Source organism: Streptomyces callyspongiae, from assembly GCF_047200695.1.
Taxonomy (GTDB): Bacteria; Actinomycetota; Actinomycetes; order Streptomycetales; family Streptomycetaceae; genus Streptomyces.
This window is the reverse complement of the sequence record NZ_JBJZOM010000018.1, coordinates 56823-108584: the sequence shown is the minus strand read 5'-3', so window position 1 is coordinate 108584 and position 51762 is coordinate 56823. Positions and strand designations below refer to the sequence as shown.

Sequence of the window (51762 nt, the reverse complement as noted above, 5' to 3'; positions counted from 1 at the left end):
GAACCTCACCGTAAATCGGTTGGCCGTGCCGGAACAGACGACCAGAATCGGCCGGATGGGACACGTCGAGGCAGCACATGTGGAGTACTTCCTTCCGGACGGGCGGCTGCTGCTCGCCGACGCGTCCTTCCGGGTCGGGGAGGGGGCCTCGGTCGCCCTGGTCGGCGCGAACGGGGCCGGGAAGACGACGCTGCTCCGGCTGATCGCCGGCGAGCTGACCCCGCACGGCGGCTCGGTCGCCGTGTCCGGCGGCGTCGGCGTGATGCCGCAGTTCGTGGGCGGCATGGGAGCGTCAGGAGCGCCCGGGGAAGAGGGGCAGGACGAGCGCACCGTCCGCGATCTGCTGGTCTCCGTGGCTCCGCCCCGCATCCGGGCCGCCGCGCGTGTGGTGGACGAGGCCGAGCACGCGATCATGACCGTCGACGACGAGGCCGCGCAGCTCGCGTACGCCCAGGCCCTCGCCGACTGGGCGGAGGTGCAGGGCCACGAGGCCGAGACCCTCTGGGACGTGTGCACCACCGCGGCGCTGGGCGTGCCGTACGAGAAGGCCCAGTGGCGCGCGGTGACCACGCTCTCCGGCGGCGAGCAGAAGCGCCTCGTCCTGGAGGCGCTGCTCCGTGGCAACGAGGAGGTGCTGCTGCTCGACGAGCCGGACAACTTCCTCGACGTCCCGGGCAAACGCTGGCTGGAGGAGCGGCTGCGCGAGACCCGCAAGACCGTGCTCTTCATCTCCCACGACCGGGAACTGCTGGCCCGCGCCGCCGACCGGATCGTCAGCGTGGAGCCCGGTCCCGCCGGCAGCGACGTGTGGGTGCACGGCGGCGGCTTCGGCACGTACCACGAGGCGCGGCGCGAGCGGTTCGCCCGCTTCGAGGAACTCCGCCGCCGCTGGGACGAGCAGCACGCCCAGCTCAAGCGGCTGGTGAACATGTACAAGCAGAAGGCCGCCTTCAACTCCGACATGGCCTCCCGTCTGCAGGCCGCACGCACCCGGCTGCGGAGGTTCGAGGAGGCCGGACCGCCGCAGGAGCCGCCGCGCGAGCAGGACATCCGGATGCGGCTGCGCGGCGGCCGTACCGGTGTGCGCGCGGTCACCTGCGAGCAGCTGGAGCTGACCGGGCTGATGCAGCCGTTCGACCTGGAGGTCTTCTACGGCGAGCGGGTCGCCGTGCTGGGGTCGAACGGTTCCGGCAAGTCGCACTTCCTGCGCCTGCTGGCCGGTGACGAGGTCTCCCACGCGGGACGCTGGCGGCTGGGGGCACGGGTGGTCCCCGGCCACTTCGCGCAGACCCACGCCCATCCCGAGCTGGTGGGGCGCCGGCTGCGGGACATCCTGTGGGAGGAGCACGCCCGCGACCGGAGCGCCGCGATGAACGCGCTGCGCCGCTACGAGCTGACGGCCCAGGCCGAGCAGCCCTTCGACAGGCTCTCCGGCGGTCAGCAGGCCCGCTTCCAGATCCTGCTGCTGGAGCTGGCGGGCACGACGGCGCTGCTGCTGGACGAGCCGACCGACAACCTCGACCTGGAGAGCGCGGAAGCCCTCCAGGAGGGACTGGAGCGGTACGAGGGCACGGTGCTGGCCGTCACGCACGACCGCTGGTTCGCCCGGTCCTTCGACCGGTTCCTGGTCTTCGGGTCCGACGGCCGGCTCCGGGAGGTCCCCGAGCCGGTGTGGGACGAGGGACGGGTGGCACGGGCCCGCTAGCGGCGGCTCCCGCCCGCACCTGCCGCGGGCACGGCCGGAGCCGGGTGGGCAGCGGCGTGTTTTGACCGGTGTCCGGCCGCCCGGTATTCTGCCTGTTCGTTGTGTGTATTGGCTTGCTCATTCTCACGTGACGGGCTCTTACACCGGCCGCGAGGCCGCTCACCTGCGACGTGCACCGGACTGCGTCATCCGTTGTGCCGTCAAGGCTGTCGTGATCGGCTCAGGTGGCCCCTGTCAGGACCCAACTCACTGAAGAAGCGAAGGCTACGACCGTGCGTACGTACAGCCCCAAGCCCGGCGACGTTCAGCGCCAGTGGCACGTCATCGACGCCCAGGACGTCGTCCTGGGTCGGCTCGCCTCCCAGGCCGCCACACTCCTGCGGGGTAAGCACAAGCCGGTGTACGCGCCCCACGTCGACACCGGTGACTTCGTCATCGTCGTCAACGCCGACAAGGTGCACCTCTCCGGCAACAAGCGCATCCAGAAGATGGCGTACCGGCACTCCGGCTACCCGGGCGGTCTGCGGTCCGTCCGCTACGACGAGCTGCTCCGGAACAACCCGGAGAAGGCCGTCGAGAAGGCCGTCAAGGGCATGCTCCCGAAGAACGCCCTGGGCCGCCAGATGCTCTCGAAGCTGAAGGTCTACGCGGGCGACCAGCACCCGCACGCTGCCCAGCAGCCCGTCCCGTACGAGATCAGCCAGGTCGCGCAGTAAGTCCGGCCACCCCTTACGACGAAGAAACCTGAGGAGAACCGTGGCCGAGACCACCCCTGAGGCACCCATCGAGGACGTGCACGAGTACACCACCGAGACCCCCGAGGTCCCGGCGGAGTTCACTTCCGAGTCGCTGGCGTCGAGCTTCGGCGAGCCGCAGCCGGCCGCCGGCACCGGCCGCCGCAAGAACGCCATCGCCCGTGTCCGGATCATCCCGGGCAGCGGCAAGTGGAAGATCAACGGCCGCACCCTGGAGGGGTACTTCCCCAACAAGGTGCACCAGCAGGAAGTCAACGAGCCCTTCAAGGTGCTCGAGCTGGACGACCGCTACGACGTCGTGGCCCGCATCTCGGGCGGCGGCATCTCCGGTCAGGCCGGCGCGCTGCGCCTCGGCGTGGCCCGTGCCCTCAACGAGGCGGACGTGGACAACAACCGCGGCCCGCTCAAGAAGGCCGGCTTCCTGACCCGTGACGCCCGCGCCGTCGAGCGCAAGAAGGCCGGTCTGAAGAAGGCCCGCAAGGGCACGCAGTACAGCAAGCGCTGACGCTCGCGCTGGCTGGAGCCGCCCTCCGAACGCCCCGTCGGCACCCCCGGTGCCGGCGGGGCGTTCGTCGTACGGCGGGTCGGATCCGGGGGAGACGGGGCGTATACCTGACGATGCCGGAGCAATGGGGCTCCCGGCGCTTGGAACGCGGAGGAATCACGTGGCAAGACTCTTCGGTACGGACGGTGTGCGCGGTGTCGCCAACGAGGATCTGACGGCCGAGATGGCGCTCGGGCTGTCGGTCGCGGCGGCCCACGTCCTCGCCGAGGCGGGAACGTTCGAGGGACACCGCCCCGTCGCGGTCGTCGGGCGGGACCCGCGGGCGTCCGGGGAGTTCCTGGAGGCCGCGGTGGTGGCCGGGCTGGCCAGTGCCGGCGTCGACGTACTGCGGGTCGGGGTGCTGCCGACGCCCGCGGTGGCGTACCTGACCGGCTCCCTCGGCGCGGACCTGGGCGTCATGCTCTCCGCCAGTCACAACGCCATGCCCGACAACGGCGTGAAGTTCATCGCCCGCGGCGGCCACAAGCTCTCCGACGAGCTCGAGGACCGCATCGAGACGGTGTACCGCGAGCACGCCTCCGGCGAGCCGTGGGACCGCCCGACCGGCGCCGGTGTCGGCCGGGTCCGCGACTACGACGAGGGCTTCGACAACTACGTGGCCCACCTGGTCGGCGTGCTGCCGAACCGGCTCGACGGCCTGCGGGTCGTCGTCGACGGCGCCCACGGAGCCGCGTCCCGCGTCTCCCCGGAGGCGTTCGCCCGGGCAGGTGCGGACGTCGTCACCATCGGCGCCGAGCCGGACGGCCTCAACATCAACGACGCCTGCGGCTCCACCCACCTCGACGGACTGCGTGCGGCCGTCGTCGCGCACGGCGCCGACCTGGGCGTGGCGCACGACGGCGATGCCGACCGGTGCCTCGCCGTGGACGCCGAGGGCAACGAAGTCGACGGGGACCAGATCCTCGCCGTGCTCGGCCTCGCGATGAAGGAGGCGGGCACGCTGCGCGGCAACACCGTCGTAGCGACCGTCATGTCGAACCTGGGGTTCAAGCTCGCCCTGCAGCGGGCGGGCGTCGAACTCGTCCGGACGGCCGTCGGCGACCGGTACGTGCTGGAGGAGATGAAGCGGAACGGCTTCTCGCTCGGTGGCGAGCAGTCGGGCCACGTCATCGTCCTCGACCACGCCACCACCGGCGACGGTACGCTGACCGGGCTGCTGCTCGCCGCCCGTGTCGCCGGGACGGGCCGCACCTTGGCCGACCTCGCCGCGGTCATGGAGCGGCTGCCGCAGGTGCTGGTCAACGTCCCCGACGTCGACAAGTCCCGGGTCGGCACCTGCGGCGAGCTGGCTGCGGCCGTCGCGGAGGCCGAGCGCGAGCTGGGCACCACCGGGCGGGTGCTGCTGCGATCCTCCGGCACCGAACCGCTGGTCCGCGTCATGGTGGAGGCGCCCGAGCTGGAGACGGCGCGTGCCGTCGCCGACCGGCTCGCCGACGTCGTCAAGAGCGCGCTCGGCTGAAGGGCCCGCGGGGCGGGAACGTCCCGCCGGATCGGAAATGTCCGTGGCGTGGGTCACAGTGGGGGGAGGCGTGGGTGCCGGACGGGGCGCCCGCGGATCCGACCCGAGGGCCGCACCATGACACTTGCGATCGAGGCGGAGGGCCTGGTCAAACGCTTCAAGGAGACAGAGGCCCTCGCCGGTGTGGACCTGGCGGCGCGCACCGGGACGGTGCTCGGCCTGCTGGGCCCCAACGGCGCGGGCAAGACCACCGCGGTGCGCATCTTCGCCACGCTGATCCGGCCCGACGGCGGGCGGGCGGCGGTCGCGGGCCACGACGTGGTGCGCGAGGCCGGCGTCGTCCGCTCCCTCGTCGGCCTGACCGGCCAGTACGCCGCGGTCGACGAGAACCTCACGGGTACCGAGAACCTGCTGCTCATCGGCCGGCTGCTGGGGATACGCCGTCGTGACGCGAAGGCGCGGGCGGCCGAGCTGCTGGAGCGGTTCGGCCTGAGCGACGCGGCGGACCGCGCGGTCAAGACCTTCTCCGGCGGCATGCGCCGGCGTCTCGACCTCGCGGCGAGCCTCGTCGGCCGCCCGCAGATCCTCTTCCTCGACGAGCCCACGACCGGTCTCGATCCGCACAGCCGCGGTGAACTGTGGGACATGCTCCGGGGCCTGGTCGCCGAGGGCGTCACGGCACTCCTCACCACGCAGTACCTGGAGGAGGCGGATCGGCTCGCCGACCAGGTCGTCGTCATCGACAGGGGCCGGGTCATCGCGGACGGCACGCCGGACGAGCTCAAGGCGGCCGTCGGCGGCCAGGTTCTCCAGCTCCGGCCGCTGCGGGCGTCCGATCTGGCCACCGCCGCGGCGCTCGTGGCCGAGGCGGCGGGTCCGCAGACGCAGATCGAGGGTGAGTTCGTCACCGCTCCCGTCAACGAACCGGAACTGATGCCGGCGGTGGTGCGGCGGCTCGACCAGGCCGACATCGCCGTCGGGGAACTGGCCCTGCGACGCTCTTCGCTGGACGAGGTGTTCCTCGCGCTCACCGGTCACCGGGCCGAGTCGGAGGCCCCGGAGGGGGAGGACCTTCCGGAAGGTGCCCGCACCGGAGCGGTGGAGGGGGCGTCATGACGGCCGGGACCCTCGCCGCGCCGCTCGACGGCAGCGGCCGCGTCCGTCCTCTCGCCGCCGTGCGCCAGACCGGGACGATGGCCTGGCGGAGCCTGGTGTCCGTCAAGCACAACCCGCTGGAGCTGGTGGACTACAGCATCACGCCGATCATGTTCGTGTTCCTGTTCACCTTCGTCTTCGGCGGTCAGATGGCCGGCTCGCCGGAGGAGTACCTCCAGTACGCGCTGCCGGGGATCATCGTGCAGAACACGCTTTTCATGTCCATGTATACCGCCATGGCCCTCAACAGCGACCTGACCAAGGGCGTCTTCGACCGGCTCCGCAGCCTTCCCATCGCACGGTCCGCGCCGCTGTTCGGCCGCATCACCGCGGACCTGGCGAAGCAGCTGTGGGCGATGGTGCTGATGATCGGCCTCGGCACAGCCCTCGGGTTCGCCATCACCGGCGGCTTCTCGGGGTTCTTCGGCGCAGCCCTGCTGCTGATCGTGTTCGCGGCGGCCGTGTCCTGGAGCGCGGTGCTCATCGGCATGCTGGCCGGCGATCCGGAGAAGGTGCAGGTGTTCGCCTTCACGCTGATCTTCCCGATCACCTTCACCTCCAGTGCCTTCGTGCGGGTGGAGACCATGCCGGGCTGGCTCCAGGCGTGGGTCGACGTCAATCCCGTCACCCATGTGGCCGATGCCTTCCGGGGCCTTCTGGTCGGGGGCGACGTGGGCCGGCCGGTGATGTGGTCGCTGGTCTGGGCGGCCGGGATCGCCGCCGTTTTCATCCCGCTCGCGATGCGCGCGTACCGGGCCCGTGCCTGAGACTGGGGAAAGTCGTGAGGAGAGGGTGTACGTGAGCAGCGTCGCTCTCTAACGTTTCCCTCAGTTGTGTGCCGATCCTCAGGGGAAAGACATGTCACCTTCCGAGCCGCGTGTCCTGCACCGCAGACGTCCCTACGACGCCACCGCCCCGTCCGCCGCCATGTACGGCGGCAGCTTCGCCTACGACGAGATGGTGGAGGAACTGCCGGACGACGACCTCGCCGAGGTCCTCGAGGACACCTTCGAGAAGCACCGCACCGGCGACGAGCCCGACGTGGACGAGGCCGAGTACCTGGCGATGGTCCAGGAGGCGGTCGACGGCCTGCCGCGCGAGGGGTGAGAGCGCCGGCGCGGCCCGCGGCATCGTAGGCTGCTGGGCATGTGCGGAATCGTCGGTTACGTAGGAGGGCAGTCCGCCCTCGATGTGGTCATCGCCGGGCTGCGCCGGCTCGAGTACCGGGGCTACGACTCGGCCGGCGTCGCGGTGCTCGCCGACGGCGGGCTCGCCGCGGCGAAGAAGGCGGGCAAGCTCGCCAATCTGGAGAAGGAGCTCACCGAGCGCCCGCTGCCGAGCGGGCCCACCGGCATCGGTCACACCCGCTGGGCCACCCACGGCGGGCCGACCGACGCGAACGCCCACCCCCACTCGGACAACGCCGGCCGGGTCGCGGTCGTCCACAACGGCATCATCGAGAACTTCGCCGCGCTGCGGCAGGAGCTGGCGGAGCGGGGCCACGACCTCGCCTCCGAGACCGACACCGAGGTGGTCTCCCACCTCCTGGCCGAGTGCTTCTCCGCCGCCGGGGACCTCGCGGAGGCGATGCGGCAGGTGTGCCGCCGTCTGGAGGGCGCGTTCACGCTGGTCGCGGTCTCCGCCGACGACCCCGACGTGGTGGTCGGCGCCCGCCGCAACTCCCCCCTGGTGGTCGGCGTCGGCGACGGCGAGAACTTCCTCGCCTCCGACGTCGCCGCGTTCATCGAGCACACCCGGGAGGCCATCGAGCTGGGCCAGGACCAGGTCGTGGAGCTGCGCCGGGAGGGCGTCACCGTCACCGACTTCCACGGCGCGGCCGCCGACGTGCGCCGCTTCCACGTCGACTGGGACGCGTCCGCCGCGGAGAAGGGCGGCTACGACTACTTCATGCTCAAGGAGATCGCGGAGCAGCCGAAGGCCGTCGCGGACACTTTGCTGGGCCGTATCGACGCCGCCGGCGAACTGCGGCTGGACGAGATCCGCATCCCGGACTCGGTGCTGCGCGAGATCGACAAGGTCGTCATCGTGGCCTGCGGCACCGCGTTCCACGCCGGGATGATCGCCAAGTACGCGATCGAGCACTGGACCCGCATCCCCTGCGAGACGGAACTGGCCAGCGAGTTCCGTTACCGCGACCCGATCATGGACTCGCGGACGCTGGTCGTGGCGATCAGCCAGTCCGGCGAGACGATGGACACCCTGATGGCGCTCCGGCACGCCCGCGAACAGGGCGCGAAGGTGCTCGCCATCTGCAACACCAACGGCTCGACGATCCCGCGCGAGTCCGACGCCGTGCTCTACACGCACGCCGGGCCCGAGGTCGCGGTCGCCTCCACGAAGGCCTTCCTGACCCAGCTCGTGGCCTGCTACCTGGTGGCGCTGTACCTGGGGCAGGTGCGCGGCACCCAGTGGGGCGACGAGGTGCTGGCCGTCATCAAGGAGCTCTCCGCCATGGGCACCCATGTCGAGGAGGTGCTCACCACCATGGAGCCGGTGCGGGAGCTGGCGCGCGGTCTCGCCGACAAGAACACCGTCCTCTTCCTCGGCCGGCACGTCGGCTATCCGGTGGCGATGGAGGGTGCGCTCAAGCTGAAGGAGCTCGCCTACATGCACGCCGAGGGCTTCGCCGCCGGCGAGCTCAAGCACGGCCCGATCGCGCTCATCGAGGAGGACCTGCCGGTCGTCGTCGTGGTGCCGTCGCCGCGCGGCCGGTCGGTGCTGCACGACAAGATTGTTTCCAACATCCAGGAGATCCGCGCGCGCGGTGCCCGCACCATCGTCGTCGCCGAGCGGGGCGACGAGACGGTACGGCCCTACGCCGACCACCTCATCGAGATCCCGCGCACCCCGACGCTGCTGCAGCCGCTGGTCGCCACGGTGCCGCTGCAGGTCTTCGCCTGCGAACTGGCCACGGCCCGCGGCAACGAGGTCGACCAGCCGCGCAACCTCGCCAAGTCCGTCACCGTCGAATGACGCCCGGGGGGAACCGGTGATCATCGGGGTGGGGATCGATGTCGCGGAGATCGACCGGTTCGCCGCGGCGCTCGAGCGGACGCCGCAGCTCGCCGACCGGTTGTTCCTCGAGGCCGAGCTGCGTCTGCCCGGCGGGGAACGCCGGGGCGTCGCCTCCCTGGCCGCCCGGTTCGCGGCCAAGGAGGCCCTGGCCAAGGCGCTCGGGGCGCCGCGCGGCCTGAAATGGACGGACGCGGAGGTGCTCCAGGCGGACTCCGGACAGCCGTCGCTCCGGGTCTCCGGCACGGTGGCCGCACGTGCCGCCGAACTCGGCGTGGCACGCTGGCATCTCTCCCTCAGCCACGACGCCGGCGTGGCCTCGGCGGTGGTCGTCGCGGAGGCGTGAGGCGCCCGCACCGCGGCGGCTGCCGTGACGTCCTGCCCGGCACGTACTGCCCGGCACGGCACGGGCCGCCACACTGGGGTGCATGAGGACTGCCTACCGCGTGGAGACCGTTCGTGCCGCCGAACGGGAGTTGATGGCCCGCCTCCCCGACGGAGCGCTGATGCGGCGCGCCGCCGCCGGCCTGGCGGCCGCCTGCGCGGGCATGCTGCCCCGGGTGTACGGCGCCCGTGTGCTGCTGCTCGTCGGCAGCGGCGACAACGGCGGCGACGCCCTCCACGCGGGTGCGCGGCTCGCCCGGCGCGGTGCCGGGGTGACGGCAGTGCTGCTCGCCCCGGACCGCGCGCACCCCGGCGGTCTCGCCGCGCTGCGCGCCGCAGGCGGCACCGTGACGACCCCTGAGCGGGCGGGAGCGGCCGTCGACCGGGCCCGTCTCGTCGTCGACGGCATCGTCGGCATCGGCGGTACGGGCGGACTGCGGCCGGAGGCCGCGGCGCTGGTGCGCCGGGCCGAGGCGGCGGGCACGCCCGTCGTGGCCGTCGACCTGCCCAGCGGCGTCGACGCGGACACCGGGGAGGTGCACGGGGAGGCGGTGCGCGCCGCCGCGACCGTCACCTTCGGCGCCTACAAGCCGGGCCTGCTCGTCGATCCGGCGAGCGGGCACGCGGGGGCACTGCGGCTCGTCGACATCGGCCTCGGCCCGTACCTGCCGGAGGAAGCCGCGGTGGAGGCGGTGCAGCACGCGGACGTGGCGGCCCTGCTGCCGCGGCCTTCGGCGGAAAGCGACAAGTACCGGCGGGGCGTCGTCGGGGTGGTCGCCGGCTCGGCCCGCTATCCGGGGGCGGCGGTGCTCGCCGTCGCCGGCGCGCTGCGGGGCGGTGCCGGCGCGGTCCGCTACGTCGGTCCGGCGGCCGACGCCGTGGTGCGGCGCTTCCCCGAGACGCTCGTCGCGGACACCTCCCCGCACGGTGCGGGACGCGTGCAGGCATGGGCCGCCGGCCCGGGGCTGGGGGACGGTGCGGAGCAACGGCACGCGCTGGAGGAGGTCCTCGCGTCCGACGTCCCGGTCCTCGTCGACGCGGACGGCCTGCGTCTGCTGGACCCCGGCACGGTGCGCGCCCGGTCGGCGCCGACCCTCCTCACCCCGCACGCCGGCGAGGCCGCCGCCCTGCTGGGCGTCGCACGGGAGGAGGTGGAGGCCGGACGGGAGGCCGCCGTCCGCGCGCTCGCCGAAGGGCTCGGCGCGACGGTGCTGCTGAAGGGGTCGACGACGCTGATCTCGCCGCCCGGAGGGAAGGGCCCGCTGCGGGTGAACGCCACCGGCTCGCCGCGGCTCGCCACGGCGGGCTCCGGCGACGTGCTCTCGGGGCTGACGGGCGCACTCCTCGCGGCGGGCCTGCCGACCTGCGAGGCCGCGTCCGCCGGCGCCTACCTGCACGGCCTCGCCGGCCGGGCGGCGCCCTTCCCGACGACGGCCACGGACGTGGCGGACGCCCTGCCGCAGGCATGGGACGGGGTGGCCCGCGAGACCGCGCCCGGCTGAGTACCCGGACGTACCCGGGCCGTTGCTCCCGTCGGGGGAAACCGGCGGGCGCCGGGGTGAATCCGCCGCGACCGGTGCACCGCGTGCGACGTGCGCGGGATGCCTACGGCGTGCGCTCCAGAACCGAACCCCGTGCCTTCCGCTTCCGCGCCGCGGCGCTCGCCGCGCTGACGGCCGTGCCGCTCGCACTCGGCGGTGCCGCCGGTGCCCGGGCGCTGCCCGGCGACGGCCCGATGCCGCGCGGTCACGTGCCGCAGTCCGAGCTCGTGCCCGGCTATCCGCTGCCGGCCAAGCAGCCGTACCAGCGCGGCACTCCCGACCAGGGTGCCTTCCCGCCCTCGGCGACCGGTTCCGTCACCGACGGCTCCACCGGCCCGGACCCGCGGCCCCGGTCCGGGCCGCGGCTGGACGCCGCGCCCGGCGACGGCCGTCGTGCCCGGTCCCCGCAGCCCCCCACCCCGGGTGCCGCGTACGCCGCGCCCACCTCGCTGATCGAGTACGTGCCGCCGGGCGAGCAGGTCCGCGCCGGTGAGCCGGAGGCGAAGAAGCCGCGGTGCAGCCGTTCGACGGGCCCGTACCAGAAGTTCGTGGAGCGGCGTCTGGGACTGGAGCCGGACGGCGTGCAGTCGCGGAAGGACTGCCGCGCGATCCAGGAGTACCAGACGAAGGTGGGCATCTACCCCAACAGCGGGTTCGCCGGGCCGGTCACCTGGAAGGTGATGACCCTCCGGTGGGCGCGGGCGCACCCCGAGAGGCTGCGCGGCTGTCCCGACCGGGACGGTGTGGTCGCCTGCATGGCCCTGAGCCGTCAGCTGATGTGGGTGGAGGAGGGCGGCGAGATCGTCTTCGGGCCGGTCCCGATCCGCAGCGGCAAGCCCGGCTACGAGACCCGTACCGGCTGGCACACCATCTTCCGGCGGGTTCGCCACGAGCACTCCACCCTCTACAACTCGCCCATGCCGTTCAGCCAGTACTTCGACGGCGGCCAGGCGCTGCACGGGGTGTACGACGACCTGTACACCGGCCCCGGTTCGCACGGCTGCGTGAACCTGCGCTACGAGGACGCCCAGCGGCTGTGGAAGGTGCTGGCGAAGGGCGACAGGGCTTACGCCTGGGGGGCGAAGCCCAATCCGTGACCGTGCCGGCGGACGGCGGCCCGCAGGCTGCGGAGCCCTGCCGCCGGGCCCCTGAGAGACTGGGCGGGTGAGCGACATCTCCCCGGCCCCGGCCGCTCCGGCGCCGTCCCCTGCCGACGCCCCGCGGCCCGCGGGCACCCGGCGCGCCCGTGCCGAGATCGATCTCGGCGCGGTGCGCGCCAACGTGCGTGCCCTGCGGGACCGCGCCGCCGGGGGCGCGGAGCTGATGGCGGTCGTCAAGGCCGACGCGTACGGGCACGGCGCCGTGCCGTGCGCCCGGGCCGCCCGCAGTGCCGGCGCCGCCTGGCTGGGAGCGGCGCTGCCCGAGGAGGCGCTCGCGCTCCGTGCGGCGGGCGACCGCGGCCCCCTGCTGTGCTGGCTGTGGGCGCCGGGCGGTCCCTGGCGGCAGGCGATCGAGGCGGACATCGACGTGGCCGCGAGCGCACGCTGGGCCCTGGACGAGATCGTGACCGCCGCCCGGGAGGCCGACCGGACCGCCCGGGTGCAGCTGAAGGCGGACACCGGTCTCGGCCGGAACGGCTGCCAGCCCGCCGACTGGCCGGATCTGGTCGCCGCGGCGCGCGCCGCGGAACGCGAGGGAACGGTGCGCGTCACCGGCATCTGGTCGCATTTCGCCTGTGCCGACGAGCCCGGACACCCTTCCATCGCGCCGCAGCTCGCCGCGTTCCGGGAGGCACTGGCCACCGCCGCGCGGGCCGGTCTCGATCCCGAGGTGCGGCACATGGCCAACTCCCCGGCGACCCTCACCCTGCCCCAGTCCCATTTCGACCTGGTGCGGCCGGGCGTGTCCGTGTACGGGCTGTCGCCGTCCCCCGAGGTCGGGGTATCCGCCGATCTCGGGCTGCGCCCCGCGATGACGTTCAGCGCCTCGCTCGCGAACGTCAAACGGGTGCCCGCCGGGCACGGCGTCTCGTACGGCCACGCGTACACCACTCCCGGGGACACCACGCTCGCGCTCGTTCCCGCCGGGTACGCCGACGGCGTGCCCCGTCACGGCTCCGGCACCGGCCCGGTGCTGGTCGCGGGCAAGTGGCGTACGGTCGCCGGCCGGGTGGCGATGGACCAGTTCGTGGTCGATCTCGGCGGCGACGCGGCACGTGCCGGTGACGAGGCCGTGCTCTTCGGGCCGGGGGACCGCGGCGAGCCCACGGCGGAGGACTGGGCGCGCGCGGTGGGAACGATCGGTTACGAGATCGTCACCCGGGTCGGGGCGCGCGTGCCGCGCGTCCACACGGGCGGGGACGCGAGCGGTGCCGAGAGGGAGTGAGCGTGTGGCGGACGCGGCGGGGCAGGCGGCCGGCCGCCCGGCGGGGTGGGCCCGGCGGGCGGGCATCGCGGGAGTGGCGCTCGGCGTGGTCGCGGCCGGGTTCGCCGCGGAGCGGCTGACGGTCAACCGGGCCGTGCGGCGCCGGGCGCGCCTCGCGCTGGATGCCGCGGGCCCGTTCGGTGCGCTGCGCGGCACTCCGGGCACGGCCGTCGCGGACGACGGCACCGCCCTGTACTTCGAGGTCGACGAGCCGTCCGACCCCGACCGCCGCGAGGAGGCGGCCGGGAGACCGACCGTGGTCTTCTCGCACGGCTACTGCCTGAACCAGGACGCCTGGCACTTCCAGCGGGCCGCTCTCCGCGCGGCCGGCACGCACCGCTGCGTGTACTGGGACCAGCGCAGCCACGGCCGTTCCGGGCGGGCGACGCCGGGCGAGCCGGTGAGTATCGACCGGCTGGGGGAGGACCTGCGGGCGGTGCTGGACGCGGCCGTCCCGCAGGGGCCCGTGGTGCTGGTGGGCCATTCGATGGGTGGCATGGCGGTGATGGCGCTGGCCGAGCACCATCCCCGGTTCGTGGCCGAGCGGGTGGCGGGTGTCGCCCTCCTCAGCACGTCGGCCGGGCGGCTGGGCGAGATCACCTACGGCTTCCCGGCCGCGGGGGTGCGGGCGGCGCGGCGCCTGGCGCCCGGTGTGCTGCGGGCGATGGCCGCGCAGAGCGGGCTGGTGGAGCAGGGGCGGCAGGCGGCTTCCGACACCTTCGCCACCCTGGTGCGCCGCTACTCCTTCGGCACCGCCCGGGACGCCGACCCGACGGTCGCGCGGTTCGTGCAGCGGATGATCGAGGCGGTGCCGATCGACGTGGTCGCGGAGTTCTACCCGGCGTTCGGCGACCACGAGAAGACGGCGGCGCTGGCGGCGTTCGCCGGGGTGCCGGCGCTCGTCCTGACCGGTGACGAGGACCAGGTGATACCGCCCGGTCACAGCGAGGGCATCGCGGCGGTGCTGCCGGACGCGGAGCAGGTGCTCGTCGAGGGGGCGGGGCACCTGGTGCCGCTGGACCGGCCGGAGACGGTCGACGCGCACCTGGCGGCCCTGCTGGCGCGTACCATCCGGACGCATGGAAGCACCGCAGCACAGCGCACGTCCGCCGCACGCGCCGCAGGCCGAGCACGCCGTCCTCGTGGAGACCGCTGACCGGATGCGGGACCTCGGTCAGCGGCTCGCGAAGCTGCTGCGCCCGGGCGATCTGGTGCTGCTCACCGGTGAACTGGGAGCGGGCAAGACCACTCTGGCGCGCGGGCTGGGCGAGGGTCTGGGAGTGCGGGGCGACGTCACCTCGCCCACGTTCGTCATCGCCCGGGTGCACCCCTCGCTGTCGGACGGTCCTGCCCTGGTCCATGCGGACGCCTACCGTCTCGGCGGCGGGCTGGAGGAGATGGAGGACCTCGACCTCGACGTGTCGCTGCCCGAGTCGGTCGTCGTCGTGGAATGGGGCGAGGGGAAGGTCGAGGAGCTGACCGACGACCGGTTGCACGTGGTCATCGAGCGGACGCTGGGAGCGGACGCCGTGCCCGAGGGCGGGGAGGAGCACGACGTGCGGCGGGTCCGTGTCACGGCGGTGGGTGACCGGTGGGCGGCGGAGGACCTGACGGTCCTGGGCTGAGCCGCGGAGGGTTCCGGGCCCGCGGAGGTTTCCGACAGTGCGTCGGGAAGAGGTTGCGCCGGTGGCGAGGGGCGTGGTCCCATGGAGGTCAGACCCAGGTTAGGTCTGCCTAACTTCCGGAGGTGGCCATGTCGACCGAGGAGTCGGCCGAGGAGCGGCAGCGTCCCCACGCGTGGCACCAGTCGCCGTCGATGAACGAGCTGCTGGCGTCCTGCGCCGCGGCGGACGCCGTCTCCACACCGCCCGAGCGGCTGCCGTACGGCGAGGGGCCGGAGGAGCGGCCGGAGCCGGACGCTCCGGACGGACTGCGGACCGCACCCCGGCGCGAGGCGGCCTGACCTTCCGGGGGCGGGTGCGGGGCGGCGCGACACTCCGCAAGGGGCGTGCGCGGCCACGCCACCTGCTCCCTCGAACCGGTGAAATCGGATGCTGCGCTCAGCGCACCACGACGACCGGAGTGCCGAGCGCCCCGAACGCCCACATCGCCTCGCCGTCCGCCGTCCGCTCCCGGACGCCGCCGGTCTTCCGCGACGGATCGGGATGCGGCGTGGAGCCGTCCACGGCGGCACTGAATCCGACCACGGTGTTCCCCGCGTAGCCGAAGACCACTACGTGCTCCACGACCACACCGTCCGTCCCGATGATCTTGTCGGTGCGGGAGGTGACCTCGTAGCGGCCCGGCTCCGGGTCCACCGTCCCCGGCCACACCCGGTACGTCCGCTCGACCTCGCCGTCCGGCCCCACCAGCCAGACGCGGTCCCGGTCGAGCGCGTACACGACCCGCTCGCCCTGTCCGGAGTCGGCGGGCAGGCGGCGCGCCCGCCGGGCCGGATCGGCCGAGGGACCGGGGGACGCGGACGCCGTCGCCGCGCCGCGCGCTCCCGGGGCGGCCGACCGGCCGTCGCCGTCCTGGGCCGCCCCCGCCCGGTAGGCGAGGAAACCGACCACCGCGAAGGCGAGGGCGGTCACTCCGGCGACGAAGACTCCCGCGCCTCTGCCGTTGTCCGCCACGGTTCCGCCGCCTTCCGTTGCTGTGATCATCCGTCCCGCGCCGCCGACGGTAGCAGCGTCCCGGCGCCGCCCGACGCCGCGCCCGCCGCCCACACGGCCCGCCCCCGTCGGCACCCCCGCCACCGCGCCGCGGCACATGCGGCCCGCCGTCCGCCGTAGGCTGGACCCGTGCTGCTGCTCGCTCTGGACACCGCCACGCCCGCCGTCACCGTCGCCCTCCACGACGGCGACCGCGTGCTCGCCCGCGCCGACCAGGTCGACGCCCGGCGCCACGGGGAGCTCCTGCTGCCCAGCGTCGACCGCGTTCTCCGCGCAGCGGGCCACGAACTCCCCGAGGTGACGCACCTCGTCGCGGGCGTCGGCCCCGGCCCGTACACCGGCCTCCGCGTCGGCCTCGCCACCGCCGAGGCGTTCGGCGCGGCACTCGGCATCCCCGTCCACGGCCTGTGCACCCTGGACGGCCTCGCCCACGCCACCGGCCTGGACACCCCCTTCGTCGTCGCCACCGACGCCCGCCGCAAGGAGGTGTACTGGGCGCGCTACCGCGACGCCCGCACCCGCACCGGCGGACCCGCCGTCGACCGCCCCGCGGACATCGCCGACGCGGTCGCGGGCGTACCGGCGGCCGGCGCCGGCGCACGGCAGTACGCCGACACTTTCACCGGCGTCCGCGAGAACCTGCCGGAACACCAGTCCGCCGCCGCGCTCGCCGCCCTCGCCGTCGAGAAACTCACCGCCGACCCGTCCGGCGCCGGATTCCTCCCGCCGCGCCCGCTGTACCTGCGCCGCCCCGACGCCAAGGTGCCCGCGAACTACAAGGTGGTCACCCCGCGGTGAGCACCCGGCACACCGATCCCTCCGACGCCGCACCCGCCCGCGCCGAGGCTCCCGACGGCACCCCGGAACCCTCGCCGCACGCCTGCACGCTGCGCGAGATGCGCTGGTGGGACATCGCTCCCGTCCTCGGCCTCGAAGCCGCACTCTTCCCGCAGGACGCCTGGACAGCCGGCATGTTCTGGTCCGAACTCGCCCACGCCCGCGGCCCGGGCGCCACCCGCCGCTACCTCGTCGCCGAAGCCGCCGACGGCACCCTCGCCGGATACGGCGGCCTTGCCGCCGTCGACGGCACCGGCGACATCCAGACCATCGGCGTGCTGCCCCGACACGAGGGAACCGGCCTCGGTGCGCGGCTCCTCACCGCCCTCCTGACCGCCGCCGAGGACGACTTCGCCTGCGACGCCGTCCTGCTGGAGGTGCGCGTCGACAACGAGCGCGCCCAGCGCCTCTACCGGCGCTTCGGCTTCGAGACCATCGGCGTCCGCCGCGGCTACTACCAGCCCGGCAACATCGACGCCCACGTGATGCGCCGCCCCACCCCGCGCACGGGGACGGCACACGCGCACGACGACGCGACCCAAGGAAACCGCCATGGCTGACGAGCCCCTTGTCCTCGGCATCGAGACCTCCTGCGACGAAACCGGCGTCGGCGTCGTCCGCGGGCACACCCTGCTCGCCGACGCGGTCGCCTCCAGCGTCGACGAACACGCCCGCTTCGGCGGCGTCGTGCCGGAGGTGGCCAGCCGCGCCCACCTGGAAGCCATGGTTCCCACCGTCGACCGGGCCCTGAAGGAGGCCGGCGTCGCGCCCCGCGACCTCGACGGCGTCGCCGTCACCGCGGGCCCCGGCCTCGCCGGAGCCCTCCTGGTCGGCGTGAGCGCCGCCAAGGCGTACGCGTACGCACTCGGCAAGCCGCTGTACGGCGTCAACCACCTCGCCTCGCACATCTGCGTCGACCAGCTGGAGAACGGCGCACTGCCCGAACCGACGATGGCGCTGCTGGTGAGCGGCGGCCACTCCTCGCTGCTGCTCGCCCCCGACATCACCTCCGACGTACGCCCGCTCGGCTCCACCATCGACGACGCGGCCGGCGAGGCGTTCGACAAGGTCGCCCGCATCCTCCACCTCGGATTCCCCGGCGGCCCCGTCATCGACCGCTACGCCCGGGAGGGAGACCCGCAGGCCATCGCCTTCCCCCGCGGCCTGACCGGACCGCGTGACGCACCGTTCGACTTCTCCTTCTCCGGGCTCAAGACCGCCGTCGCCCGCTGGATCGAGGCCAAGCGCAACGCGGGCGAGGACGTGCCGGTCGCCGACGTCGCCGCGTCCTTCCAGGAGGCCGTCACCGACGTGCTCACCCGCAAGGCCGTCCGGGCCTGCAAGGAACAGGGCGTCGACCACCTGATGATCGGCGGTGGCGTCGCCGCCAACAGCCGGCTGCGTGCCATGGCCCGGGAGCGCTGCGCCGACGCCGGCATCACGCTCCGCGTGCCGCGCCCCAAACTGTGCACCGACAACGGGGCGATGGTGGCCGCCCTCGGTGCGGAGATGGTGGCCCGCGGCCGGGACCACTCCTCCTGGGACCTCCCCGCGGACTCCTCCCTCCCCGTCACCGAGCCGTACGTCCCCGGCTACACCGCCGACACTGCCGACGACCACCCGCACGACCACGACCACGTGCACGAACTGAGCCGGAAGAACCTTTACGCATGACCGTCGCACTGATGTGGGAGGCCAAGGCCCCCGAGGGCCGCGGCCACGACCTGCTGACCTGGACCCGCGGGCAGGTGCTCTCTCCGGCGCCGCTGCGCCGCGAGGCCTACACCGCACCGGGGGAGCGCGTCCTCGTCCTCACCTGGTGGCACGCTCCCTACGATGCGGAGCTGCCCGAGCTCCCCGACCCGCCGGAGGACCTGACGGCCCGCCCGGTGCACCGCTGGCGGTTCGAGCAGGTCCCGCCCCACTGACGGGGGCGGGACCCGGGCGTCGGAGCGACTGCTCCGGAGGCCGGAGGCCGGGGTGAACCCTCCTGCCGTCCGGGCTGCGGGCGTCAGATCAGGCGCTGTCCGTCGCGGCGGGCCTGCAGCCACTCGCGAAGGAACGAACGGCTGATGGTGAACAGGACGACGGCCACGACGGCCGGCCACATGAGGACGTAGACGGTCAGGGCGAGAGTGCTCATGGTTTCCTCCTGGCGGTCACTTGGTGCGGGCGGCAGGCCGGGACGTGGCGTCGGCCTCCGTCGATCCGTCGGAACGGTGAACCGGCTGTCCCTCGGTGGCGTCCTCGCCGGTCGCGCCGTGCGATTCCGCTGCGGCGGCACCGTTGTCGAAGTCGCCGGTGCGGCGGGCGATGACGGCGAAATCGAACCTCTCCGTCCGCCGTACGGACATCGCCCAGCACAGGATGGTGCTGACCGAGTAGGCCACGAGAGAGCCGCACAGCGTTGCGTAGTTGTGCAACTCGCCGAGGGCGAAGGGCGCGGACACGAGCACGGCAAGTGCGCCGACGGCCTTCGCCGCCCTGGTGCCGAAGAAGCCGAACGTCATCAGTCCCAGGACGACCCCGATGCCGATCACGGCGAGTACGTCCACGACGAGTCCGAGGACTCCGTCGGTGGGGAGCCAGCCGAAGCGTACGGGCAGGAACACCGCGAGGGCCGCGAGCACCGACGTGGTGAACGCCCTGCTGGTGACCTTCTCCCAGTAGAAGCTGGCGATCACCGGGAAGACGAGCGCGCCCCACAGCGCACCTACGAACACCAGCAGGTCGAGGATGCTGAGTCGAAGGCTGGCGAAGGCGACGGCGGTCGCCGTCGCCAGCACCATGGTGATCCGCCCGACGAGGAGCATCGTGCGGGGGTCGGCCTTGTCCTTGCCGGCCACGTTCTGGCCGTAGACGTCGGCCATCGTGATCGAGGAGAGCGCGGAGAGATCGGAGTCGGCGGTGGAGGACAGGGCGCCGATGATCATGATGAACAGCACCGCGAGCAGTGCCGGCGGCAGATAGGCGGCGGCCATCTCGGGGATGAGGTTGTTCATGTCGCCGCCACTGGGTTCGAAGCCCAGGTACAGGGCGAGTACGCCGATCATGCCGACGCCGATCACCATGGCGCCGTACCCGACGGTGGCGGTGATGAAGGTCGGTTTGATCAGGCTCTGCTTCACCGCGAAGAGGCGCTGGGCGATGGTCTGGTTGCCGATGGCGTAGGCCAGGACTGCCGCGATGTAGGGGGCGCCCTGCTGCATGAAGGCGTCGCTGGAGAAGAAGTTGCCCTGCTGGGGCGTCAGACGGGATGCACCGCTCTCGAACGCCGCCGGGAAGTCTGCCGCGTAGAAGATGACCGGCACGATGACGATGACTGCTCCGAGCATCGCCACGACCTGCACGAAGTCGGTCAGTACGGAGGCCCGGAAACCGGACCACAGCGTGTAGAGCAGTACGCCGGCCGCCACCGCGAACACACCCTGCAGGAAGGTGAAGGGGGACAGCAAGGAGATCAACACGCCACCGGCGATGAAGTTCGACATCAGGCTGATCAGACTGCCGACCAGGTTGGACCCGGCGAGCATCAACTGGCTCGAGCGCCCGTGGCGCACGTACATGACTTCGGCCAGCGTGTGCGCTTTCGGTGCCACGGCACGGATCCGCTTGCCGAAGGGGTAGATGAAGAGAATCATCAGCGCACCCCAGAGCCCGTAGTGGATGGGGCCGGAGATGCCGTAGGTGTATCCGGACGTCGCGGAGGCGTACATGGACGCCGCCCAGATCCAGGTCGCCGTCATGCTGGCGGCGGAGATTCCGAATCCGATGTTGTTGCCGCCGGTCATGTAGCCGTCGGCGTTCTCGTCCCTCTTCCCGATGCGTGTCGACACCAGGAAGGTTCCTCCGTAGAAGAACACCAGAAGACCGATGATCACCACGGCGCTGAACCGGGCCGTTTCTGCTGTGCCCACGCCACCTCCTTCGACTCGTGGAGCCCGGCTCGGCCGCAGCCAGGCTGGTCGAGCGAGGCATGCGGACACGCCCCGCGCGGTGGACGCAGGGTGAGGCTCCGCCCCGGGCCGACGGTTCGTGGCGTGGCCCGAGGACGTCTGACAAGACCGCAGGCATGTTTCTGCCTGCAAATCCAAGAACCTAACAGCTCGCCCGGTGCTCGAGATGACTCTTCATGGGTGACCCCTCGGAAGGTCTACTATGGGGCAACATGAGCGTTTGCGCAGGATGGTTGCCTATTCATCTTCCGCTTTGGGGGGATTCCCCTTGTCCGCAGTGTCTGATTATCGCTGGTTCTTTACTAGTCGCAATTGCGATGTCAACCGATGGCGCGGGTAGCGGAGATCACCACAGTCCGGCTCCGTGGGTTCGACGACGGAGCGCTTCGCGGACGGACCGCAGAGGTCCAGCAGCGCATGACGTGACGGACCGGCACCGCCTGCAGGGCAGGAACGGGGCCCGTCCGAACCGACATTCAGGACCGTGGCCGGTCGGACGTTCTCACACCGCCCCCGGGCAGCGAAGCGAGGAAGGCGGTGCCCCGCAGGCCGATGATCCAGCCGACGGCACGGGGCGAGACGGGTACGTCCAAGCGCCACCCGCCGGCGAAGCGGATGCCCAGGGTGCCCGAATCGGCTGCGTGAACCTCGGCGACCACCTGATCGAGCAACCGGGGAAGCCGGTCGAGGTTGATCCGTGCGGAGGCGTGGACGGGCAAGGCTTCGCTGCCCGTCTTCAGTTCGGCGGGGCCGTGCACTTCGATCCGGCTCGAACCGGCGTGCAGGCGCAGGGCACGCCCGATGAGCACCTCGTCGATACCGATCCCCCGCATCGCACGGATGTCCCAGCCGTCCTCCAGGCGGTCGATTCCGTTCTCCATGCCGCAAGGCTATGGGCTCAGGTACCGGTCAGCGGCGGAGCGCTTCGGCCGGCTGGATGCGCGAGGCCCGCCAGGACGGGTAGAGGCCGGCCAGGACACCGGTGACGAGGCCGATCACCGGTGCGGCCAGCACCGTCCCCGGATGGACCACCGGGGTCCAGGAGCGGGCCGCGGCCACCGTCACCACGGTGACCACACCCAGCGAGGTGCCGACGAGTCCGCCGAGCGCGCCCAGCGCCCCGGATTCGGTCAGGAACTGCGCCATGACGTGCCGGCCCCGGGCCCCCAGCGCTCGCCGCAGCCCGATCTCGCCGGTGCGTTCCAGCACCGCCACCAGTGTCGTGTTGGCGATGCCGACGGCGCCGATGACCAGACAGATCGCGGCAAGCAGCAGGAAGAGCCGGCGCAGGTCGTCGCCCACTCCCGTCCGCAGCGTCTTCGGGTCGGGCGGCGGTACGGCCTCGAGGAACTCGGGATGGTCGGGCCGCAGCGCGGTGGGCGCCAGTTCGGCCACCTGCTGGGCCGCCCCCAGCTCGGTGGCGACCAGCATCGACGCCCCGCCGCCCTCCGGCGGGCCCCACACCTTCACCGCGGTGGTCCGCGGCACGATCACCGAGAGCAGCAGGTCGGCCTTGCGCTCGGCGCTGTCGATGATGCCGACGACGGTGAACGGCTGGTCGCCGATGAACACGGCGGGCCGGTTCTGCAGCGTGGTGATGCCGAGCCGGGAGGCGACGCCCGATCCGAGGACGGCGACGAACTCGCCGTCCTGGTCCATCCTGCTGTCGTACAGGCGTCCTTGGGCGATCGCGGGCCGTGCCGCTTCCAGCACCCCCGGGGAGGCGGCGACCACGTCGATGTCGGATCCGTGCGTGCCCTCCCCGACCAGCGCGGCCCGGACCCGGGTGTCCGCCCCGGTGCGCACGGGCCAGTACACGCCACCGGCGCGGACCCCGTTCAGTGCGCCGATCCGATCGTCCGCGTCCTCGGGGAACGCGGGCCCGGCGAAGGCGGACTGCTCGTCCGCGACGTCCTCGACCGTCACCTCCGTCGCGGTGAGGGCGTTGAAGCGCCCGTCGATCTGTGAGGACGTGGTCGCGGTCAGGCCGAGGATCGCCACGAAGGTGCCGACGCCGAGGACCGTGCCGAGCGCGGTCAGCACCGAACGGCCGGGACGTTGGAGCATGCCGGCCACAGCCTCGCCCAGCAGGTCCCGCAGCGGCATGACGGACAGCGGTACGGGCCGGGCCGCGCTGCGGCGGGGGCGCAGCAGGTGGCGCAGCCGGGTCATGGTGCCTCCGGTCCGCCCGCGCCGGCCTCGGCGGGCTGTTCGTGCAGGACGCCGTCCCGGATGGCGACGGTGCGGCTGCCGCGCCGGGCGACCTCGGCGTCGTGGGTGATGACCAGCACCGTCATGCCGTCGGTGTGCAGTTCGGTCAGGAGGGTGAGGACGGACGCGGCGTTGGCGGTGTCGAGGTTGCCGGTGGGTTCGTCGCACAGCAGCAGGGCAGGGCGGGACACCAACGCGCGGGCGATCGCGACGCGTTGTCGCTCGCCGCCCGACAGCCGGGTGGGTGGGGCCGTGGCCCGGTACCCGAGACCGACACGCTGCAGCGCCTCCCGGGCGTGTGTACGGCGTGTCCGGCGGCGCACCCCGCTGTGGACGAGGGCCAGTTCGACGTTCTCCTGGGCACTGCGGTGCGGCAGCAGATGGAAGGACTGGAAGACGAATCCGATCCGCCGGCCGCGCAGTGCGGTGCGTTCGGCGTCCTTGAGGTCGGAGGTGTCCAGACCGTCCAGCAGGTATCTGCCGCCGGTGGGGGTGTCGAGCAGGCCCACGATGTTGAGGAAGGTCGACTTGCCGGAACCGGAGGGGCCGACCACGGTCAGGAACTCCCCGCGCCGCACCGTGAGATCGCAGGATCTGAGGGCCGCGACCGGCGGCGGCCCCGGGTAGGTGAGGCCGACCTGTCGGAACTCGATGACGGGTGCGGCCGGTTCGTGTGTCACCGTCACCGCGCGGTTCCGCCCGCTGCCGCCTCCGGGGAGGAGCGCCCGGCGTCGACCCCCGTGACCACCGGGTCGCCGGCCTTCAAGGAGCCTTTCGTCACGGGCTCGACGGCGACGTACCCGTTGCCGCTGGTGCCCGGTCGGACCTCCACTCTGTGCTGCCGCCCGTTCTTCGGTGCCACCGTGACGACGGTGCGCCCGTCGGCGCCCGAGGTGATCGCGGTGACGGGCACGACCAGGGCCTTGGTGCCGGTGGAGGCCGCTTCGATGGTGAGCCGGACGTCCTGGCCGGTGAGTCCGGGCTCCAGCGCCTCGTCCGGGGTGACGCGCACCAAGTAGCCGGACCGGCTGCCGACCGGGCCGGCGGCTTCGCCGCCGGGAGCACTACCGTCTCCGGAGGACTGTCCGGGCAGGGTCATGGTGTCCGCGACCGAGCGCACCTTCCCCGCCGCGGTCGATCCGCTCAGTTCGGAGTGGATCTCCACGGGTTGGCCGGAGCGGAGGAGCCCCTTCTGGTATTCGGGCACGTACGCCTCCACCAGCAGGCGCCCGGACGAGACGGTCATGACGGTCCCGGTCACCCGGTCGCCCACGCGCCCCTGCACCGAGTCCACGTGGGCGGGGAAACTCTTCAGGAACACCACCTCGCCCGCCGGGAGCATCGGGCCGGACCGCGCCTGCAGATCGGCGTACGCCTGCCGCGCGTCGGCGAGGTCCTCCTGCGCGCGGGTGACGGCCTTGTCGCGTCCGTTCCCGCCGTCCGTGCCGGTGCCCGAGGCGTCCTGGGCGTCCTCCAGGGCGCGTTCGGCGTTCGTCACCGTCTCCTCGGCGCTTTCCAGGGCGGCTCCTCCGTCGTCCTGTGCGGGCCGGGGGACGTAGCCGATGGAGGAGTAGAAGGCGGCCAGGGCGTCCTTCGTGCCGGAGCCGAAGGTCCCGTCGGGGTCGCTCCCGGTGCTGTGTCCGAGGTTCCGCAGGGCCTTCTGCAGTTGGCCGACGTCCTTGCCGGTCGCCCCCGGCCGCAGGTCCCGGTACACCGGGACCGTGCCCCGCAGTGCGAACACCGGGCGTCCTGCGACCTCGAGCAGTACCCGGCCTTGTTCCGGTTCGCTTCCGGGCCGTGCCGCGACCTTGGTGATGACCGCTCCGGAGGTCCCGTCGCCGCCCGAGATCTGTGGCGCGACGCCCACCGTCTGCCCGGCGACCACGCGGCCCCTGGTGATCAGGGACGACACCAGTACCCGGTGCTCCACGGGGGCCGTCAGCACGTCCCTGGCGGGCGGGCCGGCCTCGGCCGCCACTTGTGCGGGCGATTTGACGACCAGTGAGGCGCCGAGGCCGCACAGGGCGACCAGCGCGGCGCCGACGGCCACCGCGAAGACCCAGCGGCGCCGCCTCCGCAGTCCGTCGGAGGAGCTCCCAGCCGACTGCGACTCCGGCTCCGGCTCGCCGGTCCGCGCCGTTCCGTCGTCCGTCGCGGCTCCTTCGCCTGTCACGGCCTCACCCTTCCCGGCACGGCGCACCTCCGGCTCCTTCGTTTCCGTCTCCGGGCGTCGCCTCAGCCACCGACGACGGTGTCGCCCGTTCCGGTGCCTTCCGGACGGCAGTCCGAGAGCGCGGCGCGGAGTTCCGGGTTTTCGGGAACGCCCGCGGCGCCCGGGTCGACCTCGCCGGTGCTCGGGTCGGGGTCCGGGTAGTCCTCGAAGCCCTTTTCCCTGACGCAGGCACTGACATCACGCGCCGTCTCGAGGGCCTCCTCGGAGACCGGTGCATCGGGTATCGCGTCGAGCAGCGGCCGGCATTCCTCCTCGGCCGCCATCGCGACGTCCTTGTCGGTGTTCGCGTCCTTGTCCACCCGGATCTGGCCGGGGTTGGGGGTCTCCAGAACGAGGCCGTTGTCCCCGAGGCAGCGGTAGTAGGCGACTTCCTCCGCGCTCACGGTCTCCGACGGGCTCGGGGAGGCTTCGGCGGTCCCGTCGGTGGGGCCGGAGCAGCCGGCCAGTGCGACCGCTGCCAGAACGGCTCCGCAGACGAAAAGAGTGGGGCGCATGCGGCGACTCCTGGAACCACGCACGAGAAGAATGCGGAAGGGCGGGGTGACGTGCCCCGGAGGAAACCGGGCGATGCCTTGTCGCACGGCGGCGGGGAACTTACCAGCGCGTCGCGGTGGCCGCTACTGTCCCTCGCGCCAGTAGACACCCGCCGGACGGCCTGTTGGACTGCGGGCGTTCCTGCTACGGACCACCCACAAATCACCTGGAGATGTGATGTCCGGACGCACGATCCTCCGTCTCGGCAAGCTGGCGGCCGTTGCCGCCGGCACCGCAGGACTGCTGGCCGGCACGGTGACGAGTGCCGCAGCCGACCCCAAGAACGGCGTTCTCGAGACGTACGAGTTCGGCCTGTACTACAACTCTGGAACGGCCGGTTGCGTCTTCGACGTCTACGACAGTGACAGCGACTTCTCGAACGACACCTTCGTCGGAAGCTGCAGCGGTTCGGGCCAGACCACGAACGACAACACCGCTTCCTACTGGAACCGCGACGACGTCTTCGACTACTACGTCTACACGGACGCGAACTACCACGGGTCGTGGGGCACCATTCCGAGCGGCTACTCGGGCAATGCCTCCAGCACCTTCAAGAACGAGATTTCGGCGACGAACAGCTGACGCAACGTTCGGCGCGCCGCCGACCCCCGCCCGGTGCTGCTGCGGTCCCCCTCCGGGAGAGCGGAGGGGGACCGCAGCAGCAAACCCTCTTCCGATTCTCCCGAGGTTCCGCATGTCCTCCTTCTCCGTCCGCCGGGTGGCTCCGGTGCTCGCTGCCGCATGCCTGGCGGTGTTGTCCGCCTGCGCCGGCGAGCCCGCCTCCGACGCGGGCGGTGAACCCGATCTGGGAAGGATTCCGGCCATGCTGGAGACCGAGAACATCGAGTTCCCGCTGAGTGGTTACGCGTCCACCGCCGCGGAACGGCAGAAACTGCGGCGTGCGCAGGACGCCCTGGTGGCGCGGTGCATGTCCCGGTTCGGGTTCTCCTACAGCGCTCCGCGGCGCCCGGCGCCACCGGCGACGGGCAATCGGTACGTCTTCGGTGTGGTCGACAGCAACGAGGTCGCGCAGTACGGCTACCGGAATCCGCAGTCCCTCGACGGCGATCGGGAGCGGCCCGTACGCCCCGCGCTGTCCGGTGCGGAGCGGCTGGTCCTCAGCGGCGCGGACGACGTCGACCCGCAGTCCCTGCCGACGAACCAGGAGGCGGCGCGACGGGAGGGCGGCAGTGACGAGAAGGTCAACGGCCGGACGGTTCCGGTGGGCGGCTGCACCCGCGAGGCGTTTCTGAAGCTGTACGCGCCGAAGTCGAACGCCGTGGACATCATGTACGTCTTCAACCTCAGGAGCGAGGCGGAGTCCCGGACCCGTGCGGACTCCCGCGTGCGGCGGAACGACACGAAGTGGTCGGCGTGCATGGAGAAGGCGGGGTATTCGGTCAGCGATCCGATGGACGCTGCCGCCGAACTCGGTTTCCGCAGCAACGAGGAATTGTCCTCGCCCGCCGCCGTCGCCGCGGCCGGCGCGGACGTCGCGTGCAAGAAGAAGGTCAACCTGGTCGGGGTGCGCTTCGCGGTGACCACCGCGTACCAGGAGCGGCTGATCGACCGGAACGCCGAGACCTTGGCCCTGGCCCGTCGGCAGCACGAGCAGCGGCTGGAACGGGCCGCCGAGCTCCTTTCCTGACGGCGCGGATTCGGCTCGAGGGTCCCTTCGGTCCGCCGTGCCGGGCGTGTGAACATGTCATGTATGCCTGCTGGAGATCCGTCATATGCGAGACGTTTACCCGAACCGCTGGCCGCCGCCCTCGCCCTGACCGGAGAGCTGTCCGACAGGGAGTCCGAGGTCTTCTCCCTGCTGGCGCATGCCCCTTCCTACGAGGAGATGGCCGAGCAGCTCGGCATCAGCCGCCGCACCGTGCGGTTCCACATCGAGAAGATCCGGCACAAGATCGGTCCTCTCCACTACCACCAGCTCTGCGCGGCGTCCTACCTGCAGACGCTCGCCGTCGTTCCGGAGTCGGGCGCGCGGCTCTCCCGCTGACGCCGGCCCAGGGCCGCCGGGCCGCCGAGGCTCCCGGCCGTACCCTCACGGGCACGGCCGGCCGATGAGCATGCTGGGCGCGCCGTCGATCCGGGTCAGGAAGACCGTCGCGGAGTGCGGCCCCTTCGGCTTGACCTTGCGCCGCAACTCCTCGGGTTCGACGGCGGATCCGCGCTTCTTCACCGTGAGCGTGCCCACCTCGCGCTCGCGCAGCAGCGCACGCAGTCGCTTCACGTGGAACGGCAGGGCGTCGGTGATCTCGTACGCGGTGGCGAACCGGGTCGGCGTGCGGGTGTCGGCGGTGATGTAGGCGATCGTCGGATCGAGGAGTCTGCCGTCGAGTTCGGCGGCGATCTCGGCGACGAGGTGGGCGCGGACGACGGCGCCGTCCGGCTCGTACAGGTAGCGGCCCACCGGGCCCACGGGCGGCGGGTCCGCCGTACCGCCGGCGAGCGTGTCCCCCGCGGGCAGCAGCGTGGCGCGGACGCGTGCCGCCGAGGGGTCGCCGAACCAGAGGACGGCCTCCTTGACGTCGCCGCGGTGGGATACCCATTCGGCGGCGGCGTCCTCGGGGACGGCCTCGTGCGGAATGCCGGGGGCCACCTTGAGCGCCGCGTACCGGCGGCTGCGGGCCGTGCGGATCGCCCGGCTGAGCGGGGGCGAGTACGCCTCCGGGTCGAAGATGCGGGCCCGGCCGCGCCCGCGCCCGCCGCGCCGCGCCGGGTCCACGAACACCGCGTCGCAGTCGTCGAGATCGGCCGCGCCGAGTTGTTCGATGTCCTCGCAGCGCACGTGGATCAGGTCTCCGAGGCCGAGGGCGTCCGCGTTGGCGCGGGCCACGGCGCAGGTCAGCGGATCCCGGTCGACGGCTCGCACCCGGATGCCGCGGCGGGCGAGGGCGAGCGCGTCGCCGCCGATGCCGCACCCGAGGTCGGCGACGTGGTGGGCGCCGAGTGCGGCGAAGCGGGCGGCCCGGTGGTCCGCGACGGCCGTGCGGGTGGCCTGTTCCAGCCCGTTCGGCGTGAAGTACAGGTGGGCGGCGTCCTCGCCGAACTTGGCGGCCGCGCGCTGCCGCAGCCGTGCCTGTGCGAGCGCCGCGGTCACCAGTGCTGCCGGGTGGCTGCGCCGCAGGCGGGTGGCGACGGCCAGTTCGTCCGCCGGGTCGTAGTCGCGCAGTCCGTCCAGCAGCATCGCCCCTTCGGGTGTCAGGAGTGCGGCGAAGGCGGCTGCCGCGTCGTCGGGCGCGGACGGGTCGTCAGGCGTGTCGGGGGTGTCGGGTACGGCCACACGGCTCATTCTCCCTGCCGCTCCGGAACGTCGCCCGGGCCGCCCCGGCTCTCGGTGGCACGATCCGGCGTTATGCGTGTAGTACTACAAAAAGGAAATAAGACCGATCGGTTCACCTGGTCGGCTCTGGCCTTCTCCGCGCTCGCGCTGCTCGCCGCCCTCGCCCCGCAGAAGGGACCGAGCGGCGAGTCCCGGCCCGAGCCCGCCGCTCCGCAGGCCGCACGTGCTCCGCTGCCGGCGGGCGGCGGCCCTGCGGCACCGACCACCTCGTTCGCCTCCGGGCGCCCCTCCGGCGCGGACCTCCGCGCCGCAGGCAGCCGGAGCACCGGGCAGCACGGCGGAGCCGCCCGCCCGGGCGAGCCCCGCGTCCTGCACGGGCACGCCGCCGCTCCCGCACTCGCCCTGTCCGCCGCAGTCGGACCGGCGGCCCGCGCCCGCGCCCGGAGCACCGCCGACGCGCTCGACGCCTACGCCGACCGCCTCGCGCGCCGTGTCGCCGCGTTCCGCGCATGGGGCCTGAAGAAGCCCCCGCCCTTCGCCCCGGACCCTCCCGCGCTGAAACCGCGCGTCCGCGGGGCGCGCGTCGTCGGCAGCGTCCCGACCGACGACCGCGTCGTCTTCCTGACCATCGACGACGGAGCGCGCAAGAGCCGGGAGTTCCTGCAGATGGTCGACGACCTCGACATCCCCGTGACCTCGTTCCTGACCGACGAGGAGGTCGAACCCGGCGTCGGCTACGACTACTTCCGCGCCCTGGCCGACGCGGGCGGCACCACGCAGAACCACACGCTGCACCACCCCTACCTGCCGGGACTCGGCCACCGGGCGCAGCGCCGCGAGATCTGCGGCCAGCAGGACCGCATCCAGGAGGAGCTGGGCGGTCCGCAGCCCCGCCTCTTCCGCCCGCCCTACGGCTCCTACGACCGGGCCACGCTGCGCGCCGCCCGGGCCTGCGGCATCGACGCGGTGGTGCTCTGGGGCATGGAGGCATGGGCCGACCGCATCGACTTCCAGGAACCGGGGAACCGGCTCTACCCCGGGGCGATCATCCTCACGCACTACCGGGGCCCCGCCTCCTGGGGCGACGGCGGCACCATGGCCGACATGCTCCGCAGGGTGCTCCGGCTGGCGGCCGACCAGGGATACGCCGTGGCACGCCTGGAGGACTACCTCTGAGTCGCGGAACGGCCTGCGCTCCACCGCCCCGCCGTACGCTCCACCGACCCTGCAGGGCCCGCTCCGCGCCCGGGGAAGGGGAGAGCCCGCCGGGGACGGGCTCCGGGAAAGCGCTCAACGGGCGTTTCCCCGGCGGACACACGCCCGTGGACCGGGGCACGCCCGCGGGCGCCACAACGGCCGTATGAGAGTCGTCATCGTCACCGAGTCCTATCCGCCGGACGTCAACGGCGTGGCCCACACCACCTGGCAGACCGCCTCCCACCTGGCACGCGCCGGGCACGAACCGCTGGTCGTCGCACCGGCGCCGCCGCCGGGTTCCCGCGTCCGCGCCGACGGCCCCGCCCCGGTGGTGTCCGTGCCGTCCCTCCCCCTCCCCGGCTATGCCCAGGTCCGGGTGGCGCTCCCCAGCCGCCGCCTCTCCGCGGCCGTCGCGCGGCACCGTCCGGACGTCGTGCACCTGGCGAGCCCGTTCGTCCTCGGCGCGCGCGGCATCGCCGCCGCCGTCCGTGCGGGTGTGCCCAGCGTCGCCGTCTACCAGACCGACCTGGCCGGCTACGCCCGCACCTACCTCGGCGCCGGTGAGGGCGCCGCCTGGCGCCGGATGCGTACGGTGCACCGGGCCGCCGATCTCACCCTCGCCCCGTCGACCGCCTCGCTGCGGGAACTCGCCGACCACGGCATACCCCGGGTGCGGCTGTGGCCGCGCGGTGTCGACACCGAAAGGTTCACGCCCGCCCGCCGCGACGAGGAGCTGCGGCGCTCCCTGGCGCCCGACGGGGAACTGCTCGTGGGCTACGTGGGGCGCCTCGCCCCGGAGAAGCGGGTGCACCTCCTCTCGGCCGCCGGAGCACTTCCGGGGGTGCGGCCCGTGGTGGTCGGTGACGGGCCGAGCGAGCCCTCGCTCCGTGCGGCGCTGCCCGGCGCCCACTTCCTCGGCCGCCGCACCGGAACCGACCTCGCCCGGATCTTCGCCTCGCTCGACGTCTTCGTCCACACCGGTCCGTTCGAGACCTTCTGCCAGACCGTGCAGGAGGCGCAGGCCAGTGGTGTCCCGGTGGTCGCCCCGGCCGCGGGCGGCCCGCTCGACCTCGTCGACCACGGCCGGACGGGCCTGCTGGTGCCCCCGCAGGACGCCGTCGCGGTGCGGGACGCGGTGGCCGCTCTCGCCGGGCACACGGCGCTCCGCGACCGGATGGGCGCCGCCGGGCTCGAGGCCGTCGCGGACCGCGGCTGGCGGGCCGTCGGCGAGCGCCTGGTCGGGTACTACGAGGAGGTGCTCGCCGCCCGGAGGCAGGTGGCGGCATGAGGCTGCGCGCCGAGCGCGGGCTCTTGGGCGGCCTTCCGGGGCCTGCGCCGACGGCGGGGGCACGGGCGGGGACACTCCGTGTTTTGGCACTCTGGTTGACGGAGTGCTAACCGCGGCATAATCTCAGTTCTGGCACTCTCCACAGGTGAGTGCCAACCGAAGCGACGGGCAGATCCGGCACCCGCGACGACGGGTCTACCAGGTCGCCACCCCAGACATTCATCACCCCGTTGAGAACTCCGAAGGGGGAGGTCGGATCGTGACGACCGCCACCAGCTCCAAGGTTGCCATCAAGCCGCTCGAGGACCGCATCGTGGTCCAGCCGCTCGACGCCGAGCAGACCACCGCGTCGGGTCTGGTCATCCCGGACACTGCCAAGGAGAAGCCCCAGGAGGGCACCGTCCTGGCCGTCGGCCCGGGCCGCTTCGAGGAGGGCAACCGCCTGCCGCTCGACGTCTCCGTCGGCGACGTCGTGCTCTACAGCAAGTACGGCGGCACCGAGGTGAAGTACAACGGCGAGGAGTACCTCGTCCTCTCGGCCCGCGACGTTCTCGCGATCGTCGAGAAGTAAGCACCTCCAGCAAGCTCCGAAAGCAGAAGAACGCTTTCGATCCGTGCCCCGGTACCCGTCACGCCTGAACTGCCGGGACCGGGGCGCGGTTCGTTCGAGAGGACCCCAAAGCTCCCATGGCCAAGATCCTGAAGTTCGACGAGGACGCCCGTCGCGCCCTCGAGCGCGGCGTCAACCAGCTCGCCGACACCGTCAAGGTGACGATCGGCCCCAAGGGCCGCAACGTCGTCATCGACAAGAAGTTCGGCGCCCCGACCATCACCAACGACGGCGTGACCATCGCCCGCGAGGTCGAGGCCGAGGACCCGTACGAGAACCTGGGCGCCCAGCTCGTGAAGGAGGTGGCGACCAAGACCAACGACATCGCGGGTGACGGCACCACCACCGCCACCGTGCTCGCGCAGGCGCTGGTCCGCGAGGGCCTGCGCAACGTCGCCGCCGGCGCCTCCCCGGCCGCTCTCAAGCGCGGCATCGACGCCGCCGTGAAGGCCGTCGCCGACGACCTGTCGGGCATCGCCCGCCCGATCGACTCCAAGGAGGACATCGCCGCGGTCGCCGCGCTGTCCGCCCAGGACAAGCAGGTCGGCGAACTCATCGCCGAGGCGATGGACAAGGTCGGCAAGGACGGCGTCATCACCGTCGAGGAGTCGCAGACCTTCGGCCTGGAGCTGGACTTCACCGAGGGCATGGCCTTCGACAAGGGCTACCTGTCGCCCTACATGGTCACCGACCAGGAGCGTATGGAGGCCGTCCTCGACGACCCGTACATCCTGATCCACCAGGGCAAGATCAGCTCCATCCAGGACCTGCTGCCGCTGCTCGAGAAGATCATGCAGGCCGGCAACAGCTCCAAGCCGCTGCTGATCATCGCCGAGGACGTCGAGGGCGAGGCGCTCTCCACCCTGGTCGTCAACAAGATCCGCGGCACCTTCAACGCCGTCGCCGTGAAGGCCCCCGGCTTCGGTGACCGCCGCAAGGCCATGCTCGGCGACATGGCGACCCTCACCGGCGCCACCGTCATCGCCGAGGAGGTCGGCCTCAAGCTCGACCAGGCCGGTCTGGAGGTGCTGGGCTCCGCCCGCCGCGTCACTGTCACCAAGGACGACACCACGATCGTCGACGGTGCCGGCAACTCGGAGGACGTCCAGGGCCGCGTCGCCCAGATCAAGTCCGAGATCGAGACCACGGACTCCGACTGGGACCGCGAGAAGCTGCAGGAGCGCCTGGCCAAGCTGGCCGGCGGTGTCTGCGTGATCCGCGTCGGTGCGGCCACCGAGGTGGAGCTCAAGGAGAAGAAGCACCGCCTGGAGGACGCCATCTCCGCGACCCGCGCCGCGGTCGAGGAGGGCATCGTCTCCGGTGGTGGCTCCGCTCTCGTCCACGCCACCAAGGTGCTGGAGGACTCGCTCGGCAAGAGCGACGACGAGGCCACCGGTGTCGCCGTCGTCCGCCGCGCGCTCGTCGAGCCGCTGCGCTGGATCGCCGAGAACGCCGGCCTCGAGGGCTACGTCATCACCTCCAAGGTCTCCGAGCTCGACAAGGGCCAGGGCTTCAACGCCGCGACCGGGGAGTACGGCGACCTGGTGAAGGCCGGCGTCATCGACCCGGTCAAGGTCACCCGCTCCGCGCTGGAGAACGCGGCGTCCATCGCCTCGCTGCTGCTCACGACCGAGACGCTGGTCGTCGAGAAGCCGGCCGAGGAGGAAGAGGCCGCCGGCGGCCACGGCCACGGTCACGCGCACTGACCTCACGGCACGGTCCGGGGCCGCGCAGTCCGCGCGGCCCCGGGACACCGAGGCCCGGCCCACCCCTGCGGGGGCGGGTCGGGCCTCGCCCGTCGGCCCGCGCGGGGCTGGTCCCGCTGCCGAGGACCGCTCCCGTGTGCTTCGGTCTCCCGCTCGTCAGGCCCCGGCGCCGACGCCGAGCTCCCGCAGGAGCCGCGGCATGTCGTAGTGCCACCAGCCTTCCTTGATCCGCCCGTCCTCGAACCGGAACACGGTGGTGCCCGTCATGGTGACCGTCCGGCCGGTGGGGGCGAGGCCCATGAAGTCGCCCTGGTGCGTTCCCCGCCACGTCCAGCAGGTGACGACGGTGTCGCCCTCCGCGATCTGCGCGTCCAGGGTGAAGTCGAAGTCGAAGGCCCGACGCCACCGGGTGACGTCCTCCTTCATCACGGCGGAACCGGTCGTCGACTCCGTCTCGTGCGAGATGTCGTGGTCGATGTAGTCGTCCGCGAAGATCTCGTCCACGACGGCGAGTTCCCCGCGGGCCCCGACCTCGTCGAAGACGCGCCGGCAGGTCTCCTTCAGGAACCTCTCGTCCCGCACCACGTCCAGATCGGTGAACTCCGGGATGCGGTCGCACAGCGCGACCATCTCCTGGTACAGCTGATCGGTCTCCGGGAGCTGCGAGTTGCGCATCGCCTCCTCGTAGGAGGGGAACTCGACGATCTCGATGTAGTGCGCGCCGTCGGACCGGTCGCGGCCTATCGTCTCGTGGGTCGCCGTCCGTTTGCCCTTCGTCTGCGCGGCCCACCGGTCCATCAGCCGGTCCATCTCCTCGAACCGGTCGGTCCGGCAGTCGATCATCTGCATGAATGTCATGGCGCCTCCCGCCCATGGCCCGGACCCCGCGGACCTGGCCCGGGGGCCTCGTCGACGAGTCGTCCCGGTGCCGAGGAAGAGAGACGGACGCCGGCGGCGGCCCTTTTTCTCCACCCTACGACGCATTTCTCCCGTGCTCACGTGCTCAATCGGGGCCGTAGCGGCGGCCCGTGGTCGAAGTCGCACGGGAGAGCAGTCGGCGCGGTGCCAGCTTCGTCAGTCCCAGCAGCGCCTTGTAGCGGGGATCGGGGACGGACAGGGTGCGGCCGCGCGCCAGGTCCGCGAGCGCCGCTTCGACCACGTCCGGAGCCTCCAGCCACATCCACCGCGGGATGTTGCCCGTGCCCATGCCGGCCCGCTGGTGGAACTCGGTGCGCACGAAGCCCGGGCACAGCGCCATCAGCCGCACGCCCGATCCGGCGGCGTCCGCCGCCACGCCCTGGGTGAACTGGGTGATCCACGCCTTCGACGCGCCGTAGGTACCCCGCGGCACGAACGCGGCCACCGAGGCCACGTTGATCACACCGCCCCGTCCGCGGGTGCGCATCGCCGTCACGGCGGCGGCCGTGGAGCGCAGCACCGCCTCGCAGTGGACCCGCAGCATGGCCAGCTCCTCGGACATCGGAACGTCGAGGAACCGCCCCTTGGCGCCGAAGCCCGCGTTGTTGACCAGCAGGTCCACGGGGTCGTCGGCGGCGCCGACGCGGTCCTCCAGCGCCGCGATGCCCTGCTCCGTGGCCAGGTCGGCGGTGAGCACGGAGACCTCCACGCCGTGCCGGTCGTGGAGGTCGGTCGCCTGCGCGTGCATCCGCTCGGTGTTCCGGGCGGCCAGGACCAGGTGGTGCCCGTCCCGTGCCAGCCGTTCGGCGAACGCGGCACCGAGGCCCGCGCTCGCGCCGGTGATCAGTGCGGTCGTCATGGCCGCACGCTACTACCCCGCTGATGCGCCTCCGGAGCGGCGCAGAGCCGTCTCCCGCGCCTCCGGGTCCAGCGGGTCGCCGGCGTCGAGCAGCTGGGGCAGGAGCTCGGGTTCCAGGGTCAGCGCCCGGAAGAGGAAGGAGACGGTGATGTGGTGTGCGGGGCGGTGGACCACGGCGATCGGGTCGCCCGCACGGATGTCGCCGGGCTCGATCACCCGCAGGTACGCGCCGGGCGCCGCACGCCGCGTGAAGGTCCTGACCCAGCCCGGTTCGCCGAGCCGGCCGGCGAACGTCCGGCAGGGGATCCGGGCGCTCGCGACCTCGAGCACCACGTCCGGCCCGATGCGCCAGCGCTCGCCGATGCGGGCGCCGTTCACGTCGAGTCCGGAGGTGGTGAGGTTCTCGCCGAAGACGCCGTCGGGCAGTTCCCTGCGGAGTTCGCGCGCCCATTCGTCCAGGTCCTCCCGGGCGAAGGCGTAGACGGCCTGGTGGTCACCCCCGTGATGGCGCATGTCGCCGATGGTGTCGCCGCTCAGGCCGCTGCCACCGGTGCCTTTGGGGCCGGGCGCGGCAACCGCGACCGGCCCGTCGGCGGGTCGTTTGTCGATGCCGGTGAGGTTTCCGGGAGCATCGGTGTAGTCCGCTGCGAGCGGCCGGGCGAGGTTCACGGACAGCAACTTCATGGCGGCACGCTAGCCGTCCCTGTGCCGTCCGGCACCCGAGTTCCGCCGCCTCGGGAGCGAATCGTTTCTGCTATCCACTGCTCGCCGATGACGTCGCCACCATCCGATGGCGGGCCCTTCCCATGAGCTCCTCTCGTTCGTCCTCGGTCAAGCCGCCCCACACGCCGTACGGCTCCCGCACCGTCAGTGCGTGGGCCGCACACTCGGAGCGCACGGGGCAGCGCATGCAGACCTCTTTCGCGGATGCCTCACGCGCACTGCGGGCGGCTCCCCGTTCTCCTTCCGGGTGGAAGAAGAGGGAGCTGTCGACGCCGCGGCAGGCGGCAAGCAGCTGCCAGTCCCACAGGTCGGCGTTCGGGCCCGGGAGGCGGGAGAAATCTGCCATTGCGTGTCCCCTCAGTGGCGTACTGCGACTGATGTGTCACTCATCGGTAAATATGATCCCTTGCCGAATCTACTGATTACCCACTCGAAGCAGAAGAAATCCCGACCAAATAGGGCATTAGTGAACAAGACCGCGCGGCGCTCCCGGGTGTACCCGGGCGTATCCGTACACTCACGTAGAGTGTCGAAGGCGGCTGCCGCAGCCCGTAACCCTTTTGGGTGACCGTCGTTGAGAGTGCGGAGGCGGTCGACGCGAACGCCGGGTACGGAAGGTGCCCGCGGTGTCGATCGCACACAGGTGACGTCTTGCAACAGCCTGGAGGCTCAAGGTGATGCGCATCAGTTGCGGAGGGTGGTCATGACTTCCGTCCTCGTCTGCGACGACTCCCCGCTTGCCCGAGAGGCGCTCCGCCGCGCGGTCGCGACCGTGCCCGGCGTCGAGCGCGTGACGACGGCTGCCAACGGCGAGGAAGTCCTCCGCCGCTGGGGGGCCGACCGCTCCGACCTCATTCTCATGGATGTCCGGATGCCCGGTCTGGGAGGTGTGGAGACCGTGCGGCGGCTGCTGTCCGCCGATCCCGGTGCCCGCATCATCATGCTGACCGTGGCGGAGGACCTGGACGGCGTGGCGCTGGCCGTCGCGGCCGGCGCCCGCGGATACCTGCACAAGGACGCCTCGCGCGCCGAGCTGCGGGCCACCGTCACCCAGGCCCTCGCCGACCCGACCTGGCGCCTCGCTCCCCGGCGCCTGCGGTCCGCGGAGATGGGCGCCGCGCCGACCCTCACCGCTCGTGAGATCCAGGTGCTGGAGGGGATGAGCCATGGCCGGTCCAACGCCGAGATCGGCCGGGAGCTCTTCCTCTCGGAGGACACGGTCAAGACGCACGCCCGACGGCTGTTCAAGAAGCTGGGTGCCTCGGACCGCGCTCACGCCGTCGCGCTCGGATTCCGCTGGGGCCTGGTGCGTTAGCTCACCCGGGTGCCGGACGGCCACGACGCCCGACCGCTCCGCGTTCCCGCAGGCCGCGCACGTCGCCACCGTGCCCCCGGCCCCCGGCGCACCCTTCGTGCCGCCGGGGTCCGGGGGAGGGGCGGCGACGGGGCCCGTCGGAAAAACTCGCGCGTGCCGCATGCTTGAGGTATGGAGTTCCTCGGGGATCGGCCCACCAGGCGTGAGGGGAGGGCACGGGACGTGACGGCGAGTGCGCCCGCCCACAGCGGTCATAACGCTTCTGTGCAGAACCGGGACCGCGATGCGGCGAAACGCTCGGGCCCGATGCACCATGGACCGATGCGCGACGACGAGCACTCGCCGGTCGGCGCCCTCGTCCAACGCGCCGTCGAGGGGGACGAGCAGGCCACCCACGACCTTCTCGCCCACGTGCATCCCCTTGCGCTGCGCTACTGCCGTACCCGGCTGACCAGGCTTCCCGGCGACGCCCGCCATTTCGTGGACGACCTGGCGCAGGAGGTGTGCCTGGCGGTGCTGTGCGCCCTGCCGCGCTACAAGGACACCGGGAAACCCTTCGACGCCTTTGTCATGGGCATCGCCCAGCACAAGGTGGCCGACCTGCAGCGGGCGGCGATGCGCCGTCCCGGCAGCACCGCCGTCCCCTCCGACGAGATGCCGGAGCAGCCCGACGACTCGCTCGGTCCGGAGGAGCGGGCGCTGCTGAGCAGCGACGCCGAATGGGCGAAGAAGCTGCTCGCCAACCTGCCGCAGCACCAGCGGGAACTGGTGCTGCTACGGGTCGCGGTCGGCCTGTCGGCCGAGGAGACCGGGCAGATGCTCGGCATGTCCCCCGGCGCGGTGCGCGTGGCGCAGCACCGGGCGCTCAGCAGACTCCGCGCGCTGGCCGAGCAGTAGCTCCGGGCCGGACGGGTGGACGGGAGAGCCGTCCGGGGCCGTTAGCATTGACGTCCGCGCCGCGCAAGCATGGGGAAGGTTACATGACGGACCACGTCGACTCAGTGCCCGCGAAATTCGCCAAACTCGGGCTGACCTACGACGATGTGCTGCTCCTGCCGGGAGAGTCGGAGATGGCTCCGCAGGACATCGACACCTCCTCGCTCGTGTCGCGCAACGTGCGGGTGAACGTTCCGCTGCTGTCGGCGGCCATGGACAAGGTCACCGAGGACCGGATGGCGATCGCCATGGCGCGTCAGGGCGGCGTAGGTGTGCTGCACCGCAACCTCTCCATCGAGGGCCAGGCGGCGCAGGTCGACCGGGTCAAGCGTTCCGAGTCCGGCATGGTCGCCGACCCGATCACCATCGGCCCCGAGGCCACGCTGCGGGAGGCCGACGAACTGTGCGGCCGGTTCCGCATCAGCGGCGTACCGGTCACGGACGGCGCGGGGAAGCTGCTCGGCATCGTCACCAACCGCGACATGGCCTTCGAGCTGGACCGCAGTCGCCAGGTCCGCGAGGTCATGACGCCGATGCCGCTCGTCACCGGCAGGGTGGGCATCTCCCGGCCGGACGCCATGGAGCTGCTGCGCCGGCACAAGATCGAGAAGCTGCCGCTGGTCGACGGCGACGGCGTACTCAAGGGCCTCATCACGGTGAAGGACTTCGTGAAGGCCGAGCAGTACCCGAACGCCGCCAAGGACGCCGAGGGCCGCCTGCTCGTCGGTGCCGCGGTCGGCGTCGCGGGCGACGCGTACGACCGGGCCCAGGCACTCATCGAGGCGGGGGCCGACTTCATCGTGGTGGACACCGCGCACGGGCACTCCCGGCTCGTCGGCGACATGGTCGCCAAGATCAAGTCCAACGCCCCGGTCGACGTCGTCGGCGGCAACGTGGCGACGAAGGAGGGCGCCAAGGCGCTGATCGACGCGGGCGCGGACGGCATCAAGGTCGGCGTCGGCCCGGGATCCATCTGCACCACCCGTGTGGTCGCCGGTATCGGCGTGCCGCAGGTCACCGCGATCCACGAGGCTTCGCAGGCGGCGGCGGAGGCCGGTGTGCCCGTGATCGGCGACGGCGGTCTCCAGTACAGCGGCGACATCGCGAAGGCCCTGGTCGCCGGCGCGGACACCGTCATGCTCGGCAGCCTGCTCGCCGGCTGCGAGGAGTCGCCCGGGGAGCTGCTGTTCATCAACGGCAAGCAGTTCAAGTCCTACCGGGGCATGGGCTCGCTGGGCGCCATGCAGACCCGCGGCGACCAGCGCTCCTTCTCCAAGGACCGCTACTTCCAGGAGGAGGTCGGCGCGGACGACAAGCTGATCCCGGAGGGGGTCGAGGGCCAGGTCGCCTACCGCGGCCCGCTCTCCTCCGTGGTGCACCAGCTCGTCGGCGGGCTGAAGCAGTCCATGTTCTACGTCGGCGGGCGCACCGTGCCGCAGATGAAGGAACGCGGGCAGTTCGTCCGCATCACCGCGGCGGGGCTGAAGGAGAGCCACCCGCACGACATCCAGATGACGACGGAGGCGCCGAACTACACGCGGCGCTGACCGCGGCACCCCTCCCAGCGGTGTTCCAGCCCGTGGCCGGTACGGTCACGGGCTGCGGCACGTCCGGGATACTGGGGCCGCACTCGCACACAGGAAGGCTCACACGTGACTGAGATCGAGATCGGGCGCGGCAAGCGCGGTCGCAAGGCGTACGCGTTCGACGACATCGCCGTGGTGCCGAGCCGGCGTACCCGCGACCCCGAGGAGGTCTCGATCGCCTGGCAGATCGACGCCTACCGGTTCGAGCTCCCCTTCCTCACCGCTCCCATGGACTCGGTCGTCTCGCCGCAGACCGCCATCCGCATCGGTGAGCTCGGTGGCCTCGGGGTGCTCAACCTCGAGGGACTGTGGACCCGTTACGAGGACCCGGAGCCGCTGCTCGCGGAGATCTCGGAGCTCGACGACGCCGAGGCGAACCGCCGGATGCAGGAGATCTACGAGGAGCCGATCAAGGAGGAGCTGATCGGTCGGCGCATCAAGGAGGTGCGGGACGCCGGTGTCGTCACCGCCGCCGCCCTGTCGCCGCAGCGCACCGCGCAGTTCTCCAAGGCCGTGGTGGACGCCGGCGTGGACCTGTTCGTGATCCGCGGGACGACCGTGTCCGCCGAGCACGTCTCGGGCCGCGCCGAGCCGCTGAACCTCAAGCAGTTCATCTACGAACTGGACGTCCCGGTGATCGTCGGCGGCTGTGCGACGTACACGGCCGCGCTGCACCTGATGCGCACCGGCGCGGCCGGGGTGCTGGTCGGTTTCGGCGGCGGTGCCGCGCACACCACGCGGAACGTGCTGGGTATCCAGGTGCCGATGGCCACCGCCGTCGCGGACGTGGCGGCGGCGCGCCGCGACTACCTGGACGAGTCCGGCGGCCGGTACGTTCACGTGATCGCCGACGGCGGTGTCGGCTGGTCCGGCGACCTGCCGAAGGCCGTCGCCTGCGGCGCGGACGCGGTGATGATGGGCTCGCCGCTGGCGCGGGCGACGGACGCGCCGGGCCGCGGCCACCACTGGGGCATGGAGGCCGTGCACGAGGACGTGCCGCGCGGCAAGCGGATGGACCTGGGCACGGTCGGCACCACGGAGGAGGTGCTGCTCGGCCCCTCGCACACGCCCGACGGTTCGATGAACTTCTTCGGCGCGCTGCGGCGGGCGATGGCGACCACCGGCTACTCCGACCTGAAGGAGTTCCAGCGCGTCGAGGTGACGGTCGCGCGGTCGCGCTGACGTTCTCCCGCCCGGGGCTGCACGCCGGTACGCCGCCGCGGACCGGCGTGCGGTCCCGCGCGGAACTCACAGCCGGTGGGCGGCCCCGGCGGGGCTCACGCCCCGGGTGTCGAGCAGCAGCCGGCACTTGGCCGCCAGCCCCTGCAGGTCGTAGCAGCGGTGGTGCTGCAGGAGCACTGTCAGGTCCGCCGCCCCCGCCGCCTCGTACAGTGCGTCGGCCCGCGGTACGGCTGTGCCCGCGGCCTCCCACCGCGGTACGTAGGGGTCGTGGAAGGACACGTCCGCTCCCAGGTCCCGCAGCCGTGCGGCGATCTCGCCCGCGGGGGCCCCGGCCTGGTCCGGCAGGTCCGGTTTGTAGGTGACCCCGAGCAGCAGGACCCGGGCCCCCCGGGCGGACTTTCCGTGCTCGTTGAGGAGGGCGGCGGCCCGCTGGGTGACGTAGCGCGGCATTCGGGCGTTGACCTCCTGGGCGAGCTCCACCATCCGCAGCGGGTAGCCGAGGGAGCGGCTGGGGTAGGACAGGTGGTTTGGGTCGATGGGCACGCTGTGCCCGCCCACGCCGGGCCCGGGCCGGAAGGCCTGGAAGCCGAAGGGCTTGGTCTCGGCGCAGCGGATGACGTCCCACAGGTCGACCCCGATGTCGTGGCAGAACACCGCCATCTCGTTGATCAGCGCGATGTTGATCTGCCGGTAGTTGGTCTCCAGCAGCGCTGTCGTCTCCGCCTCCCGCGGGCCGCGTGCCCGCACCACCTTCTCCGTCAGCCTCCCGTAGAAGGCGGCCGCCGCCTCGGTGCAGGCGGGTGTGAGGCCGCCGATGACCTTGGGGATGCGGGCGTACGGGGGGACGGTGCTGCCGGGGTCGAGGCGGTCGGGTGCGCAGGCGAGGTGGAAGTCGGCGCCGGCGCGGAGTCCGGAGCCCTCCTCCAGCACCGTGCGCAGGAACTCCTCGGTGCTGCCGGGGTACACCCGGGACTCCAGGACGACGGTGGTGCGCGGGCGCAGCACCGTCGCCAGGGTCCGGGCGGCGGCGCGGACCGGGCGGAGGTCGAGCGTGCGGTCGGTGCCCAGCGGGGTGTCGACGCAGATGACGACGGTGCGCACCCGTCCCAGGACGGCGGGGTCGTCGGTGGTGCGGAATCCGGCGGACAGCATGCGCCGCAGGTCCGGCGCGGTGAGGGAGCCGTCCGCGGGCGGGCGTCCGGCGGCGAGGTCGCGGACCGCGGCGGGGTCCGGGTCGTAGCCGACGGTGCCGATGCCGGCGGCCGTGGCGGCGCGCGCGAGTGGGAGACCCGAATGGCCCAGGCCGAGCACGGCGAGATCTGCGGGCGTGGTGGCGGACATCTCTTCCCCCGGTGGGTCGGCATGACGGACGAAGAAAGCGCTGTCAGGTTAAGGGGCAATATGACAGGAATGTGGTATTGCCCGACGCGGCGGCGCTGCGGGACGGCCGAAGTGGTGCGAATGGGGGACCATCGGGAAAGGAGTGGGAAGGGATGCAGGTGCGACGGCACGGAGCAGGCACGACGCCCGGGTACGCAGCGGGCACGCGGCACCCCGGCACCACCGGCGGCGGCCCGGCACCGGCTGAGAACCCGACCGACCCGAGGAGGACACGGTGAGGACAGCGACACTGGGACCGGAGCAGCGCACCGCGGCACTGGCCGGGATGGCCGAGCGCGAACTGGACGTGCTCGTCGTCGGGGCGGGCGTCGTGGGTGCCGGGACGGCCCTGGACGCCGCTACCCGCGGACTGTCCACCGGCATCGTGGAAGCCCGCGACTGGGCCTCCGGGACCTCCAGTCGCTCCAGCAAGCTGATCCACGGCGGGCTGCGGTACCTGGAGATGCTCGACTTCGGCCTGGTGCGGGAGGCCCTGAAGGAACGCGGCCTGCTGCTGGAGCGCATCGCTCCGCACCTGGTCAAGCCCGTCCCGTTCCTCTACCCCCTGCAGCACAAGGGCTGGGAGCGCTTCTACGCCGGCTCCGGCGTGGCGCTCTACGACGCGATGTCGCTCTCCTCCGGGCACGGCCGCGGCCTGCCGAGGCACCGTCACCTCTCCCGCAGCCGGGCGCTGCGCATCGCCCCTTGCCTCAGGAAGGACGCGTTGGTCGGCGCACTCCAGTACTACGACGCGCAGATGGACGACGCCCGCTACGTCGCCACGCTCGTCCGCACCGCCGCCCGGTACGGGGCGCACGCAGCCAACCGGGCCCGGGTGGTCGGCTTCCTGCGCGAGGGGGAGCGGGTGGTCGGCGCGCGGGTGCGCGACCTCGAACAGGGCGGCGAGTACGAGGTCCGCGCCCGGCAGGTCGTCAACGCCACCGGGGTGTGGACGGACGACACCCAGAGCCTGATCGCCGAACGCGGCCAGTTCCACGTGCGTGCGTCCAAGGGCATCCACCTGGTGGTCCCCAAGGACCGGATCAACTCCAGCACCGGACTCATCCTGCGCACCGAGAAGAGCGTGCTCTTCGTCATCCCCTGGGGCCGGCACTGGGTCATCGGCACCACCGACACCGACTGGGACCTGGACAAGGCCCACCCGGCGGCGTCCAGCGCCGACATCGACTACCTCCTCGAACACGTCAACGCCGTGCTGTCGCTGCCGCTCACCCGGGACGACGTGGAGGGCGTGTACGCGGGCCTGCGACCGCTGCTGGCGGGCGAGTCGGAGGCCACCAGCAAGCTCTCCCGGGAGCACACCGTCGCGCACCCGGTGCCCGGCCTGGTGGTGGTCGCGGGCGGCAAGTACACGACGTACCGGGTGATGGCCAAGGACGCGGTGGACGAGGCGGTGCACGGCCTGGACCACCGGGTCGCCGACTGCTGCACGGAGGACGTGCGGCTGGCCGGGGCGGAGGGCTACCGCGCGATGTGGAACGCCAGGGCGCGCATCGCCGCCCGCACCGGGCTGCACGTCGTCCGCGTCGAGCATCTGCTGGGGCGCTACGGGTCGTTGACGGAGGAATTGCTCGAACTCATCGCCCGCGAGCCGCACCTGGGGGAACCGCTGCCCGCGGCGGACGACTACCTCAAGGCGGAGATCGTCTACGCCTGCACCCACGAGGGCGCGCGCCACCTGGACGACGTGCTGACCCGGCGCACCCGCATCTCCATCGAGACCTTCGACCGCGGTACCCGCAGCGCCCGCGAGTGCGCGGAGTTGATGGCACCCGTCCTCGGCTGGGACGCGGAGCAGGTCGAGCGCGAGGTGGAGCACTACCGGAAGCGGGTGGAGGCGGAACGGGAGTCGCAGCGGCAGCCCGACGACCTGACGGCCGATGCCGCCCGGCTCGGCGCCCCCGACATCGTCCCGCGCTAGCGCCCGCTCTCTCGCGACGGCCTCCCCGCACCCTCCCCGGGAGTGCGGGGAGGCCGTGCCCGGGTGCACCGGACAGCTGTCCGTGGGTCACAATGGGGTCACTGCCGGCGGGTTGGACGGCTGCGCGAGGGGAAGCAAGAGTTTTCATGGGCCAGGACGTGGAGGAGGGCCGCCTCGTCGGCGGCCGGTACCGGATCGACGGTGTGCTGGGCCGCGGTGGCATGGGCACCGTGTGGCGCGGACGTGACGAGACCCTGGGGCGCCCCGTCGCGGTGAAGGAGCTCCGGTTCCCGTCGAGCGTGGACGACGACGAGAAGCAGCGGCTCATCACCCGCACCAGGCGCGAGGCCAAAGCCATCGCGCGGATCCGCAGCGGCAGCGCCGTCACCGTCTTCGACGTGGTCGACGAGGACGACCGGCCCTGGATCGTGATGGAGCTCGTCGAGGGCTGCTCGCTCGCCGACCGCATCCGCAAGGACGGCCCGCTGACGCCCCGTCGCGCCGCGGAGGTCGGCCTGGCGGTGCTCGACGTGCTGCGCGCGGCGCACCGGGAGGGCATCCTGCACCGGGACGTGAAGCCGTCCAACGTGCTGCTGGAGGAGGACACCGACCGGGTCGTGCTCACCGACTTCGGTATCGCCAAGGTCGAGGGCGACCCGTCCGTCACCTCCACCGGCATGCTCGTCGGCGCGCCCTCCTACATCTCGCCCGAGAGAGCGCGCGGCAAGCCGCCGGGCCCGCCGGCCGACCTGTGGTCGCTCGGCGGCCTGCTGTACGCGGCGGTGGAGGGGCGTCCCCCGTACGACAAGGGGTCCGCGCTGTCCACGCTGACCGCTGTGATGACGGAGCCGCTGCCGCCGCCCGAGAAGGCGGGCGAGCTCGAGGAGTGCATCCAGGGCCTGCTGGAGAAGGACCCGGAGAAGCGGCTGGACGTCGACGGGGCGCACGTGTTGCTGGAGGCCGTCGCCTCGGGCGCCGCGGCCGTGCCGGTGGTGCCGGACGCGACCACCACGGTCGCTCTCCCGCCCGCTCCCGACGAGGACGCCCCCGGCGGCACGTCGGACGCCCCGGAAGAGCGGAAGAAGGACGCACCGGCGGGCACCGGCACGTCCGGGGCGGCGTCCCGTACCGGCGGTTCCGCGGACGCGAAGGCCGGCGGGACCGGCAGTGGTTCCCGGGGGCGTACGCAGGCCGCCGCGGCCGCGCCGCCCGCACCGGACCGCCCGGGGCTGCTCGCCGCCGCGCGTGGGAGGACTGCCGGGCGGGTGCCGCTGGTGGTCGGACTCGCCGTGGTCCTGCTGCTCGTCATCGGGGCCGTCTTCGTGTTCGGCGACGGCGAGGGGTCGGGCAACGGCGGTGGGGCCGCGGAGGCGAGCACCGGCGCCGACGCGCAGCCCGGCGGGAAGGAGCCGTCCGCCGACACCTCGGGCAAGGGCGGCGAGGAGGAATCCCCCGCACAGTCCGGCGCACCGGGCGGCACCGGTGGGAACGGCTCGGAGGGCGGTTCCGGGAACGGCGACGACGACAGCGGGAGCGGCGGCAAGCAGCACGGTGTCCGCCTCCCGGCGGGCTACACCTGGGTGACGGACTCCCGGTTCCACTTCCGTGTCGCCATGCCCGAGGACTTCTCGCGCTTCGCCATCGCCGGGAAGGGCTCCGGCGGCAAGTACGCCGGGCCCGACAAGGGCTACCCGCGCCTGCAGATCGACTGGACCGACAGCCCCGGCGACGACGCGCTCACCGCCTGGCAGCAGCTGGAGCCCGCGCTGGAGGACGAGACCGGGTACCGGCGGGTGTCGATGAAGCCGATCCCGTGGCGCGACTACCCCACCGTCGCCGACTGGGTCTTCGAGTACGAGGCAGGCGGCACCCGGCTGCGGGCCCTCAACCGCGGATTCAAGGTCGACGACGACCAGGGGCACGCGATCCTGGTGACCTGTCGCGCCGACGCCTGGAACGGCAAGGCCTGCAAGACGCTGCGTGACACGGCGTTCCGCACCTTCACGCCGCGGTGACGTCGCGTCGGCCGGCGTGGAGCCCCTGAGGTGCCACCGTGCACAGCGGGGGACGGCGGACCGCGGCAGCACGTATCGTGAGAGGCCGGGGACCGTCCGCATTCGGAACACGCCGGTTTCCGAACGGATGTGACGCCGCGGTACGGCTGCGCGGGCACGGTGGGGAGGCGCTGTGGAGGACATGGGGTACGAGGGCCCTTTGCTCGCCGATCGGTACCGGTTGCCGCGACCGGCGACCGACCGTCCCGAACACCCCTGCACCGCCTACGACACGGCGAGCGGCCAGGAGGTCCGGCTGTGGCGCGTGCTGCTGCCGGAGGTCGTCGACGCCGAGGTCGTCGATCACGGTGAGGCGGCGGGGAGGAGCTCGCGGCCGGGGCGTCGCGCCGACGGGGGAGCGGGCAGTGCCACCCGGCGTCCCGCCGATCCGGCGGTCCGGCGTGCCGTCGAGGCGGCACTCGCCGCGTCCCGCATACCCGACCACCCCCGGCTCGACCAGGTGTACGACGTGTTCGTCGCCGACGACGCGCTCTGGATCGTCGCCGAACTCCTTCCCGCCAGGCCGCTCGCGGAACTGATCGCCCGTCGGCCGCTGTCCCCGCACCGCGCGGCCGAGATCGCCGACGACGTGCTCTCGGCGCTGCGCACGCTGCACGGGCAGGGCTGGGTCCACCGGAACGTCACCGCCGCCACGGTCCTCGTCTGCGACGACGGGCGTGCCATGCTGACCGGCCTGGCGGCGGGCGCGGCGCAGGAGGCGCTGTGCGGCGAGGACCCGCTGCCCGACCCTTCACGCGTCCCGGACCAGCCGCGCGGCGCCATACCCGCGGCAGCCGGCTCCGGCCGCGGAGCCGGGCCCGGAGCCGCGGGACGTGCGGGGGCGGCGGAAGGGCCGCTGCCGGCGGGGTTCCGCCGGGGCGACTCCCTGTCCCCCGCCCGCCGGGACCGTGTGCCGCAGGCGCCTGCCCGCCTCTCCGCGGGGGAGGAGCAGGGGCCCGCCGCGCGGGCGGCCCGGCGCGGTGCCATCGCGGCCTACCGCGCCGGCACGCAGGCCGCTTCGGCCCGGGTGGCCGCCGAGGCGCGCGACCGTGACGGCGGTGCGGACGCCCGCGACGGCGACGGTGCTGAGGCCGGCAGGCCCTACGGTCCGCTGGGGCGTCCCTACGGCCCGGACCGCCCCGCCCCGTCTCCCACCGGCCGGAATCCGGTGCGCGGGGCCGGAATCGAGGCGGAGGGCGGTGCCGCTCTTCCGGGGCCCCGGTACGGCGAGAGCCGTCCGGTGCCCGCACCCTGGCCGACGGCAGCGGCACCCCGCGAGGCGCCCGCCCGCGGGGCGGACACCGCTCCGGGCGAGGACGGCCGCTACCGCGGTCCCACCACCGCGCTCGCGGCCGAGCGTGCCCGCCACGCACGGATGACGGTGGTCGGTCCCGTCACCGAGCGGTGGTCGCCCGAGCAGGCCGGGCCCGTGCACGCGCACTGGCGGCTGGCGCCGCCCGTCGGTCCCGCCGCGGACCTGTGGGCGCTCGGTGTCCTGCTGTTCCGCAGCGTGCAGGGGTACGCCCCCTACCCCGAGGACGAGGCGCCGGCCCTGGTGCAGCGGGTCTGCGCCGAAGCACCGGCGCCCGCCGAGGAGTGCGGGGCGCTGCGGCCGGTCGTGGAGTCGCTGCTGCGGCAGGACCCCACCGAGCGTCCCGGGCCGGAGGTCTTGCGCGGCTGGCTGCGTTCGCTGATCCGCTCCGCGCCGGAGCCGGACGTCGGCCGGTACACCCTGCTCGCTCCGCCGTTGCCGGCACCGAGACGGTCCGCGGATCCGCGGCGGTTGCCCACCGTGCGGCGCCGCGGCGAACTGGTTCCCGGGCGCCGCTCCGACCGGAGCGCCCGACGGGAGCCGCAGCGCCGGGCGGGCCGGGAGCGCCGCCCGGCGCGGCCCGACGGCCACCGGGCGCTGCGTGAGGCGCACGCCGAGCAGGCGCCGCAACCTCGAAAGCCGTCGCGGCACCGCCATTCGTCCCAGCGGGCCGGGCGCAGCCCGCGGAGCCTCGGGCGGCTGCTGCTCGGTGGCATTCTGCTGCTGCTCACGGCGGCCGTGCTCTACGCGATGTGGTTCATGCCGCAGCGGAACTCCTCGGACCCCACCGAGCGGCGCAGTTCCGTCGAGGCGCCCCGGCCGCAGGCCCCTGCCGGGAGCGGTTCCCCGCAGGAGGAGTCCGGCCGGGGCGAGCCCCGGGGCGACGACAGCGACGACACCAGCCCCCAAGCGTCCCGGCCGGCGGCCCCCGCGGAGGGGTTCCGCCTGCACGAGGACCGGGAGGGGTTCCGCCTCGCGGTGCCCGAGGGGTGGCGCCGCAGCGGCCCCGACGGGCAGGGGCGGGTGCGGTTCGCGCAGGGCGCCTTCACCATGACGGTGGTCCCGGGCCGGGACGCGGCGCGGGAGTTCGGCGCCGTCCCGATGGCCTACCAGAACGACGACGAACCGGAACTCGAGGCCTTCCGGGCCTCCGAGTGGGCCTCCGCCTCGGGCCTGCGGCGGATCGACGTCGGCGACACCGCGATGGCCGAGGGCACCTTCACCTGGCAGGCCTCCGGAGGAGAGGTGTACGCGCGCAACCGGGCGACGCTCCTCGACGGGCGCTACCATCTGCTGCTCGTGACAGGGCCGGAGGACGAGTCCGACGCGGTCGACCGCTGGTTCGAGGGTGCGGCCGACACCTACCGGGCCGGCCGCTGAGCGGGCTCGCCGGGCCCGTACCGCGGCCGTCGCGCCAGTGATCGCCGGCGCGGCGGTAAAGGACCGGTGAAGACCGGTTACCGACGGGTATACAGTGTGCGGCCCCGACCGTACTCTGCGCGCATGACGGACTCGCAGGACACGGTCACCCCCGACGCCGCCTCCGACGCGGATGCGCCCGCCGCCTCCGCGCCCGACGGCGGCAACCCGGTCGCCCCGGCCCCGGCCGACGCGCGGTCCGCCGCCGACGTCGTCACCCCGGAACTGGTCGCCCGGCTCGCCCTCGGCGTCGTCGGCTCCGGCCGCACCGCGAACCACACCCCTTGGACCGGGGAGCAGCTCGCCCAGCTGCCCGAGTCCACCCCCGGGGACGTCGCCATCGCCTTCTCCCGTGCCCGTGAGGCCCAGCCCGCCTGGGCCGCCCGCCGCACCCGGGACCGTGCCGCCGTCCTCCTCCGCTTCCACGACCTGCTGATGGCACGCCAGGACGAGGTCCTCGACCTGGTGCAGCTGGAGACGGGCAAGGTGCGGCTGCACGCGCACGAGGAGCTGCTCGCGGTGGCCGTCGCCGCGCGCCACTACGGCCGCAAGGCCGCCTCCTACCTGCGCCCCAAGGGCCACACCGGAGCCGTGCCGGTGCTGACCAAGGTCACCGAACTGCGCCACCCCCGCGGTGTCGTCGGGCAGATCGCGCCGTGGAACTACCCCCTCGAACTGTCCGTCGGCGACGCGCTGCCCGCACTCGTCGCCGGCAACGCCCTGGTCATGAAGCCCGACACCGAGACCGCGCTGACCGCCCTGTGGGCCCGGGAACTGCTCATCGAGGCCGGACTGCCGTCCGAGGTCTTCCACGTGGTGCTCGGCGACGGTCCGGTCGTCGGCCGCGCGGTCGTCGACGGCGCCGACTACGTCTCCTTCACCGGCTCCACCCGCACCGGCAGGGAAGTCGGCCGGCGGGCCGCGGAGCGGCTGGTCGGCAGCTCCCTCGAACTCGGCGGCAAGAACGCCATGCTGGTCCTCGAGGACGCCGACCTCGACAGGGCGGCGGAAGGAGCGGTCCGCGCCGCGTTCTCCTCCGCAGGTCAGCTGTGCGTCTCCGTCGAGCGGCTGTACGTCCACGCATCCGTCGCCGACGACTTCCTGGAGCGTTTCGTCGCCCGCACCCGCGCCGTGCGGCTGGGCCGCCACCTGGCCTACGGCGCGGAGATGGGGTCCCTGGCCTCCGAGCGCCAACTGGAGGCGGTGCGCGGCCATGTCGAGGAGGCCGTCGCCAAGGGCGCAACCGTCCTCGCGGGCGGCCGCGCCCGGCCGGACGTGGGACCGCTGTTCTACGAGCCGACCGTCCTCGACGGCGTGCGCGCCCCCATGGCCGTCTGCGAGGACGAGACCTTCGGCCCGGTCGTCTCCGTCTACCGGTTCACCGACGAGGACGAGGTGATCGACCGCGCCAACAGCACGCCGTACGGGCTGAACTCCAGCGTCTGGAGCAGCAGTGCCCGCCGAGCCCACCGGGTCGCGGCCCGGCTGCGCACCGGCACGGTCAACATCAACGAGGGCTACGCGCCCGGCTACGGGAGCGTGCAGTCCCCGATGGGCGGCATGGGCGACTCGGGCCTTGGCCGCCGCCACGGCGCCGAGGGCATCCTCAAGTTCACCGAACCGCAGACCGTCGCGCACCAGCGCCTGCTGCCGATGGCTCCGTCCCTGGGCATGAGCGACGCCTCCTACGCCGCCTTCATGACCACGTCCCTGAAGGCCCTCAAGCTGCTCCGCTTCCGCTGACCGAAGGAGACAGGCCCCCGTGCACGCGTACGACTATGACGTGATCGTCGTCGGCTCCGGATTCGGCGGCTCGGTGTCCGCCCTGCGCCTCACCGAGAAGGGCTACTCGGTGGGCGTCCTGGAGGCCGGCCGCCGCTTCACCCGCGAAACCCTGCCCAAGAACTCGTGGGACGTGCGGAACTACCTGTGGGCGCCCGCTCTCGGGCTCTACGGCATCCAGCGCATCCACCTGATGGACAACGTGATGATCCTGGCGGGCGCGGGGGTCGGCGGCGGCTCGCTCAACTACGCCAACACCCTGTACGTCCCGCCGCCCGCCTTCTTCCAGGACAGCCAGTGGGGTCACATCACCGACTGGCAGGACGAGTTGAAGCCGTTCTACGACCAGGCGCAGCGGATGCTGGGCGTCCGCGTCAACCCGACGACGACCCCGTCGGACAGGCACCTGAAGGCCGCCGCGGAACGGATGGGCGTCGGCGACACCTTCCACATGGCGCCGGTCGGGGTGTTCTTCGGCGACGGGCAGGACGCCGACGGCAGCGTGCGCGGCGCGGCGGGCACCGAGGTGCCCGATCCGTACTTCGGCGGCGCCGGACCCGACCGCCGCGCCTGCACCGAGTGCGGCGAGTGCATGACGGGCTGCCGGCACGGTGCGAAGAACACCCTCACCGAGAACTACCTCCACCTGGCGGAGCGGGCGGGGGCCGTCGTGCACCCCATGACCACCGTCACCGGGCTGCGGGAGGACCCCGAGGGCGGCTTCGAGGTGCGCACCGTGCCGACCGACAGGCGGAAGCAGAAGCCCGCCGTGCTGCGGGCCCGCCGCGTCGTGG

The 51762-nt window shown here is 72.8% G+C and carries 49 protein-coding genes (1 of these 49 cut by a window edge); 35 read left to right on the top strand and 14 right to left on the bottom strand.

Annotation, left to right across the window (positions count from 1 at the left end; translation table 11 throughout):
* Positions 1–55: 55 nt before the first annotated feature.
* From ACL06G_RS17910 to ACL06G_RS17840, 15 genes are all read left to right on the top strand, one after another.
* Positions 56–1705: an ABC-F family ATP-binding cassette domain-containing protein gene (locus tag ACL06G_RS17910; RefSeq protein WP_412786930.1), complete on the top strand. Its 1650-nt coding sequence runs from the start codon at positions 56–58 to the stop codon at positions 1703–1705.
* Positions 1706–1977: 272 nt separating this feature from the next.
* A complete protein-coding gene (rplM, locus tag ACL06G_RS17905) occupies positions 1978–2421 on the top strand; it encodes a 50S ribosomal protein L13 (protein WP_412786931.1) in 444 nt (147 codons plus the stop codon).
* Positions 2422–2461: 40 nt separating this feature from the next.
* Positions 2462–2965, top strand: a complete 504-nt coding sequence (rpsI, locus tag ACL06G_RS17900; protein WP_412786932.1) for a 30S ribosomal protein S9 — start codon at positions 2462–2464, stop codon at positions 2963–2965.
* A gap of 160 nt (positions 2966–3125) precedes the next feature.
* Positions 3126–4484: a phosphoglucosamine mutase gene (glmM, locus tag ACL06G_RS17895; RefSeq protein WP_412786933.1), complete on the top strand. Its 1359-nt coding sequence runs from the start codon at positions 3126–3128 to the stop codon at positions 4482–4484.
* A gap of 117 nt (positions 4485–4601) precedes the next feature.
* Complete coding sequence (locus tag ACL06G_RS17890; RefSeq protein WP_412786934.1) at positions 4602–5600, top strand: ATP-binding cassette domain-containing protein; 999 nt, start codon at positions 4602–4604, stop codon at positions 5598–5600.
* Positions 5597–6406, top strand: a complete 810-nt coding sequence (locus ACL06G_RS17885) for an ABC transporter permease (RefSeq protein ID WP_412786935.1) — start codon at positions 5597–5599, stop codon at positions 6404–6406. The genes ACL06G_RS17890 and ACL06G_RS17885 overlap by 4 nt, the downstream gene beginning before the upstream one ends.
* A 91-nt stretch (positions 6407–6497) precedes the next feature.
* Positions 6498–6746: a hypothetical protein gene (locus ACL06G_RS17880; protein ID WP_412786936.1), complete on the top strand. Its 249-nt coding sequence runs from the start codon at positions 6498–6500 to the stop codon at positions 6744–6746.
* Between the two features lie 39 nt (positions 6747–6785).
* Positions 6786–8633, top strand: coding sequence for a glutamine--fructose-6-phosphate transaminase (isomerizing) (gene glmS / locus ACL06G_RS17875; protein WP_412786937.1), 1848 nt, complete (start codon positions 6786–6788; stop codon positions 8631–8633).
* A 16-nt stretch (positions 8634–8649) separates the two neighbouring features.
* Complete coding sequence (locus ACL06G_RS17870) at positions 8650–9018, top strand: holo-ACP synthase (RefSeq protein ID WP_412786938.1); 369 nt, start codon at positions 8650–8652, stop codon at positions 9016–9018.
* 82 nt (positions 9019–9100) lie between these two features.
* Positions 9101–10558: an NAD(P)H-hydrate dehydratase gene (locus ACL06G_RS17865; protein ID WP_412786939.1), complete on the top strand. Its 1458-nt coding sequence runs from the start codon at positions 9101–9103 to the stop codon at positions 10556–10558.
* Between the two features lie 110 nt (positions 10559–10668).
* On the top strand, positions 10669–11694 hold the full coding sequence (locus ACL06G_RS17860; protein ID WP_412786940.1) for a L,D-transpeptidase: 1026 nt from the start codon (positions 10669–10671) through the stop codon (positions 11692–11694).
* Between the two features lie 157 nt (positions 11695–11851).
* On the top strand, positions 11852–12982 hold the full coding sequence (gene alr, locus ACL06G_RS17855) for an alanine racemase (protein WP_412787020.1): 1131 nt from the start codon (positions 11852–11854) through the stop codon (positions 12980–12982).
* Positions 12983–12986: 4 nt separating this feature from the next.
* Complete coding sequence (locus ACL06G_RS17850; RefSeq protein WP_412786941.1) at positions 12987–14177, top strand: alpha/beta fold hydrolase; 1191 nt, start codon at positions 12987–12989, stop codon at positions 14175–14177.
* Positions 14101–14646 (top strand): tRNA (adenosine(37)-N6)-threonylcarbamoyltransferase complex ATPase subunit type 1 TsaE, encoded by a 546-nt coding sequence (gene tsaE, locus ACL06G_RS17845; RefSeq protein ID WP_412786942.1) that lies wholly within the window; start codon positions 14101–14103, stop codon positions 14644–14646. The genes ACL06G_RS17850 and tsaE overlap by 77 nt, the downstream gene beginning before the upstream one ends.
* A gap of 128 nt (positions 14647–14774) precedes the next feature.
* Positions 14775–14984: a hypothetical protein gene (locus ACL06G_RS17840; protein WP_412786943.1), complete on the top strand. Its 210-nt coding sequence runs from the start codon at positions 14775–14777 to the stop codon at positions 14982–14984.
* Positions 14985–15081: 97 nt separating this feature from the next.
* Here the strand turns inward: ACL06G_RS17840 and ACL06G_RS17835 are convergent, their stop codons facing one another.
* The gene (locus ACL06G_RS17835) at positions 15082–15687 is read right to left on the bottom strand and encodes a hypothetical protein (protein ID WP_412786944.1); all 606 of its coding nucleotides are present in this window, start codon (positions 15685–15687) and stop codon (positions 15082–15084) included.
* A gap of 138 nt (positions 15688–15825) precedes the next feature.
* Between ACL06G_RS17835 and tsaB the strand changes: the two genes are divergently transcribed.
* From tsaB to ACL06G_RS17815, 4 genes are all read left to right on the top strand, one after another.
* The gene (tsaB, locus tag ACL06G_RS17830) at positions 15826–16494 is read left to right on the top strand and encodes a tRNA (adenosine(37)-N6)-threonylcarbamoyltransferase complex dimerization subunit type 1 TsaB (protein WP_412836309.1); all 669 of its coding nucleotides are present in this window, start codon (positions 15826–15828) and stop codon (positions 16492–16494) included.
* 98 nt (positions 16495–16592) lie between these two features.
* A complete protein-coding gene (gene rimI / locus ACL06G_RS17825) occupies positions 16593–17093 on the top strand; it encodes a ribosomal protein S18-alanine N-acetyltransferase (protein ID WP_412787021.1) in 501 nt (166 codons plus the stop codon).
* The gene (gene tsaD, locus ACL06G_RS17820; RefSeq protein WP_412786946.1) at positions 17086–18207 is read left to right on the top strand and encodes a tRNA (adenosine(37)-N6)-threonylcarbamoyltransferase complex transferase subunit TsaD; all 1122 of its coding nucleotides are present in this window, start codon (positions 17086–17088) and stop codon (positions 18205–18207) included. Before rimI ends, tsaD begins: the two co-directional genes overlap by 8 nt.
* Entirely contained in the window at positions 18204–18461 is a 258-nt protein-coding gene (locus ACL06G_RS17815) for a hypothetical protein (RefSeq protein WP_412786947.1), read from the top strand. Before tsaD ends, ACL06G_RS17815 begins: the two co-directional genes overlap by 4 nt.
* 83 nt (positions 18462–18544) lie before the next feature.
* On the opposite strand, the gene ACL06G_RS17810 is transcribed toward ACL06G_RS17815, so the two are convergent.
* The 7 genes from ACL06G_RS17810 to ACL06G_RS17780 form a co-directional block, all read right to left on the bottom strand.
* Positions 18545–18676 (bottom strand): putative transporter small subunit, encoded by a 132-nt coding sequence (locus ACL06G_RS17810; protein ID WP_412786948.1) that lies wholly within the window; start codon positions 18674–18676, stop codon positions 18545–18547.
* A 16-nt stretch (positions 18677–18692) separates the two neighbouring features.
* Positions 18693–20450: a sodium:solute symporter family protein gene (locus tag ACL06G_RS17805; protein WP_412786949.1), complete on the bottom strand. Its 1758-nt coding sequence runs from the start codon at positions 20448–20450 to the stop codon at positions 18693–18695.
* Between the two features lie 515 nt (positions 20451–20965).
* Complete coding sequence (locus ACL06G_RS17800; protein ID WP_412786950.1) at positions 20966–21370, bottom strand: DUF6188 family protein; 405 nt, start codon at positions 21368–21370, stop codon at positions 20966–20968.
* A 28-nt stretch (positions 21371–21398) separates the two neighbouring features.
* Positions 21399–22661 carry an ABC transporter permease gene (locus ACL06G_RS17795; RefSeq protein ID WP_412836308.1) on the bottom strand — a complete coding sequence of 421 codons (1263 nt, stop codon included), beginning with the start codon at positions 22659–22661 and terminating at the stop codon, positions 21399–21401.
* Positions 22658–23386 carry an ABC transporter ATP-binding protein gene (locus ACL06G_RS17790; protein ID WP_412836307.1) on the bottom strand — a complete coding sequence of 243 codons (729 nt, stop codon included), beginning with the start codon at positions 23384–23386 and terminating at the stop codon, positions 22658–22660. The genes ACL06G_RS17795 and ACL06G_RS17790 overlap by 4 nt, the downstream gene beginning before the upstream one ends.
* On the bottom strand, positions 23383–24873 hold the full coding sequence (locus tag ACL06G_RS17785; protein ID WP_412786953.1) for a peptidoglycan-binding protein: 1491 nt from the start codon (positions 24871–24873) through the stop codon (positions 23383–23385). Before ACL06G_RS17785 ends, ACL06G_RS17790 begins: the two co-directional genes overlap by 4 nt.
* A gap of 62 nt (positions 24874–24935) precedes the next feature.
* Positions 24936–25427: a hypothetical protein gene (locus ACL06G_RS17780; RefSeq protein WP_412786954.1), complete on the bottom strand. Its 492-nt coding sequence runs from the start codon at positions 25425–25427 to the stop codon at positions 24936–24938.
* A 217-nt stretch (positions 25428–25644) separates the two neighbouring features.
* Here ACL06G_RS17780 and ACL06G_RS17775 point away from each other — a divergent pair, with 217 nt between their 5' ends.
* The 3 genes from ACL06G_RS17775 (at position 25645) to ACL06G_RS17765 (ending at position 27472) form a co-directional block, all read left to right on the top strand.
* Positions 25645–26049, top strand: coding sequence for a peptidase inhibitor family I36 protein (locus ACL06G_RS17775; RefSeq protein ID WP_412786955.1), 405 nt, complete (start codon positions 25645–25647; stop codon positions 26047–26049).
* Positions 26050–26161: 112 nt separating this feature from the next.
* Positions 26162–27115, top strand: a complete 954-nt coding sequence (locus ACL06G_RS17770; RefSeq protein ID WP_412786956.1) for a hypothetical protein — start codon at positions 26162–26164, stop codon at positions 27113–27115.
* 63 nt (positions 27116–27178) lie between these two features.
* Positions 27179–27472, top strand: a complete 294-nt coding sequence (locus ACL06G_RS17765; protein ID WP_412786957.1) for a helix-turn-helix domain-containing protein — start codon at positions 27179–27181, stop codon at positions 27470–27472.
* 45 nt (positions 27473–27517) lie between these two features.
* Here ACL06G_RS17765 and ACL06G_RS17760 read toward each other — a convergent pair whose 3' ends face one another.
* Complete coding sequence (locus ACL06G_RS17760) at positions 27518–28768, bottom strand: class I SAM-dependent methyltransferase (RefSeq protein ID WP_412836306.1); 1251 nt, start codon at positions 28766–28768, stop codon at positions 27518–27520.
* Between the two features lie 63 nt (positions 28769–28831).
* On the opposite strand from ACL06G_RS17760, the gene ACL06G_RS17755 reads away from it, so the two are divergent.
* The 4 genes from ACL06G_RS17755 (at position 28832) to groL (ending at position 33560) form a co-directional block, all read left to right on the top strand.
* Complete coding sequence (locus ACL06G_RS17755; RefSeq protein WP_412786959.1) at positions 28832–29935, top strand: polysaccharide deacetylase family protein; 1104 nt, start codon at positions 28832–28834, stop codon at positions 29933–29935.
* Positions 29936–30119: 184 nt separating this feature from the next.
* Positions 30120–31244, top strand: coding sequence for a glycosyltransferase family 4 protein (locus ACL06G_RS17750; protein WP_412786960.1), 1125 nt, complete (start codon positions 30120–30122; stop codon positions 31242–31244).
* A 259-nt stretch (positions 31245–31503) separates the two neighbouring features.
* Positions 31504–31815: a co-chaperone GroES gene (gene groES / locus ACL06G_RS17745; protein WP_412786961.1), complete on the top strand. Its 312-nt coding sequence runs from the start codon at positions 31504–31506 to the stop codon at positions 31813–31815.
* Positions 31816–31931: 116 nt separating this feature from the next.
* Complete coding sequence (gene groL, locus ACL06G_RS17740) at positions 31932–33560, top strand: chaperonin GroEL (protein WP_412786962.1); 1629 nt, start codon at positions 31932–31934, stop codon at positions 33558–33560.
* 156 nt (positions 33561–33716) lie between these two features.
* Here groL and ACL06G_RS17735 read toward each other — a convergent pair whose 3' ends face one another.
* From ACL06G_RS17735 to ACL06G_RS17720, 4 genes are all read right to left on the bottom strand, one after another.
* Entirely contained in the window at positions 33717–34418 is a 702-nt protein-coding gene (locus tag ACL06G_RS17735) for an ester cyclase (protein ID WP_412786963.1), read from the bottom strand.
* A 145-nt stretch (positions 34419–34563) separates the two neighbouring features.
* Entirely contained in the window at positions 34564–35337 is a 774-nt protein-coding gene (locus ACL06G_RS17730) for an SDR family NAD(P)-dependent oxidoreductase (RefSeq protein WP_412786964.1), read from the bottom strand.
* A gap of 12 nt (positions 35338–35349) precedes the next feature.
* Positions 35350–36021 (bottom strand): MOSC domain-containing protein, encoded by a 672-nt coding sequence (locus ACL06G_RS17725; RefSeq protein ID WP_412786965.1) that lies wholly within the window; start codon positions 36019–36021, stop codon positions 35350–35352.
* 70 nt (positions 36022–36091) lie between these two features.
* On the bottom strand, positions 36092–36406 hold the full coding sequence (locus tag ACL06G_RS17720) for a WhiB family transcriptional regulator (RefSeq protein ID WP_412786966.1): 315 nt from the start codon (positions 36404–36406) through the stop codon (positions 36092–36094).
* Between the two features lie 357 nt (positions 36407–36763).
* Between ACL06G_RS17720 and ACL06G_RS17715 the strand changes: the two genes are divergently transcribed.
* From ACL06G_RS17715 to ACL06G_RS17700, 4 genes are all read left to right on the top strand, one after another.
* On the top strand, positions 36764–37375 hold the full coding sequence (locus ACL06G_RS17715) for a response regulator transcription factor (RefSeq protein ID WP_003948568.1): 612 nt from the start codon (positions 36764–36766) through the stop codon (positions 37373–37375).
* Positions 37376–37696: 321 nt separating this feature from the next.
* A complete protein-coding gene (locus ACL06G_RS17710; protein WP_412786967.1) occupies positions 37697–38272 on the top strand; it encodes a sigma-70 family RNA polymerase sigma factor in 576 nt (191 codons plus the stop codon).
* Positions 38273–38355: 83 nt separating this feature from the next.
* Complete coding sequence (gene guaB, locus ACL06G_RS17705) at positions 38356–39858, top strand: IMP dehydrogenase (RefSeq protein WP_412786968.1); 1503 nt, start codon at positions 38356–38358, stop codon at positions 39856–39858.
* A gap of 105 nt (positions 39859–39963) precedes the next feature.
* Complete coding sequence (locus ACL06G_RS17700; protein WP_412786969.1) at positions 39964–41079, top strand: GuaB3 family IMP dehydrogenase-related protein; 1116 nt, start codon at positions 39964–39966, stop codon at positions 41077–41079.
* A 66-nt stretch (positions 41080–41145) separates the two neighbouring features.
* On the opposite strand, the gene ACL06G_RS17695 is transcribed toward ACL06G_RS17700, so the two are convergent.
* The gene (locus tag ACL06G_RS17695; RefSeq protein ID WP_412786970.1) at positions 41146–42420 is read right to left on the bottom strand and encodes a nucleotide sugar dehydrogenase; all 1275 of its coding nucleotides are present in this window, start codon (positions 42418–42420) and stop codon (positions 41146–41148) included.
* A gap of 274 nt (positions 42421–42694) precedes the next feature.
* On the opposite strand from ACL06G_RS17695, the gene ACL06G_RS17690 reads away from it, so the two are divergent.
* The 5 genes from ACL06G_RS17690 to ACL06G_RS17670 form a co-directional block, all read left to right on the top strand.
* Positions 42695–44401 (top strand): glycerol-3-phosphate dehydrogenase/oxidase, encoded by a 1707-nt coding sequence (locus ACL06G_RS17690; RefSeq protein ID WP_412836305.1) that lies wholly within the window; start codon positions 42695–42697, stop codon positions 44399–44401.
* 146 nt (positions 44402–44547) lie between these two features.
* On the top strand, positions 44548–46416 hold the full coding sequence (locus ACL06G_RS17685) for a serine/threonine-protein kinase (RefSeq protein WP_412836304.1): 1869 nt from the start codon (positions 44548–44550) through the stop codon (positions 46414–46416).
* 181 nt (positions 46417–46597) lie between these two features.
* Positions 46598–49147, top strand: a complete 2550-nt coding sequence (locus tag ACL06G_RS17680; RefSeq protein ID WP_412836312.1) for a serine/threonine kinase C-terminal domain-containing protein — start codon at positions 46598–46600, stop codon at positions 49145–49147.
* Positions 49148–49270: 123 nt separating this feature from the next.
* A complete protein-coding gene (locus tag ACL06G_RS17675; RefSeq protein ID WP_412786973.1) occupies positions 49271–50929 on the top strand; it encodes a succinic semialdehyde dehydrogenase in 1659 nt (552 codons plus the stop codon).
* A 19-nt stretch (positions 50930–50948) separates the two neighbouring features.
* A protein-coding gene (locus ACL06G_RS17670) for a GMC oxidoreductase (protein WP_412836303.1) crosses the window boundary here: on the top strand, positions 50949–51762 show its start. Its footprint extends 1037 nt past the window's final position; the window shows 814 of its 1851 coding nt (coding positions 1–814); its start codon is at positions 50949–50951; the stop codon falls past the right edge of the window.

What these genes read in the sequence shown, in the direction of transcription:
- ACL06G_RS17715 (WP_003948568.1), top strand. Translation starts at nt 36,764, where the DNA reads ATGACTTCCGTCCTCGTCTGCGACGACTCCCCGCTTGCCCGAGAGGCG.
- ACL06G_RS17775 (WP_412786955.1), top strand. Translation starts at nt 25,645, where the DNA reads ATGTCCGGACGCACGATCCTCCGTCTCGGCAAGCTGGCGGCCGTTGCC.
- tsaD (WP_412786946.1), top strand. Translation starts at nt 17,086, where the DNA reads ATGGCTGACGAGCCCCTTGTCCTCGGCATCGAGACCTCCTGCGACGAA.
- ACL06G_RS17765 (WP_412786957.1), top strand. Translation starts at nt 27,179, where the DNA reads ATGCCTGCTGGAGATCCGTCATATGCGAGACGTTTACCCGAACCGCTG.
- ACL06G_RS17815 (WP_412786947.1), top strand. Translation starts at nt 18,204, where the DNA reads ATGACCGTCGCACTGATGTGGGAGGCCAAGGCCCCCGAGGGCCGCGGC.
- ACL06G_RS17730 (WP_412786964.1), bottom strand. Translation starts at nt 35,337, where the DNA reads ATGACGACCGCACTGATCACCGGCGCGAGCGCGGGCCTCGGTGCCGCG.
- ACL06G_RS17685 (WP_412836304.1), top strand. Translation starts at nt 44,548, where the DNA reads ATGGGCCAGGACGTGGAGGAGGGCCGCCTCGTCGGCGGCCGGTACCGG.
- ACL06G_RS17695 (WP_412786970.1), bottom strand. Translation starts at nt 42,420, where the DNA reads ATGTCCGCCACCACGCCCGCAGATCTCGCCGTGCTCGGCCTGGGCCAT.
- ACL06G_RS17760 (WP_412836306.1), bottom strand. Translation starts at nt 28,768, where the DNA reads ATGAGCCGTGTGGCCGTACCCGACACCCCCGACACGCCTGACGACCCG.
- ACL06G_RS17865 (WP_412786939.1), top strand. Translation starts at nt 9,101, where the DNA reads ATGAGGACTGCCTACCGCGTGGAGACCGTTCGTGCCGCCGAACGGGAG.
- ACL06G_RS17675 (WP_412786973.1), top strand. Translation starts at nt 49,271, where the DNA reads ATGACGGACTCGCAGGACACGGTCACCCCCGACGCCGCCTCCGACGCG.
- ACL06G_RS17725 (WP_412786965.1), bottom strand. Translation starts at nt 36,021, where the DNA reads ATGAAGTTGCTGTCCGTGAACCTCGCCCGGCCGCTCGCAGCGGACTAC.
- ACL06G_RS17780 (WP_412786954.1), bottom strand. Translation starts at nt 25,427, where the DNA reads ATGCGCCCCACTCTTTTCGTCTGCGGAGCCGTTCTGGCAGCGGTCGCA.
- ACL06G_RS17910 (WP_412786930.1), top strand. Translation starts at nt 56, where the DNA reads ATGGGACACGTCGAGGCAGCACATGTGGAGTACTTCCTTCCGGACGGG.
- ACL06G_RS17810 (WP_412786948.1), bottom strand. Translation starts at nt 18,676, where the DNA reads ATGAGCACTCTCGCCCTGACCGTCTACGTCCTCATGTGGCCGGCCGTC.
- glmS (WP_412786937.1), top strand. Translation starts at nt 6,786, where the DNA reads ATGTGCGGAATCGTCGGTTACGTAGGAGGGCAGTCCGCCCTCGATGTG.
- rimI (WP_412787021.1), top strand. Translation starts at nt 16,593, where the DNA reads ATGCGCTGGTGGGACATCGCTCCCGTCCTCGGCCTCGAAGCCGCACTC.
- ACL06G_RS17795 (WP_412836308.1), bottom strand. Translation starts at nt 22,661, where the DNA reads ATGACCCGGCTGCGCCACCTGCTGCGCCCCCGCCGCAGCGCGGCCCGG.
- tsaE (WP_412786942.1), top strand. Translation starts at nt 14,101, where the DNA reads ATGGAAGCACCGCAGCACAGCGCACGTCCGCCGCACGCGCCGCAGGCC.
- ACL06G_RS17680 (WP_412836312.1), top strand. Translation starts at nt 46,598, where the DNA reads ATGGGGTACGAGGGCCCTTTGCTCGCCGATCGGTACCGGTTGCCGCGA.
- ACL06G_RS17755 (WP_412786959.1), top strand. Translation starts at nt 28,832, where the DNA reads ATGCGTGTAGTACTACAAAAAGGAAATAAGACCGATCGGTTCACCTGG.
- groL (WP_412786962.1), top strand. Translation starts at nt 31,932, where the DNA reads ATGGCCAAGATCCTGAAGTTCGACGAGGACGCCCGTCGCGCCCTCGAG.
- guaB (WP_412786968.1), top strand. Translation starts at nt 38,356, where the DNA reads ATGACGGACCACGTCGACTCAGTGCCCGCGAAATTCGCCAAACTCGGG.
- ACL06G_RS17720 (WP_412786966.1), bottom strand. Translation starts at nt 36,406, where the DNA reads ATGGCAGATTTCTCCCGCCTCCCGGGCCCGAACGCCGACCTGTGGGAC.
- ACL06G_RS17885 (WP_412786935.1), top strand. Translation starts at nt 5,597, where the DNA reads ATGACGGCCGGGACCCTCGCCGCGCCGCTCGACGGCAGCGGCCGCGTC.
- ACL06G_RS17890 (WP_412786934.1), top strand. Translation starts at nt 4,602, where the DNA reads ATGACACTTGCGATCGAGGCGGAGGGCCTGGTCAAACGCTTCAAGGAG.
- ACL06G_RS17770 (WP_412786956.1), top strand. Translation starts at nt 26,162, where the DNA reads ATGTCCTCCTTCTCCGTCCGCCGGGTGGCTCCGGTGCTCGCTGCCGCA.
- ACL06G_RS17800 (WP_412786950.1), bottom strand. Translation starts at nt 21,370, where the DNA reads ATGGAGAACGGAATCGACCGCCTGGAGGACGGCTGGGACATCCGTGCG.
- ACL06G_RS17840 (WP_412786943.1), top strand. Translation starts at nt 14,775, where the DNA reads ATGTCGACCGAGGAGTCGGCCGAGGAGCGGCAGCGTCCCCACGCGTGG.
- ACL06G_RS17880 (WP_412786936.1), top strand. Translation starts at nt 6,498, where the DNA reads ATGTCACCTTCCGAGCCGCGTGTCCTGCACCGCAGACGTCCCTACGAC.
- ACL06G_RS17835 (WP_412786944.1), bottom strand. Translation starts at nt 15,687, where the DNA reads ATGATCACAGCAACGGAAGGCGGCGGAACCGTGGCGGACAACGGCAGA.
- ACL06G_RS17735 (WP_412786963.1), bottom strand. Translation starts at nt 34,418, where the DNA reads ATGACATTCATGCAGATGATCGACTGCCGGACCGACCGGTTCGAGGAG.
- ACL06G_RS17750 (WP_412786960.1), top strand. Translation starts at nt 30,120, where the DNA reads ATGAGAGTCGTCATCGTCACCGAGTCCTATCCGCCGGACGTCAACGGC.
- ACL06G_RS17710 (WP_412786967.1), top strand. Translation starts at nt 37,697, where the DNA reads ATGCGCGACGACGAGCACTCGCCGGTCGGCGCCCTCGTCCAACGCGCC.